Genomic DNA, 57,355 nt, shown 5'->3' with positions numbered 1-57,355 from the left:
CCGCCTGCTCGTCGGGCGACAGGATCTTCGCCAGTGCTCCCGCTGTCGAGCCGGTCTGCGACGAATGCGCCTCGTCGGCAATCACGGCGAATCGTCGACCCTGCAGTTCGGGCTTCGAATCGATAAGCGTGATGAGCGCCTCGAACGTCTGGATCGTCACGATCACGATCTGCTTGCCGCCCGTCAGCGCCGCCCCGAGCTCGGCCGACTTCGACTCGCCCCCATCACGAGTGATCGACTGCACCACTCCTGCGTACTTCTCGAACTGCCCGATTGCATCCTGCAGCTGCTTGTCGAGCACCGTGCGGTCAGTAACCACCACGACCGTGTCGAACACCTTCTGGTTCAGGTCGTCGTGCAGCTGTGAGAGCTGGTGCGCGAGCCACGAGATCGAGTTCGTCTTGCCAGAGCCCGCCGAATGCTGCACCAGGTACCGGTTGCCCGACCCCTCTGTGCGCGCCGCCTCGACCAGCCGCGTCACCGCCCGCCACTGGTGGTAGCGCGGGAACAGCACCTTCTCGCTGCGGTGCTTCTTGCCCGTGTCCGGGTCGACTTCCACATCGACCTGCGTGTGCATGAACGAGCCGATGATCTGCAGCCACGTGTCGCGCTGCAGCGTCTCCTCCCAGAAATACGATGAGGCAGATCCGGATGGGTTGGGCGGATTTCCAGCACCCTGGTCGTCGCCGCGGTTGAACGGGAGGAACCGCGTCTTCTCCCCCGCCAGCTTCGTCGTCATCCGCACCTCGCTGTTTGAGACGGCGAAGTGCACGAGCGAGCGTCGGCCGAAGGCGAACAGCGGCTCGCCGGCCGTCGCCCGGTCGAAGCGGTATTGGTCGACGGCGTTCGCGATCGGCTGCGTGAAGTCGGTCTTCAGTTCTACCGTCGCCACCGGGATGCCATTGACGAACAGCACCAGGTCGAGCGCCTTGTTCGGGTTCTTCGTCGAGTAGCGCACCTGCCGCATTACCCGCACGCGATTCAGCGTGTACTTCTCCAGCGTCGCTGGGTTGTTGCCAGTCGCCGGCCGGAACTGCGCCATCGCCAGCTTGACCGCTCCGCCGTGCATAGGCACGTAGCTGAAACCCTCACGCAGGATGCGCAGGGTGCCGCCGTGCTTGAACGGATCGTTGTCGAGCGCCTTCCCCAGCCGGCGTAGCAGATCGGCTTTCGCGGCCGCCTGCTGCGCCTCGGTGTCGGATGCGCGCACCACCTTCGCGTACTCGTCAGGCTGCGAATCAGCCACCCACCCGAGCACATCCTCCGGCAGCAGCGCGAGCGCCTTGTCGAAGCCAACGTCGGTGGGCGAATAGAACCAGCCGTTGGCAGCAAGGTGCTCGGCGATCTCCGTCTCCAGCACCTGCTCGAGGTGCGCGCCACCAATGCCGCTCATACCGCCATCCCCACGTCGATCTCCCCTGTCACCGCAGCCGAAATCAGCGCGGCCCGCCGCTCGCGAGCGAGTTCAATACCGTGCTTCGCCTTGCTCATCGCTGTGTCAATCTTGTCGGAGCGTCCCCCGAAACGCGCTACCAGCTCCGCTTGGAGACTCGCACTTGGGACGGGAACTCGCACGTCTCGCACCACAGATGTGTTCAACCTCAACCGCGTCGTGCCCCTGGCAAGCAAGCGCATCTGGCCGCGCGTGGGCGGCGCTGAGAGAATCCATGCCAAGTACTCCGCGGAGACCAATCGATTCGGACGAACTCGATAGCAGTCAGCTTTGACGATCGCTGGGCCAATATCAGGCAGCACGCAAGCGCGGCCAAGCGGCATGCGTTCGTCGCCCAAGCCAGCCACGATGACATCTCCAGCTCTTGCAGCGTGGGTCGCGAGTTGTGCGCCGTACTCGGTGCTGATGAACGCCTCGTCTGCAGGCTTGAACTCGTTGACGCCAATGTTCCCGAGCCGAATTACACGCGTGCCAGAAGTCGAATAATGGGCCGAAGTCAGGGACGACCCAAACGGTCCGTCCACGATAGAAGCGACGAGTCTGCGAACGGGAACCAGTCGTCCTGCCGTCGCAGCGTCGTCATAGAGTTCGGTCCAGAGACTGTCCCGGCGCTCAGCGAGCAGGACGACGAGTTCCTCGTTCTTCGCGATGAACGCGTCGATCTGCGCCGTCTCCTGATCCAGAAAACGCAAGATCCGACTCTGTTCTTCCGTCGGCGGGACGGGCAACCTAAGTGATCGGAACGTCGCCCGATCGAAGGACGTCGAGCGCTCGCGGATACCCTTGGCCAGACTCTCAATGTATCCGCGCTGCGCCATAATTCGCAGCAGCAGGGCAAAGTACCGAGGCTCGCCTGCCGGGATCGAGTAGATGTGCGCGACCGGCGACATTTTGCCATCTGAGTCCGACACACCGATCGCTCCCGCGAACGCGTCCATACTGTGGATCACGAGTTCTCCACGTCGCACGCCCTGGTACCCGTGCTCTTGCACCGCCTCCGTGAAGCCAGCCGAGCGGCGCAGGCTACGCAACGTGACTTCACCGTCGCGGAAGGCCGTCACTATGCCATCGTCGACTGCAGGCGGACGGCGCACGGGTCGCGCAATGGACCACGCGGGAGCAGTCTTCCAGTGCGTTGGAAGTTCCGGCGCCCATGCGACGCCGCGGCTACGCACGTCGCCGAAACCCCCACCGACGCTCATCCCTCGACCTCGGTGAGCATCGCGCGCAGGTCGGCCATGACGCGTTCTAGGTCGTTGTCGATCTCTTCGAGCGGGCGGGGCGGAACGTAGCGGTAGAAGTGGCGGGTGAAGGGGATCTCCGCGCCCTCCTTGGTCTTCGACTCGTCGACCCAGGCATCGGGCGCGTAAGGCAGCACCTCACGCTCAAGGTACTCGCGCACGTCCTCACCCCACGGGACGTTCTCGGTGTCGCGCAGGGACGCGTCCGCCTCGACGTTGCCCTTGGCGTCGCGGCAGATGTCGGCGGTGTCGGCCTGCTCGCCGAGAACAAGCGTGACCGTCTTGAGTAGCGGCGTGGGCAACTTCAAACCTGAGGCCTTCGCGGCCGACTTGAATGCCTTCTGGAACTCGTCTCGGTTCTGCCACACCGCATCCGCCCCCAACGACTCCAGCGCAGTCCGCAGTGCCGACGCATCCGCATCACCCAGCTTCTGGATCGCCTTGTGCTCCATCACGGCGTCAACTCGCTCAGGGGTGGCCTGCCAGTTGAGGCGCAGCGGTCGCTCGACGGTGATGGTGCGGTAGAGGAAGTCCCCGTTGCGGAAGAGCTTCGAGTGCTCGCTGTCTTCGAAGCCTGCGTACAGGCCCACGAGCGTGGCGATGTCGGAGGTCGAGAACTCATTGCGCTTGGAGCCGAGGCCCTTGCGCAGCTTGGTGAAGAACTCGCGGCCGTCGATGAGCTGCACCCGGCCCTTGCGCTCATCGGTCTTGCGGTTGGTGAGCAGCCAGATGTAGGTGGAGATGCCGGTGTTGTAGAACATGTCCTTCGGGAGGCCGATGATCGCCTCGACCAGGTCGCTCTCGAGCAGCCACTTGCGGATGTTCGACTCGCCGCCACCCGCGCCGCCGGAGAACAGTGGCGAGCCGTTGAGCACGATCGCCATACGCGATCCGCCCTCCTCGGGCCGGCGCATCTTGCTCACCAGGTGCAGCAGGAACAGCATCGCGCCGTCGCTGACCGCGGGCGTGCCGGGGCCGAAGCGGCCGACGAAACCAAGTTGCTTGTGCTCGTTGTCGACGAACTCGCGCTGGTCCTTCCAGTCGACGCCGAAGGGCGGGTTCGAGAGCCCGTAGTCGAACTTCTTGTCGTCGAAGTGGTCTTCGGTGAGGGTGTCGCCGAGGCGGATGTTGTCCACATCCTGCCCCTTGATGACCATGTCGGCCTTGCAGATGGCGTAGGAGGCGTCGTTGTAGTCCTGCCCGTAGAGGCTCAGCTGGATGCCCGGGTTCATGCGGCGCAGGTGCTCATCGGCGACCGAGAGCATCCCGCCGGTGCCGGCTGTGGGGTCGTAGATGGATCGCACGACGCCGGCTTTCGAGAGCGCATCGTCGTCGGTGGCGAACAGCAGCTGCACCATCAGCGAGATCACCTCGCGTGGCGTGTAGTGGTCGCCAGCGGTCTCGTTGGAGCGCTCGTTCGCCCACCGGATGAGCTCCTCGAACACGAGGCCCATCTGGATATTGCTGACCGTCTTCGGGTGGAAGTCGGCCTGCGCGAACTTCTCCGTCACGGCGAAGAGCTTGTTCTTCTCGGCCAGCTTGTTCAGCGTCTTGTCGAACTCGAACCGATCGAAGATGTCTCTGACGTTCGTCGAGAAGCCCGCGAGGTACGCGCCGAGGTTCTGCCGGAGATCCTGCGGATCGGCGATGAGCTTCGCCATCGTGAACGGGCTCGTGTTATAGAACTGGTGACCTGCGGCCTCGGTCAGCTTCATGTAGCGGAGGACATCGGGCAGCTGCTCGGTCTTGGCCGATGCTTCGAGCACCTGGTGCTTCGTGTCGGCCAGCACTGCATCGAGTCGTCGCAGCACCGTGAACGGCAGAACGACCGAGCCGTACTCCGACGGCTTGAACGGCCCCCGCAGCGACTCGGCGATGTTCCAGATGAAACTTACGTGGTTGACCACAGTGACAACTCTCCTAGCGCGCTCGATCGCGAGGCGACAGCCTCAAGTCCATCCTGTCTCACCGGCCAAGGGTTGACGCGCAAGCTGACCCGCCTCCTCGCCAGCGTCACGCGTCGCGAAGCGCGCCTTGAAGTGGCACACCGATCTGCGTCGATCGACAGCGCCCGCTGGAGGTACCGCCCGTGACATGCTCACCCATTTGCTAGGGCTTCGCCATCCGCGGGTCTGGCGTCGGCGGCAGGAGCCGCTCGCGCTCCTCGAGCGTAGGCAACTCCTGGCATCCCTGCGTGCACCGCCACCGCGCGCCTAAAGCCTTTCACTGATCCCTCGGATCACCCTTGCCGAGTTTCATCGGGAGCTCGTGCACTCCACATTCCCGCATCATCTCGCCTCTCCGCCGCGCCACCCCGGCGAAGCTCATGCATCGTCGCGTGAGCCACTGACTTCGTGCCCGACGTCCGCAGCGCGGCGAAAGCCGGCTGGCGGCTGACGAGGGCGTCGTTCCGCTACCGCGGCGATCAAGTCTCGCGACGCATCCCAGCGGCCTCGTGCGGTCGTACATGTGTCCCGGCAGGCCCGAACAGTTCCTGAAGCACGGGTCCATTGCCGGGGTTGACCATCGGCAAGGGCGCTACGTAGGACCGAGCCGTGGTGGCGACCGACGCGTGCCCCAACTGATCCCGCACGTCTTCGAGACTCAGCTGACGAGCGAGATGCGTTGCGACGGTCGAACGGAGCGTCTTAAACTTGAAATCTTCGGCCTCGATGGACTCGAAATCGTCCACGAGGTCCGTCTCTCGCATGAAGCGGCCAAGTGACTGCCGGGCCGCATTGGACGTGATCACACGCCCGCGACTATCGGCGAAGACGAGTTCCGAGTCGACCGATCGAGAAGTGATCGCATCGTGGATGGCGGCCAATGCGAATGGCGGCAGCGGCAGTACACGCCGCTGACGAGCACGCTTCAGCCTCTCTTCGACCCGGACACCGCGCTCCGGAGACCAAGCGACGGTCGCTTCGACGCACAGCTGAGCCGATTCGAAGTCGATCGCACTCACCTTCAAGGCGAGTAGTTCGCCCAGGCGCAATCCTGTCCCGAGCGCGACCTCGACGATTGCCCGCAGCTGGCGAGGGTTCACCGTCGAGGTATTCGGGCCCGCCGTTACCCACGTCCGGAGTCGCGCACGCACGAGAGCGATGTCGTCGAGACTGAGCGCGATCGGCGCATTCGACGGCAGACGAACGGGCCTCGTCAACTCAGCGAAGTTCTCGGTGATGAGACCGTAGACCGTCGCCAACCTCAAGGCGCGGATGAGAATGCTGCGCGTTCTCCGAACCACGCTCGGGTTAAACCGGCGCCGTGCGAGCAGCAGGTGCCTGTCGAGCAGGTAGGCGTTCAGTTCGTCCAGCCGCCGCACGCCGATCGTCTCCGCGATGTGATTGCGGATGTGACCCGCCATCGATGCCGCCGAGGCGCTCTCGATCGACCCTGAATGGCACTCCGACTCGAGCCAGCAGGCGACCATCTCGTGCAAGGTCGACGCCCGCGTGAGCAAGTCCGGGCGGTCGCTCGGAATCAGCGGCGGTTTCGGGATTCGAAGGCCACTCTCCTCTTCGAGCCGGGCGATGCATTCGCGTTCGTGGCGAGCGACCACGCGCAGACGGCGGAGCCGGCCATCCAGGCCGCGGCACCGAGCATGAACTCGCGTCCTGCCGTCATCGAGCTGGGTGAAGTGCAGGTTGCCCCACTCGCCGGGCTTGAGCGCCGGCCTAGGCATTCGTCCGACCTGCGTCGATCCAGTCCGCGACGTCGCGGGCTCGGTACAGCGGAGGCTTCATGCGCGCGTAGGCGGGGCCGATCCCGAGCGAGCGCCAGTTGCGCACTGTTCCGACGGCGACGCGACAGATCGAGGCGATGTCCTCCTGCGTGAGGTACGCGCCTGCAATCGCTCGGAGATCGGTCAGCGGGTCGAGTACATCCGGTGGCTTGTTCAATGTGTTGCTCCTGTTCGGTGGGTCGACAGGAGCATCTGCGGGAGCTCGCGGCATCGGCGTGTCGCCCGTGTCGGTGCGATGCCAGCGCTGCGGTTCCGGGCAGCCGATGGGCGGCGCGTGGAGATGCGTGAACGTGGTGGCGGCCGGTCGCGGAAAGTGGCCAGTAAGTGGCCACGATTAGGGCACGCGGAGCGCGTCGAGTGATTGAATCGACGGTTGCGTTCCGCTCAAATTCCGCTAAACTACTGGGGAGTTAAGGCATCGAGTGGTCGGGGCGACAGGATTCGAACCTGCGACCTCCCGCCCCCAAAGCGGGCGCTCTAGCCAAGCTGAGCTACGCCCCGTAGGGATCGCTCCCGTACGACAGGCAACTCTACCGGCGGTCGGAGCCATCGCTGCACCGCGCGGTGGACCTGTTGGAGATCGGTGGACCCCTTCGAGCAGTTCGTTCGCGAGCCGTGGACCCGTTCGAGATCTGTGGACCTGTTCGATCGGGTCCACGGATCTCCAAGGGGTCGACTGCTGCCGGTGGTCAAGTGGTGAAAGGAGTGGAGCTCGGCAGCAGCCTGCTCCACGGTGGGCAGCTCCTCCTGGCGACCATCTCCCATAACTGAACGTGTTCAGTTATGCTGAATGCATGGCGACAACGGATGCGTCCACCAAGACAGCGGATGGCTCGACGAAGGGCGCGCGCACGGCCGCGCGCATCCGCTCTGTGGCATTCGATGCACTGCGCGAGAACGGCTGGCGCGCGACGACGATGCGCGGCATCGCCGAGCGCGCGGGTGTCTCCCCCGGCACCATCTACCTTGCGCTGCCCTCCAAGGAGCATCTGCTGCTCGAGCTCTACAGCGAGACGGTCGAGCGCATCGAGCGGGGCGCCATCCGCGAGCTCGAGGGGGTGCGCGCCTTCGGCGCGCGGCTCCGCGTCGTGATGGCCATCGCCCTCGATGAGATCGCTCCGTTCCACCGCGTCGCGACCGAGGCCATCGGCCAGGCGATCGCCCACGATTCCCCCGTCAGCCCCTTCGGCGACCGGTCGCGGGCGCCGCGCGAGCAGATGATCGGACTCTTCACGACCGTCGTCGGCGACTCCGACCTCATCGCCGACCGCCAGCTGCGCGAAGCGCTGCCCGAGCTGCTCTGGGCACTGCTGATGGCGGGCATGCTGGCGTGGACGAGCGACCGCAGCCGCGAGCAGCGCCGCACCCGGGCACTCGTCGAGCAGGCGATCCCGATGCTCGATCGCGCGATCCGGGTCACCGCCGTGCCGCTGCTGCGGCGACAGGTGCGCGACATCCTCGCGCTCACCGCCGCCGCGAGGGAGCTCTCCCGTGACGATGCCTGAGCCGACGCCGGACACGACGCCTGAGCCTGCGCCCGAGCCCCGACCGGAGCCCGCGGCCGACCCTCTGCACGACCGCTCCCGCTGGCGCGACCCTGCGAAGCACGAGTGGACGGCAGGCGACATCAGGTTCGGCTGGCTGGTCGGGGCCGGCGTCGTGCTCGCCGGCTCGGTCGTGATCGGCGTCATCATGTGGGGGTTCGCGGCGCTCATGGGCGTCGTCGGCGGCGTGCTCCTCGGTCTGCCGATGCTCACGCTCTACGGCGTACCGGTCGCCATCGCTGCAGCGACCGCACTCCGTCGCGTCGATAGCGAGGCAGTCCATCTGCTCGTGTTCGCCGCCCTCGGGGCGATCGGCGGTGGCATCACGGCGCTGCTCGCGCAGGGCATCGTCGCCGGGTGGGTGCTGGCGGCGCCAGCGGTCATCCTCGGCGTCACGACTGCGGTGATCGCTCGGGCGATGGCGCACGACACCGCCCTGCGCACGCGCGGCAGCGAGAACCGCTAGAGCGTCCGCTCCCGGATCATGCGCGCCAGCTCGAGCCCCGAGTCCTTCACGGTGCGCTCCTGCGTCTCGTAGTCGACCCGCACGATGCCGAAGCGCTTGTGGTAGCCCCACGCCCACTCGTAATTGTCGAGCAGCGACCAGTACATGTAGCCCTTGACCGGCACGCCCGCGTCGATCGCGTCGAGCACGGCGCCGACATGCGAGCGCAGGAACTCGACCCGCTCCGCATCGTGGATGCGCGCCTCGCCGGCCGACGCATCCGCCGCCCGGCCCGTGGACGCATCCGCCCCATCACCCTCGAGCACGACCTCGTCGTCGTAGGCGGCACCGTTCTCGGTCACCCACAGCTCGATGCCCGCGGCGCCCGTGTACTCGTCGTGCAGGTGCCGCAGCAGCTTGGTCAGGCCCGCCGGCTGCACCTCCCAGCCCATGTTCGTCGTCGGCAGGTCGCGCGGGTGCGCGTGCACGCCCTCGGCTGCCGGGTAGGGGCTCGCGATCGGCCGGTCGGTCGGCGCGTCGTTCACGAGCGGCATCGGCGGCACCTCGTAGGAGACCGCGTCGTCGTGGTAGTAGTTGACGCCCAGCACGTCGATGGGTGCCGCGATGGTCGCGAGGTCGCCCTCCTGCACGACCGCGTCGAGGCCCAGGTGGCCGACGTCGGCGAGCAGCGACTCGGGGTACTCGGCGCGCATGATCGGGTGCACGAAGAAGCGGTTGTACTGGTCGTTGAGCCGCCGCGCGGCCTCGAGGTCGGATGCGCTGGTGGCGTCGACCGGTTCGGCCGGCTGGAAGTTGAGGGTGATGCCGAGCCGCTCGGCGCCGGCCTCGCGCAGCGCGGTGACGGCCATGCCGTGCGCGAGCAGCAGGTGGTGGCCGGCCTGCAGCCCGGCCTCGACGCTCTGCCGCCCGGGGGCGTGGGCGCCGGCGGTGTAGGAGAGGAACGACGAGCACCAGGGCTCGTTGAAGGTCGTCCAGTTCGTCACCCGGTCGCCGAGCGCCTCGCGCACGGTGAGCGCGTAGTCGACGAAGCGATGCGCCGTGTCGCGGTTCGTCCAGCCGCCGGTCTCCTCGAGCGCCTGCGGCAGATCCCAGTGGTAGAGCGTCAGCCAGGGCAGGATGTCGGCGCCCAGCAGCTCGTCGACCAGCCGCGAGTAGAAGTCGAGGCCCTTCGCGTTCGGCTCGCCGCCGTCGGGCCGCACGCGCGCCCAGCTGGTCGAGAAGCGGTAGGTCTGCAGGCCGAGCTCGCGCATCAGCGCGACGTCCTGCGGCATGCGGTGGTAGTGGTCGCACGCGACATCGCCGGTATGGCCGTCGATCACCGCGCCGGGAACGCGCGCGAACGCATCCCAGATGCTGGGGCGTCGGCCGTCCTCTGCCGCTGCGCCCTCGATCTGGTAGGCGGCGGTCGCGCCACCGAGGATGAGGTCATGGGGGATGCTTCGCTGCACGCCACGAGCGTAGCCCGACCGGCCAGGGGTGCGGATGCGTCGCCGCAGATGCGGTAGATTCGTCCAGTCCCGTGCTGCACGGCCCGGGGCGCGCGGGCGTAGCTCAATGGTAGAGCCTCAGTCTTCCAAACTGATTACGCGGGTTCGATTCCCGTCGCCCGCTCCACTCCTTCCGAACCGCGCGCATGCTCCCCAGCGCGCGCCGCTCAGCGTCGCCGTGTCAGTGGCCCGTGCGAGAGTGCAGCCATGGACTTCAGCGGCATCGATGGCGAGCACTACATCGCCGTGATCCGTGCTGGCGCGATCGATCCGTACGGGAAGACCGCAGACGAGCTGCAGGACGAGCTGGACGCGTTCGACGCAGAGCTCGACGAGCGCCTGCTCGCCATGACGCCGGAGCAGGTCGAGGCCGGTGCGCAGATCCCACCGCTGCCGGCCGAGCCGGAGTCGGCGTTCGATGAGCGATTCCGCCAGGACGACGCGCTCGTTGGGCGCATGCGGGCGCTCGAGCTGCAGACAGCGCGCATCGAGGGCGAGCGCCGCGTGTTGCTCGCGGCCCACATGCAGCGGGCGATCGACCTGCCCGGCGACACCGAGACGAACCGCAAGGAGCTGGCCTCGATGGTCGCGGTCGATCTCGGGGTCTCGCGCCGCAGCATCCTCGGCCGGATGGCGCGGGCGCACGCGATCGTCACGCAGCTGCCCACCGCGCATGAGGCGGCGGCCGCCGGCCGCATCACCACCGGGCATCTGTGGATCATCGAGCGCGAGACGCAGCCGCTGCGGTTGGACCAGGAGGTGTCGCGCAGCGAGCGGGCGCGGGTCGAGTCCGAGCTGGTCGAGGTCGCCGAGCGCTGCTCGACGAGCCAGCTGGGCTCGAAGGCGAAGCAGATCGTCAACGACGTGCTCACCGAGCCTCTGCAGATCCGGCACGAGACGGCCAGGCAGAAGCGGCGGATCGACCTGTTCGACGCAGGCGACGGCATGGGCGACCTGCTGCTGCACCTGCCGATCCTCGAGGCGACCGCGATCATGGACCGAGCCACACAGGCAGCCAAGAAGAAGCCGAAGGACGACCCCCGCACCTTCGAGCAGTACCGCACCGATGCGCTCACCGAGCTGCTGCTGGCCGGGGTCGTGCCCGAGGATCTGCACGGCATCAGCCCGATCAAGGCACACGTGGCCATAACGATCCCAGCCACCACGCTGCTGGAGGACGAGTACCAGGACGACGATCCCCTGCGCGCGGTGCAGTTCCCGGCGCTGTTGGACGGGAATACGCTCGTCGATGCCGACACCGCCCGCCGCCTGGCCGGCGACAGTGCCCTCTGGGAGCGGCTGTTCACCGACCCGGTCACCGGCGTCGCCGTCACGGTCGACACCTACCGGCCCTCCACCGCGCAGCGACGGCTGCTGCAGGCCCGCGACGTGCGCTGCCGCATGCCCGGCTGCGGCCTGCCCGCGCGCACCGCCGATGTCGACCACACGCGAGACGCCGCCAAGGGCGGCCCTACCAGTCTCGACAATCTCGCCAACTTGTGCTGCGGCGATCACGGCATCAAGCACGACACCCGCTGGCAGGTCGAGCAGCTCGGGCACGGCGTGCTGCGCTGGACCTCGCCCATCGGGCATGTCATCGACGACGTGCCCGAACCCGCGGGGCCCATATTCACCGACATGCCGCGCAGCAGACCGAAGCCCGTTCCCCTCACCCGCTCCGAACGACGCAAACGGCAACGGGAGCTCTTCCAACGGCTCGAGGATGCGCACGCGGCACGACTGGCAGACCCGCCACCCGAGCCCGAGGACATTCCACCCGCGTGGGGCGGCGCCGAGGCGCTCGCCAGCGCGGAACCGACGTACGGCCCGACGCCGTTCTGAGCTCGCGCCCGCTTTAGCTTCACGTGCGGACCCACCGCGTGCTGGGCGCACGCCTGCGGCGGTTCGCGTGCATGCCGGCCGGGTGCGGTCCTGCGCGGGTCTGCGGGCCATCGCGCCGCGTCCGCCTCACAGCGACTGCCGGTAGCGTGACCGCGTGCAGTCCAGGATCGTCACCCGTCCCCGTGGCCGCGGCTCCAGCAGGCTCGGCGCCGCGCTGGTGGCGGCCGCGACCGTCGCGCTGACGCTGGCCGCATGCGTCGCGATGCCGGCGTCGACACCTGAGGATCCCGCGATCCCCGCGAGCGCGACACCGGTGTTCACCGACCTCGCTCCCCCGCCGACGACGAACGGGCCGACCGACCCGCCCGTACCGACCACGCCGCCGGGCGACTTCGCCTACGGCGAGACCGTCACGATCCACACCGACCGCGGCTCCACGTGGGAGATCACCGCGACCGGCTCCACCGACCCCGCCGACAGCCTCGCCACGCTCGGCTGCCAGTCGAGCGGCGGCGCCGCGATCCCCCGTGCCGGCGAGCGCTTCGTCATGCTCGATCTCGAGATCGAGAACGTGGGCGTCATCACCACGCACCCGATGTTCGACATGACGTTCGGCTACCAGCCCGACGGCGGCCCCGTCGCCGATCAGAACTCCGCCTCCGTCGCCGCGGCGCCGCTCGATCTCGGCTGCACCTGGGAGTTCGCGCCCGGCGATTTCCAGCGGGTGCAGGTGATCGTCTCGATCCGCGACGACGCAGCGAGCACCGGCTCGTGGATCATCAGCCCCTCCGAGGGCGGCCTCGACTCGGCACGGCTCTACCGCTGGAGCTGACCGGACCGGCCCGACGAGCGCAGGCGATCTGCGCCCCGCGCCGCATCCGGCGCGCTACAGCTGGCAGCCGGGGCACCAGTAGAGCTTGCGGCCCTGCATCGTCTCGAGCGCGATCGGCGTGCCGCAGCGGCGGCACGGCAGCCCCTCGCGCTTGTAGACCCAGTGCCGATCGGCACGATTCGCGAGCGCCGCCGCCCGCTTCGCGCCGCGCAGGCCGTCGATCGTGAGCATCTGCCCCGTCTCGACGCCGATGCGCAGCAGCTTCACCCAGTCGCGCCACAGGCCCCGCAGCTCGTCGCTCGTGAGCCGGCTGCCGGGCCGATGCGGGTCGATGCGCGCGCGGAAGAGCAGCTCCGCCCGGTACACGTTGCCGATGCCGGCGACCACCGACTGATCCATCAGCAGCTGCCCGATCGCCTGGTTCGAGCGCGAGGCGCGCTCGACGAACCGCGCCTCCGCCTTCGCCCGCGACTCCGTGGGCGCCTCGGGGTCGGGGCCGAGCCGCTGCGCGAGCGCCCGCACCTGCGTCCGATCGAGCACCTCGCAGACGGTCGGCCCGCGCAGATCCGCCACCGCGGTCTCGGTCAGGATGCGCACGCGCACCTGCCCGACCGGCTCCGGAGGGAACTCGACCGGCTCGCTGAGCGTCTCGTGCTCACCCGCTCGCAGCCGCGCGAGCCGCGGTGCGCCGATCGAGGCGATCGACTCCTCGTTCTCGCCGTCCGTGCCCGCACCGCGCATGCCCGTCTGGCCCATGCGGGCCGCGCCGAGCGCCGCCCGGCTGGCGAGGATGGTCGGGTCGACCGAGATCGCGCCAGCGAAGTCCCATGCGCCGTAGATGCCCAGGTGCACGTGCAGCACGCGCTCCGGTTGCCGCGGCGTGCCGTCGAAGCCCAGCAGCAGGTGCTTGCCGATCGCCTCCGACGAGGTGACCTCGCGCCCGTCCAGCTCGGCGGCGCCCACCTCGAAGCGGCCCTGCGGGCTCGTCACCGCAGCCGTGCTGCCGACGAAGTTCGCCGCGAACTGGCGCGCGATGCGATGGACGGAGTGGCCCTCAGGCATGGATGCGCTCCGACGCAGATGCGGTCGGCATCAGTCGATCTCGTGGCCGGCGATGGCGCCCGTCGTCTCGTACTCCCCCAGCTGCGCGATGCGCCGAGCGTGACGCGCTGCGCCCGAGAAGGGCGTCGCGATGAAGGCGTCGATGATCGCGAGCATCTCCTCCTCGGAGTGCTGCCTGGCACCGACCGCCACGACGTTGGCGTCGTTGTGCTCACGGGCCAGCTCGGCGGTCGCGAGGCTCCACGCCAGCGCGGCCCGAGCTCCCTCGACCTTGTTGGCTGCCATCTGCTCGCCGTTGCCCGAGCCGCCGAAGACGACGCCCAGCGCCTCCACGCCCGCACGCTGGTCGCGCACGGTCGCGCGCGCGGCGCTGATGCAGAACGACGGGTAGTCGTCCTCCGCGTCGTACGAGCTCGGTCCGTGGTCGACCGGCTCGTGCCCCCTGGCAGCCAGGTGCTCGACGAGCCGCTGCGACATCTCGAAGCCCGCGTGGTCGGTGGCGACGTGGATGCGCATCAGGCTGCCGCTCCCCCGCCGTCCTGCACGTCGCTGTCGGCCTGCACGTCGAACCGCGGGCCGCGGGTGCGGCTGCGCTTGAGCTCGAAGAAGCCGTCGATCGACGCGGCCGCGACGATGCCGTCGAACAGCCGCAGCGCATCCGCCCCCTTCGGTGCCGGGCTGATGACCGGGCCGAAGAAGGCCACGTCGTCGACCGCGATCACGGGGGTGCCGACGTCGTCGCCGACCAGGTCGATCGCCGCCTGGTGCGTACTGCGCAGGGTCGCGTCGTGCGCGTCGGTCTCCTCGGCGAGTGCGGCGTCGAGGCCGGCCTCGGCGAGCGCCTCGGCGATCAGCGCGTCGTCGTCCTTCCGCTTCTGGTGGTGGATGCGCTCGCCGAGCGCGTCGTACAGCGGCTTCACGGCCGCGTCGCCCGCGGCTGCCCTGGCGGCGGTGACCAGGCGCGTCATGCGCATCGAGCGCGGCATCATCGCGGCGTATGCGGCGGGCAGGTCGCGACCCTCGTTGAGCACCGCCAGGCTCATCACCTGCCAGTCGACCTCGAAGCCGCGGGTGTCGGCGACCTCGCCGAGCCAACGCGAGGTCATCCACGCCCACGGGCACGTCGGGTCGAACCACATCCGCACGCTCTGCGGGGTCTGCTGGGAAGCCGTATCAGTCATGCCTCGAGCCTATCGAGCGGTGCGCGAGCGCGATCTCGATACGCGGCCTGCGGCCGCTACTCGATCACCGAGGTGGCGGCACTACGCTGGTTCGACCAGCACACCCACTGTTCACAACACGACTGCCCGAAGGAGTCCAGCGTGCCCGGAGAGAACCTCACTCGCGCCGAAGCCCAGGAGCGCGCCGCGCTCGTCCAGGTCGAGAGCTACGACATCGCCCTCGACCTCACGACCGGCGACGAGGTGTTCCGTTCCACCACCACGGTGCGGTTCACCGCGCAGGAGGGCGCGTCGACCTTCATCGACCACATCTCCCGCACCGTGCACGCCGTGACCCTGAACGGCAGCGAGCTGGACGCATCCGCCATCAACGACGGCGTGCGCATCCGGCTCGACGGTCTCGCGAGCGAGAACGAGCTCACCGTCGTCTCCGACGCGATGTACGTCAACACCGGCGAGGGCCTGCACCGCTTCGTCGACCCGGTCGACGGCGAGGTCTACCTCTACTCGCAGTTCGAGGTGCCCGACTCGCGCCGCGTCTTCGCCGCCTTCGAGCAGCCCGATCTGAAGGCCACCTTCGCCTTCACCGTCACGGCGCCGGCCACCTGGCAGGTCGTCTCCAACCAGCCCTCGCCCGAGCCCGTCATCGACGGCGACACCGGCACCTGGTCGTTCGAGCCCACGCCCCGCATCTCGAGCTACATCACCGCGCTCGTCGCCGGCCCCTACTCGGTCGTGCGCTCCGAGCTGACCTCGAGCGACGGCCGCGTGATCCCGCTCGGCATGTTCTGCCGCGCGTCGCTCGCCGAGCACCTCGACGCCGACTACCTCTTCGACATCACCCGCAAGGGCTTCGCCTTCTTCGAGCAGCAGTTCGGCGTCGCCTACCCGTTCGACAAGTACGACCAGCTCTTCGTGCCGGAGTTCAACGCCGGCGCGATGGAGAATGCCGGATGCGTCACCTTCACCGAGGCGTACGTGTTCCGTGCCCAGGTCACCGACGCCATGCGCGAGCGCCGCGTCGTCACCGTGCTGCACGAGCTGGCGCACATGTGGTTCGGCGACCTCGTCACCATGAAGTGGTGGAACGACCTGTGGCTCAACGAGTCGTTCGCGGAGTGGGCCTCGACGCTCGCCACCGCCGAGGCGACCGAGTGGACCGGCGCGTGGACGACCTTCCAGGCGATGGAGAAGACCTGGGCGTACCGTCAGGACCAGCTGCCCTCGACGCACCCGATCGTCGCCGAGATCCGCGACCTCGACGACGTGCAGGTCAACTTCGACGGCATCACCTACGCCAAGGGCGGCTCGGTGCTCAAGCAGCTCGTCGCCTGGGTGGGGCTGGAGTCGTTCATGCAGGGCGTCGGCGCCTACTTCGGCAAGCACGCGTGGGGCAACACCGAGCTCTCCGACCTGCTGGCCGAGCTCGAGACCGCCAGCGGGCGCGAGCTGGGCGACTGGAGCAAGCTGTGGCTCGAGACCGCCGGCGTGAACACGCTGCGCCCGGAGCTCGAGGTGAACGACGACGGCATCATCACCGCCTTCGCCATCGCCCAGACCGCACCCGCCGACTACCCGACGCTGCGGCCGCACCGCCTGGCGATCGGCTTCTACGACGTCAAGCGCGGCAAGCTGCAGCGCAGGGAGCGGCTCGAGCTCGACGTCGACGGCCCCCTCACGGCGGTGCCGCAGCTGGTCGGCCACCTGCGCCCGGCGCTCATCCTCGTCAACGACGACGACCTCGCCTACGCGAAGATCCGGCTCGACGAGGCCTCGATGCAGACGGCGCTGTCGAGCCTCAGCGAGATCGAGGATCCGCTCGCCCGCGCGCTCGTGTGGGGCGCCGCCTGGGATGCCACCCGCGACGGCGAGACGCCGGCGAGCGACTACGTCGACCTCGTGCTCGACAACATCGGCGCCGAGACCGAGTCCACCACCATCCGCCTCGCGCTCGCGCAGCTGACGCAGGCCGCCCGCACCTACGTGCACCCCTCGCGCCGCGCCGAGACGATCGAGAGGGTCGGCGACCGGCTCTGGAAGCTCGCCTCGAAGGCCGGGGCCGGATCGGACGCGCAGTTCCAGTTCGTGGGCGCCTTCGCCGGCATCGCCTCGACCCCCGCGCACGCCGAGACGCTGCAGTCGCTGCTCGACGGCACCCGCACGCTCGACGGGCTCGCGATCGACAGCGACCTGCGCTGGCAGCTGCTCGACGGCCTGGTGCTCAACGGTGCCGCCGGCGAGGCGGAGATCGCCGCCGAGCTCGCGAGCGACGACACCGCGACGGGCCGGCAGTTCGCCGCCCGCGCCCGCGCCACCATCCCCACGAAGGAGGCGAAGGAGGCGGCGTTCGCCTCGGTCGCCGAGGCGGGCGCGTCGAACCTGATCGTGCGCTACACGGGCCTCGGCCTGCAGCACGTCACCGACGCATCCGTCCTCACCGACCTGGTCGCGCGCTACCACGACGCGATCGGGTCGATCTGGGAATCGCGCACCTACCAGATGGCCGAGGGGCTGCTGGCGGGCCTGTACCCGGCGGTGCTCGCGAGCGAGGAGCTCGCGCAGGCCAGCCGCGCCTGGCTGGCAGCGAACGAGTCGGCGGTGCCGGCCCTGCGCCGCATCATCATCGAGCACCTCGCGGGCGTCGAGCGCGCACTGCGGGCGCAGCAGCGCGACGCCTGATCGCCGGTGACGCCTGAGAGGAGCAGAGCGGATGCGTGAGAGCGGCCAGGAGGGCGGCGGCGTGGACTGGGCTGCCGTCGGCGCGTGGTGGGGCGCCTGGGGGCAGCCGATCGGCATCGTGCTGGTCATCATCGGCGCCCTGCTCGGCTACTGGATCCTGAAGCTCGTCATCCGCCGGGTCGTCGACGGCGTCGTCAGCGGCGTGAAGCGCAAGGCGGATGCCGCCGACACCGAGGCGCTCGCCAACTCGCCGCTGGCGCAGGTGCGGGTGGTGCAGCGCACCCGCGCCATCGGCAGCGTGCTCAACACGCTCGCCGCGTGGGTGATCGGCGCGTTCGCGCTCATCCTGATCCTCAGCATCCTGGGCGTGGACGCGGCGTCGCTGGTGGCGATGGCCGGCTTCCTCGGCGCCGCGGCCGGCATCGGCGCGCAGGGCGTGATCAAGGACTTCCTGAACGGGCTGTTCATGGTGTTCGAGGATCAGCTCGGCATCGGCGACACCGTCGACCTCGGCGAGGCCTCCGGTGTCGTCGAGTCGGTGGGCATCCGCGTCACGCAGGTGCGCGACGTCAACGGCACGCTCTGGTACGTGCGCAACGGCGAGATCCTGCGGGTCGGCAACGAGTCGCAGGGCTGGGCGCGCGTGGTCATCGACCAGGCGGTGCCCTACGAATCCGACATCGACGCGGTCACGCAGCGGCTGATCGATGTGGCGGTCGACATGAGCGAGGATGTCGACTGGCTGGGCCGCATCATCGACAAGCCCGCGGTCTGGGGCATCGAGTCGGTCTCCGCCGAGGCGGTCGTGGTGCGGCTGGTCGTGAAGACGCGCGCGAGCGCGAAGTACGACGTCGCCCGCGAGCTGCGCCGCCGTGTCAAGGACGGCCTCGACGACCTCGGCGTCACGCTGCCCTCGCTGCAGAAGATCGTCGTCAAGGGTCTCGAGGAGGAGCGCTGATGGTGCCGCCGGTGCAGCAGAGCTTCTACGAGACGGTCGGCGGCGAGGACTTCTTCCGCCGGCTCGTGCACGAGTTCTACAACCATGTCTGGGCCGACGACGTGCTGCGCGCCATGTATCCGCAGGACGACCGCGCCGGCGCCGAGGATCGCTTCAGCATGTTCCTCATGCAGTACTGGGGCGGGCCGGGCACCTACAGCGAGCAGCGCGGGCACCCGCGGCTGCGCATGCGCCACAACCCGTTCCCCATCGACCACGACGCCCGCAACCGCTGGGTGGCGTGCATGACGGCCGCGCTCGACGCGCTCGAGCCCGCACCGCTGCACCGGGCAGAGCTCGACGACTACTTCGATCGGGCCGCGACCGCGATGGTCAACCACAACCCGCTGTTCCGCTAGCAACCCGCCGAGGAGGCATCATGGCCGCGCACGACACGGACACCCCGAGCACCGACGTCATCGTGGTCGGCAGCGGCCTCGCGGGGCTGGTCGCCGCCTGCACGGCGCTCGATCGCGGCCGCACCGTGACGCTCGTCGAGCAGGAGGGTCCGCAATCGATCGGCGGGCAGGCCTTCTGGTCGTTCGGCGGCCTCTTCCTGGTCGACTCCCCCGAGCAGCGCCGCCTCGGCATCGAGGATTCCCTCGAGCTCGCCTGGCAGGATTGGGAGCACACCGCCGGCTTCGACCGCGACGAGGACGCCGGCGACCAGGACCACTGGGCACGCCGCTGGGCCGACGCGTACCTCGACTTCGCCCATCGCGACCTGCGGCCCTGGCTGCGCGAACTGGGCGTCTCGCTCTTCCCCGTCGTCGGCCACGCAGAGCGCGGTGCCCGCACCGAGGGCGGCCACGGCAACACCGTGCCCCGCTTCCACATCGTCTGGGGCACCGGGCCCGGCCTGGTCGCGCCCTTCACGAGACGGCTGCGGGATGCGGTGCGCGACGGCAGCGCGAGGCTCGCGTTCCGGCACCGCGTCACCGAGCTGCTCACCGACGACGGGCGCGTGGTGGGGGTCGCCGGCGAGCGGCTCGCATCCGATGTGACCGTGCGGGGCGAGCCCTCCAGCCGCGAGGTGGTCGGCGAGTTCGCGCTCCGCGCCGAGAGCGTCGTCGTCGCCACGGGCGGCATCGGCGGCGAGCTCGACCGCGTGCGCGAGCTCTGGCCGGCCTCGCTCGGCACCGCGCCGACCGAGGCGGTGCGCGGCGTGCCCGTGCACGTCGACGGCGCCGGGCTCCGCATCGCCGCGGCGGCGGGCGCGCGGCTCGTGAACGGCGACCGCATGTGGCACTACACCGAGGGCATCAAGAACTGGGATCCGATCTGGCCCGACCACGGCATCCGCATCCTCTCCGGTCCGTCGAGCCTCTGGGTCGACCACCTGGGCCGCCGCCTGCCCTCCCCCAACTACCCGGGCTTCGACACGCTCTCGACGCTGAAGCACCTGCGCGAGGTCGGCGCCGAGCACTCATGGTTCGTGCTGACCCGCTCGATCATCGAGAAGGAGTTCACGCTCTCGGGCTCGGAGCAGAACCCGGATCTCACCGGCCGCAGCATTCCCAAGCTGCTGCAGAAGGTGCTGCCCGGCGCGCCCGCTCCCGTGCAGGCCTTCCTCGACCACGGCGAGGACTTCATCGTGGCGCACTCGCTGACCGAGCTGCTCGACCGCATGGAGCAGCTGGGCCGCGGCGCCGACGGCACGACCATCGACCGGGAGGCCGTGGTCGCCGCGATCGAGGAGCGCGACAGCGCCGTCGACGATCCCGCATCGACCGACCCGCAGGCGGTGGAGATCCGCCGGGCGCGCGAGTACCTCGGCGACCGGCTGATCCGCACCGCCGCGCCCCACCGCATCCTCGATGAGCGGCACTGGCCGCTCATCGCCGTGCGGCTGCGCACCCTCACGCGCAAGACGCTCGGCGGCATCCAGACCGACCTCGACTCGCGAGCACTGGGCGCCGACGGCCAGCCGGTGCCGGGGCTGTTCGCAGTGGGCGAGGCAGCCGGCTTCGGCGGCGGCGGCGTGCACGGCTACCGCGCGCTCGAGGGCACGTTCCTGGGCGGATGCCTCCACACGGGCCTGCGGGCCGGTCGCGCCGTCTGAGGCACGAGGCCGGTCTGCGCCCTTCCGCGCGGACCGGCTCAGCCGCCGTCCCGGCACAGCACAGCGCCCCGACCGGCGAAGGGTCGGGGCGCTGCTGCGGTCTCAGCGGCTGAAGTTGCCGCGGTAGTGCTCGTACACCCAGCCGACCATCATGATCAGCAGCAGCGCGCCGCCGATCGGAATGAGGAAGGTGGGGCCGGTGAACGACAGGAAGATCAGCGCCATCGCGGCGCCGACGCCCAGCGGCCACCAGCTCCAGGGCGCGAAGTGGCCCATCTCGGGGTCGTCGTCGTCGAGCTCGCCGTCGAGGCGGTCGGCGGCGAACTCGCCGGCCTGACCGCGATAGACGAGCACGAGGTAGAAGCCGATCAGCGTCGCCAGCGCACCGGTGAGCCCGAGGCCGAGCGTGCCGACCCACTCGATGGTGCCCTCATAGGTGGCCATGTGCCACACGGTGTAGACCGCCGAGCACAGGTAGAAGAACACGGCGATGATCGCCATGATGACGATGTTCGAGCGCATGTCAGCGCACCTCGCCCTTCGAAGTGTCGAGCACGGGACGGTTCGGGGCATCCTTCAGCGGCCCGACGCCGTACTGCAGGCCCGCGTTCGGGTGGTGCAGGTCGAAGGCCGGCGACTCCGAGCGGATGCGCGGGATCGTCGTGAAGTTGTGGCGCGGCGGCGGGGAGCTGGTCGCCCACTCGAGCGAGCGGCCGGTACCCCACGGGTCGTCGACCTCGACCTTCGGCGCCAGGCGGGCGGTGATCCAGACGTTCCAGAGGAACGGGATCATCGACAGGCCGAGGAGCATCGCACCGACGGTCGAGAGCTGGTTCATCCAGGTGAAGCCGTCCTCCTCGAGGTACGTGTAGTAGCGGCGGGGCATGCCCAAGACGCCGAGCCAGTGCTGCACGAGGAACGTCAGGTGGAAGCCGATGAACAGCATCCAGAAGTGCACGTGGCCCAGACGGTCGTTGAGCATCTTGCCCGTCCACTTCGGCCACCAGAAGTAGAAGCCCGAGAACATCGCGAACACCACGGTGCCGAACACCACGTAGTGGAAGTGCGCCACGACGAAGTAGGTGTCGGAGATGGCGAAGTCGAGCGGCGGGGAAGCGAGGATGACGCCGGTGAGGCCACCGAAGGTGAACGTGACGAGGAAGCCGAACGCCCACAGCATCGGCGACTCCCAGGTGATGGAGCCGCGCCACATCGTGCCGATCCAGTTGAAGATCTTCACGCCAGTCGGCACCGCGATGAGCATCGTCATGAGCGAGAACCACGGCAGCAGCACGGTGCCCGTGACGTACATGTGGTGCGCCCACACGGTGACCGACAGCGCCGCGATCGCGATCGTCGCGCCGACGAGCGTGTTGTAGCCGAAGATCGGTTTGCGGCTGAAGACCGGGAGCACCTCGGAGATGATGCCGAAGAACGGCAGCGCGATGATGTACACCTCTGGGTGGCCGAAGAACCAGAACAGGTGCTGCCAGAGCACCGCTCCGCCGTTGGCCGGGTCGTAGATGTGGCCGCCGAAGATGCGATCGAGCGCGAGGCCGAACATGGCGGCCGCCAGCACCGGGAAGACGATGATCACCAGCAGCGAGGTGATGAGGATGTTCCAGGTGAAGATCGACATGCGGAACATCGTCATGCCGGGCGCGCGCATCGTGATGATCGTGGTGATGAAGTTGACACCACCCATGATCGTGCCGAAGCCCGAGAGCGCGAGGCCCAGCACCCAGAGGTTGCCGCCGATGCCCGGCGAGAACGCGGCGGTGCTCAGCGGCGTGTAGGCGAACCAGCCGAACGATGCAGCGCCCTGCGGCGTCAGGAAGCCGGCGACCGCGATCAGCGAGCCGAACGTGAACAGCCAGTACGCCAGCGCGTTGAGCCGCGGGAAGGCCACGTCGGGGGCGCCGATGTGCAGCGGCATCATCACGTTCGCGAAGCCCGCGAACAGCGGGGTCGCGAACATCAGCAGCATGATCGTGCCGTGCATGGTGAAGAGCTGGTTGTACTGCTCCTCCGTCGGCACGATCTCCAGGCCGGGGGCGAACAGCTGGGCGCGGATCAGCAGCGCCATCACGCCGCCGAGCATGAAGAAGAGCACCGAGGTGATCAGGTACAGGTACCCGATCGTCTTGTGGTCAGTGGTGGTGATCCAGCTGACGATCACGTTGCCCTTGCGCTGGGCGCTCGGGCTGATGGGAGCCCCCGTGGTGCTGGGCGTTGTCGTAGCGGTCATCAGTTGCCCTCGCCTTCCTCGCTCGTGCCGGGCCGGAGGCCGATGTCTGGGTTGACGGCCTCGTCGATCGCTCCGACGTTGCCCTCGGCCTCGAGGCTCTCCAGGTAGGCGTCGTACTCCTCAGGGCTGACCAGCTCGACGTTGAACAGCATCAGCGAGTGGTACTCGCCGCAGAGCTCAGCGCACTTGCCGCGCAGGATCCTCTCGTCGGGACCGGTCTCGAAGTACATGTGGTTCGTGACGCCGGGCAGCGTGTCCTTCTTGTAGAGGAACTCCACCACCCAGAACGAGTGCGCGACGTCGCGCGACTCGAGCGTGATCTCGATCGACGAGTTCGTCGGCAGGTACAAGGTCGGCAGCGACTCTGCGTCGATCAGGTTCGACTCGGGGTCGTTCATCGCCTGTAGGCCCTGGTAGTACACCGGATCCTGGCCGTCGCGCTCGTAGACGAAGTCCCACGCCCAGCGCTTGCCGTAGACCGTCACCGAGTAGTCGGGATCCTCGATCGGCTCCTCGATGATCGCCTGGTCACGCGCAGTGAACGCGAAGAAGCCGGCGACGAGGATGACGGGCACGATCGTGAAGAAGATCTCGATCGGCATGTGGTAGCGCAGCTGCGCGGGCAGGCCCGTCTGGCCCCTGCGGCGGCGGTAGGCGATGCCGGCCCAGATCATCAGGCCCCAGGTCAGGATGCCGACCAGCATGAGCACGATCCAGGACGTCGTCCACAGGCCCATGATGCGGTCGACGTGGTTCGTCAGGCCGGGCGTCGACGGCATGTACCCCTGCAGCTGAGCCTGGGTGCAACCGGCGAGCACCAGTGCCACCACGACGGCAACCGGGGCCGCGATCCAACGAGATCGACGAGTGCGCAATGTCTTCCTCCGACTCTTGTGAACGTCTGCCTCGATCCTAGTACCCACAGACGCGACTCAGGCTCCTGCCACACGCCTGCTAGGTGGCCGTGAGACGCGAAACGCCGCCGATCCGTGGATCGACGGCGTGTCGCCTGACTGCGCGCTATGGCGTCAGTGGAAGGAGTCGCCGCAGGCGCACGAGCCGCCCGCGTTCGGGTTGTCCATCGTGAAGCCCTGCTTCTGGATCGTGTCCTCGAAGTCGATGGTCGAGCCGTCGAGGTAGGGCACGCTCATGCGGTCGACGATGACCTCGACGCCGTCGAAGTCGCGCACCACGTCGCCGTCGAGCTGCCGCTCGTCGAAGTAGAGCTGGTAGATGAGCCCCGAGCAGCCTCCCGGCTGCACCGCCACTCGCAGGCGCAGGTCGTCGCGACCCTCCTGGTCGAGCAGTCGCCGCACCTTGTCGGCGGCCGTGTCGGTGAGGTTCACGCCGTGCGTCATGAGATCCGTCATCTGCAGCTCCTCTCGAAAGCCCTGTGCCCCATGCTACTCCGAGCGCTCCGAGGCGCGCGAGAGCAGCAGCGCCTCGGCGCCGATCGCCTTCCGCAGCACGCCCAGGTGCTGCGACTCGTTGGGGCTGTGCGCCATCGTGCCCGGGTCCTCGACGCCCGTCACCAGGATCTGCGCCGCCGGGAACTGCTGCACCAGGTCGGCGATGAACGGGATGGACCCGCCGATGCCGGTCTCGACCGCCTGCGCGCCCCACGCATCCGCCATCGCCTGCTTGGCCGCGGTGGCACCCCAGCCGCTCGTGTCGACCAGGAACGGGTCGCCCAGGTCGACGTTGTCGTACGCGATGTGCGCGCCGAAGGGCGTGTGCTCGGCGATGTGCCGCTCGAGGGCCGCGAACGCCTGGGCCGAGGACTGCCCCGGGGCGATGCGCGCCGAGAGCCGGAACCGCACCGTCGGCAGGATCGTGTTGGATGCGTCGGGGACGCTGGGCGCGTCGACACCCGTGATGGTGATGGCCGGCTTGCCCCACAGGCGCGAGAGCACCGGGCCGCTGCCGATCAGCTCGACGCCCTCGAGCACGCCGGCCTCGGTGCGGATGTGCTCCTCGGTCTGCTCTGGCACCTCGAGGTCGGCGTCGGTGAGGCCCGCGACCGCGACCGAGCCGTCGGCGTTCCAGAAGCTCGCGGCGAGCTTCGAGAACGCCATCATCGCGTCGGGCACCGCGCCGCCGAACATGCCGGAGTGGCTGGCGTGCTCGAGCGTCGTCAGCCGCACGTTGCACGCGGCGTTGCCGCGCAGGGCGACCGTGAGCGCCGGGATATCGGTCGACCAGTTGTCGCTGTCGGCGACGACGATCAGGTCGGCGCTGAGCACGTCGGCGTGCAGCTCGAGGAAGCGCTTGAACGAGCGGGAGCCGTGCTCCTCCTCCCCCTCGATGAACAGCGCGATGCCGAGATCGGGATCGCCCATCTCCGCCAGCGCCCGGATGGCGGCGATGTGGGTGATGACGCCGGCCTTGTCGTCGGAGGCGCCGCGGCCGTAGAGGCGGCCGTCGATCTCGGTGGGCTCGAACGGCTTCGTGCGCCAGAGCGCCTCGTCGCCCCACGGCTGCACGTCGTGGTGCGCGTAGAGCAGGATCGAGGGCTTGCCGTTCTTGGCCGCGCGCACGGCCAGCACCGCCGGCTGCCCGAGCTCGACGCCCTCGTCGGTCGCGGCGCCGGCGCCGATCGGCGCGCGCTCGATGGAGACCCGCTCGAAGACGCCGGTGCCCTCCGCGAGGGCGGCGACGGCCTCCGCGCTCGCCTGCACGTGCGCGGGGTCGTAGGCGTCCCAGGCCACGCTCGGGATGCGCACGAGCGCCTTCAGGTCGTCGAGCGCCCGGTCGAAGCCGGCGTCGACGGCCGCGAGCACGGCGCGGTCGCGGTCGGAGAGGTCGCGCGCCGAGGGCGCGCCGGAGTCAGCGGAAGTGTCGGTCATGCGCACGATCCTAGGCGGCGAGGCGGCACGCCGTCGGCGGTACGATGGGCTGATCCCCCGCGACCGATCTTCCGAAGGACCTCCTGTGGCGCTGTTCAGCCGTTCTGCCGACGACAAGGCTCCGATCGAGAGCGTGCCCGAGGGCAAGCGCACGCCGAAGCAGTCCGAGCAGGTCGCCCGCAACCGCCGCCCGCTGGTGCCCGAGGACCGCAAGGAGGCCCGCCGCCAGGTGCAGGACAAGATGCGCGCCGAGCGGCAGAAGGCGCGCGTGGGCTTCGAGCGCGGCGAAGAGAAGTACCTGCCGCCGCGCGACAAGGGCCCGCTGCGCCGCTACGTGCGCGACTTCGTCGACGCTCGCCTGTCGATCGGCACGCTCGCGATGCCGATGATGATCGTGGTGCTGGTGCTGACGTTCATCAACGACCCGCAGTGGCGCGTGATCGCCAACATCGTGCTGTGGGCGTTCGTCGCCGTCGTGGTGCTCGACTCGGTGCTGATGGCGTGGCAGCTGCGCCGCGCGATCCGCGCGAAGTTCGGGCAGAAGGATGCGAAGGGTCACGGCTGGTACGCCACCATGCGTGCCGTGCAGCTGCCGTTCATGCGCATGCCGAAGCCGCAGACGAAGCTCTTCAAGTACCCCGAGTGAGCCGGGGCGCTACCGCGCCAGCAGGCCGCGGTTGATCTCGCGCGCCCAGCCCGGGCCGCGGTAGATGAATCCCGTGTAGCCCTGCACGAGCGCCGCGCCTGCCGCGAGCCGCTCGCGCACGTCGTCGGCCGTCTCGACGCCGCCGACCGAGATGACCTCGAGCGACGCCGGCAGCGCCTCGCGCAGGATGCGCAGCACCTCGAGCGAGCGAGCGGCGACCGGCCGCCCGGACAGGCCGCCCGCGCCCGCGTGCGCCACCGCATCCGCCGTGCTTGTCAGGCCCCCGCGGCTGATGGTCGTGTTCGTGGCGATGACGCCGGCGAGCTCGATGCGGGCGGCGAGCGCGGCGATGCCCGCGACCTGCTCGTCGTCGAGGTCGGGCGCGATCTTCACCAGCACGGGCGTGCTGCCGGGGGCGCCGCGGATGGCCGTGAGCAGCGGCTCGAGCAGCCGCTCGTCCTGCAGGCCGCGCAGGCCGGGCGTGTTCGGGGAGGAGACGTTGACCGCCAGGTAGTCGGCGACCGGCGCCAGCAGCCTGGCCGAGTGCAGGTAGTCGGCCTCGACCGCGGCGGCGTCGGTGGCGTCGACCACGCGGCTCTTGCCGATGTTGACGCCGATCACCGGGCGCGAGCGCGCCTCGCGGGCGGCGGCGATGCGCTCGGCCGCGGCGGCCGCTCCCCCGTTGTTGAAGCCCATCCGGTTCACGAGCGCGCGGTCGTCGGCGAGGCGGAACAGCCGCGGCCGGTCGTTGCCGGGCTGCGGCTGCGCCGTCAGGGTGCCCACCTCGACGTGGCCGAAGCCGAGCGCGCCGAGGCCCGCGATCATCGTCGCGTCCTTGTCGAAGCCCGCCGCCACCCCGAAGGGGGTCGGGAACTCGCGGCCGAGCGCGCGGGTGCGCAGCGCCGCGTCGGTGCGCACGCCGGGGCGCGCGGCACCGATGGCCCGGATCGCGGTGGCGCCCAGGTGATGGGCCGCCTCCGGATCGACCCTCGTGAAGCCGTGCTGGAAGAGCAGCTCGTACGCGGTCATTCGCCGGGCTCCTCGTCGGTGCGCGTGCCCTCGCGCAGGGTGCGGATGGCGGTCTCGAAGTCGTCCAGCGAGTCGAAGTTGTTGTAGACGCTCGCGAAGCGCAGGTAGGCGACCTCGTCGAGCTCGCGCAGCGGCGGCAGCACCGCCAGGCCGATCTCGTTCGCGTCGATCTGGCTGGCGCCGGTCGCGCGGATGGTCTCCTCCACCGACTGCGCGACGCCGGCCAGATCGGCGTCGGTGACGGGCCGGCCGCGCACGGCCTTGCGCACGCCCTCGATGACCTTCTCGCGGCGGAACGGCTCGAGCACGCCAGAGCGCTTCACCACCGAGAGGCTCGCGGTCTCGGTGGTGGTGAAGCGCCGCCCGCACTCGGTGCACTGCCGGCGGCGGCGGATCGAGGTGCCGTCGTCGGTGGTGCGCGAGTCGACCACGCGCGAGTCGGGGTTGCGGCAGAAGGGGCAGTGCATCAGCGCACCTCCTGCCTGCGCGCCGGCTCCTCGAAGCGGGCCTCGATGGCCTCGCCGTGCGCGGGCAGGCCCTCGGCGGCGGCGAGCGCCGTCACCTCGCGGCGCACCTCGGCGAGCGCGGCGCGGTCGTAGCGCACCACCTGCTGCGGGCGCAGGAAGGTCGCGGCGCCCAGGCCCGCGACCCGCCGGGCCTGGCCGCCGGTCGGCAGCACGTGGTTGGAGCCCGCGGCGTAGTCGCCCAGGCTGACGGGCGTGTGCGCGCCGAGGAAGATCGCCCCGGCATGCCGCACCGTCGCCAGCACCGCGTCGTCGTCGCGCGTGACGATCTCGAGGTGCTCGGGCGCGTACGCGTCGCTCACCTTCGCTGCCGCCGCGAGATCGGCCACCAGCACGATCGCCGACTGCTCCCCCGTGAGCGACGCGACGACGCGCTCGGCCGCGGGCGTCTGGGCCGCACGTCGGGTGACGGATGCGTCGACGCGGTCGGCGAGGTCGGTCGAGTCGGTCACGAGCACGGCAGAGGCGAGCTCGTCGTGCTCGGCTTGACTCACCAGGTCGGCCGCCACCAGCTCGGGATCGGCGGAGTCGTCCGCGATCACCAGAATCTCGGTGGGGCCGGCCTCGGCGTCGACGCGCACGGTGCCTGCGACGACGCGCTTGGCGGCGGCGACGAAGACGTTGCCGGGGCCGGTCACCACATCGACCGGCGCCAGTCCGATCGCGGGCACGCCGTGCGCGAGCGCACCGATGGCACCGGCGCCGCCCATCGCGTAGACCTCCTCGACGCCGAGCAGCGCGCACGCGGCGAGGATCGTGGGGTGGGGCAGCCCGTCGTGGTCGGCCTGCGCGGGGCTCGCGACGGCGATCGAGCGCACGCCGGCGGCCTGCGCGGCGACCACGTTCATGACCACGCTCGAGGGATAGACGGCCTTGCCGCCCGGCACGTAGAGCCCGACCCGGTCGACCGGCTGCCAGCGCAGCTCGATCTCTGCGCCCTCGGCGATGTGCGCGACCATCGAGGGCGGCACCTGCGCCCTCGAGCCGATCCGCACGCGGTCGATGGCGACCTCGAGCGCGTCCCGCACCGACGGGTCAAGCGCGATGAGCGCATCCGTCAGTGCCTGTTCGCCGACCCGGATGTCGGTCGGCCGCACGCGGTCGAAGCGCTCGGCCTGCTCGATGAGTGCGTGGGCCCCGCGCTCGCGCACGGCGTCGATGAGCTCGGTGGCCGCGGCGAGGGATGCCGCCACGTCGATCGTCGGCCGCGGCAGCAGGCCGCGCAGCTCCTGCTCGGCGGGCAGGGTCGTCAGGTCGATTCGTCGCAGCACGTCGTCCATCTTCGCAGGTCGAGGGCACCCCGCCGGAGCCGCCGCCGCAGCGAGCCTCGGCTCGAGGTGCTGGGCAGGCGCGGTGCGGCGGCTACGCGATCGAGGCGGGGCCCAGCAGGCTCTTGATCTCGCCGAACAGGTCGGAGGAGACCCGCACCCGCAGCGGCACCGCGAACACCCGCTCCATGTCTGGCCGCTGCAGCGCGATGCGCACGTCGGTCTGCCCGGCGTGGCGCTCGAGCAGTCCGCGCAGCTCGCGCATCGCCGTCATCGAGGCCCGCCGCTCCGGGATGCGCAGCTCGAGCGGACGGGTGTCGTCGATCGGCTGCACATCAGGCGTGTCGATGCTGTTCGCGCGCACCGTGATGCTGTCATCGCGGGTCTGCGCGCGACCGCGCACGACCACCACCTGGTCGGCCACCAGCGCCGCACGGTACTCCGTGTACGTCTTGCCCAGCACCATGATCTCGAGCTCGCCGCTGAAGTCCTCGACGGCGATGATGCCGTAGGGATTGCCGGAGTTGCGAGCCACCCGGTGCTGCACGCTGGTGATGAGGCCGGCGATGGCGACGTGGTCGCCGTCCTCGACCGACTCGTTCAGCTCCTGGATCTGATGCGTCGCGTGCTTCGCGAGCTCGAGCTCGAGGCCCGACAGCGGGTGGTCGGAGACGTACAGGCCGAGCATCTCGCGCTCGAAGGCGAGCTTGTCCTGCTTGCCCCACTCCGGGCGTTCCGGCACCCGGTCGGCGACGGTGTCGAGGTCATCGAAGATGTCGCCGAAGAGGTCGACCTGCCCGTTCGCCTCATTGCGCTTGATGGAGACGGCCGCGTCCACCGCATCCTCGTGGATCTCGAGCATGCCGCGCCGCGTGGCGCCCATGGTGTCGAAGCCGCCCGACTTGATGAGCGACTCGACGGTGCGCTTGTTCGCCACCCCCAGCGGCGCCTTCTTCAGGAAGTCGTGGAACGAGGTGAAGGCGCCCTCGCGCTCGCGCGCGCCGATGATGCCCTCGACCACGCCGTCGCCGACGTTGCGCACCGCGCCGAGGCCGAAGCGGATGTCGTTGCCCACGGCCGTGAAGTACAGCGTCGACTCGTTGACATCCGGGGGCAGCACCGTGATGCCCATGCGTCGGCACTCGGAGAGGTAGATCGCCATCTTGTCCTTGGAGTCGCCGACGCTCGTCAGCAGCGCCGCCATGTACTCGGCCGGATAGTGCGCCTTCAGGTAGGCCGTCCAGTAGGAGATGACGCCGTAGGCGGCGGAGTGCGCCTTGTTGAAGGCGTAGTCGGAGAAGGGCAGCAGGATGTCCCACAGCGCCTTCACCGCGGCGGCGGAGTAGCCGCGCTCGCGCATGCCGCCCGAGAAGGCCTCGAACTGCTTGTCGAGCTCCTCCTTCTTCTTCTTGCCCATCGCGCGCCGCAGGATGTCGGCCTGGCCGAGCGAGTAGCCGGCCACCTTCTGCGCGACCGCCATCACCTGCTCCTGGTAGATGATGAGGCCGTACGACTCCGAGAGGATGTCGGCCAGCGGCTCCTCGAGCTCTGGGTGGATGGGCGTGATCGGCTGCTGGCCGTTCTTGCGGAGCGCGTAGTTGGTGTGCGAGTCGGCGCCCATGGGGCCGGGCCGGTAGAGCGCGATGACGGCCGAGATGTCGCCGAAGCTGTCGGGCTTCATCAGCCGCAGCAGCGAGCGCAGCGGACCGCCGTCGAGCTGGAAGACGCCGAGCGTGTCGCCGCGGCCGAGCAGCTCGTAGGCGCCGCGGTCGTCGAGCGGGAGGGTCTCGAGGTCGATCTCCTCGCCGCGGTTGGCGCGGATGTTGTCGAGCGCATCCGAGACGATGGTGAGGTTGCGCAGCCCCAGGAAGTCCATCTTGATCAGGCCGAGCGACTCGCACGCCGGGTAGTCGAACTGCGTGATGATCGCGCCGTCCTGCTCCCGCTTCATGATCGGGATGATGTCGATCAGCGGGTCGGAGGACATGATGACGCCGGCGGCGTGCACGCCCCACTGGCGCTTGAGGTTCTCGAGGCCGAGGGCGGTGTCGTAGACGGTCTTCGCATCCGGGTCGGTCTCGAGCAGCGCGCGGAAGTCGCCCGCCTCCTTGTAGCGCTCATGCTCCGGGTCGGTGATCCCGGCCAGCGGGATGTCCTTCGCCATGATCGCCGGCGGCATCGCCTTGGTGAGCTTGTCGCCCATGCCGAAGGGGAAGCCGAGCACACGGCTGGCGTCCTTGAGCGCCTGCTTCTGCTTGATGGTGCCGTAGGTGACGATCTGCGCGACGCGCTCGGTGCCATACTTCTCCGTCACGTAGCGGATGACCTCGCCGCGGCGCCGGTCGTCGAAGTCGATGTCGAAGTCGGGCATCGAGACGCGGTCGGGGTTGAGGAAGCGCTCGAAGATCAGGCCGTGCTCGAGCGGGTCGAGGTCGGTGATGCGCATCGCGTAGGCGGCCATCGAGCCGGCACCGGAGCCGCGGCCAGGGCCCACCCGGATGCCGTTGTCCTTCGCCCAGTTGATGAAGTCGGCGACCACCAGGAAGTAGCCGGGGAAGCCCATGTTCGAGATCACGCCGATCTCGTACTCGGCCCGTGCCTGCACCGCATCCGGGATGCCGCTCGGGTAGCGCTTCTCGAGCCCGACCTGCACCTCGTGGCGGAACCAGGAGTGCTCGTCGTGGCCCTCCGGCACCGGGTAGCGCGGCATGTAGTTGGCGCTGGTGTCGAACTCGACATCGCAGCGCTCGGCGATCAGCAGCGTGTTGTCGCACGCCTCCGGCATGTCGCGGAAGAGGTGCCGCATCTCGGCGGCCGACTTCACGTAGTAGCCGCCGCCCTCGAGGCGGAAGCGGTTCGGGTCGTCCATCGTCGAGCCCGACTGCACGCACAGCAGCGCCTCGTGGCTCTTGGCATCCTCAGCGTGCGTGTAGTGCAGGTCGTTCGTCGCCAGCGGCGGCAGGCCGAGCTGCTTGCCGATCTCGAGCAGGCCGTCGCGCACGCGGCGCTCGATCTCGAGCCCGTGGTCCATCAGCTCGAGGAAGTAGTTCTCGGCGCCGAACAGGTCGCGGTACGAGGCCGCGGCGGCGAGCGCCTCGTCGAACTGCCCCAGCCGCAGGCGCGTCTGCACCTCGCCGGAGGGGCAGCCGGTGGTGGCGATGAGCCCGCCCGAGTACTGCTCGAGCAGCTCGCGATCCATGCGCGGCTTGAAGTAGAAGCCCTCCATCGACGCGTAGGACGAGAGCCGGAAGAGGTTGTGCATCCCCTCGTTGTTCTCGGCCAGCAGCGTCATGTGCGTGTACGCGCCGCTGCCGGAGACGTCGTCGCCGGGCTTGGCGTCCTGCCCGCCCCACTTCACGCGCGTCTTGTCGCTGCGGTGCGTGCCGGGCGTGATGTACGCCTCGGTGCCGATGATCGGCTTCACGCCGTGCGCCTTCGCGGCCTTCCAGAACTCGAAGGCGCCGAAGATGTTGCCGTGGTCGGTCATCGCGACCGCCGGCATGCCCTCCTGCTGCACCGCCTGCATGAGGTCGGTGATGCGGGCCGCCCCGTCGAGCATCGAGTACTCGGTATGGACGTGGAGGTGCGCGAAGTTCTCTGCCATGGCACCTCGATCCTACGTCGAGGCGCCCACCCGACAGGCCGGTGCTCCTACTCCTCGCGCAGCAGCTCGAGCGCGTGCGCGAGCGCGGCCGGGTAGCTCGACTCGAACTGCACCTGCTCCCCCGTCGCGGGGTGCCGGAACCCCAGCCGCATGGCGTGCAGCCACTGGCGACTCAGCCCGAGCCTCGCCGAGATCGTGGGGTCCGCGCCGTACATCGCGTCGCCCAGGCACGGATGCCTCCTGGCCGCCATGTGCACACGGATCTGGTGGGTGCGGCCCGTCTCGAGCTCGATCTCGAGCAGGCTGCCGCCCCGGTACGCCTCGAGGGTCTCGTAGTGGGTGATCGCATGCTTGCCGCTCGAGACGACGGCGAAGCGCCACTCGTGGTTCGGGTGCCGGCCGACCGGGGCGTCGATGGTGCCGGCGAACGGATCCGGGTGCCCCTGCACGGCGGCGTGGTAGATCTTCGAGACCTCGCGGTCGTGGAAGGCGGCCTTCAGCCGCGTGTAGGCGATCTCGCTCTTCGCGACCACCATCAGGCCGCTCGTGCCGGCGTCGAGGCGGTGCACGACGCCCTGCCTCTCGGCGGCGCCCGAGGTGGCGATCTGGAAGCCGGCGGCGGCGAGCGCGCCGACGACGGTCGGCCCCTGCCAGCCCATCGAGGGGTGCGCGGCGACGCCCGCGGGCTTGTCGACCACGACGATGTCCTCGTCGTCGTGCACGATACCCAGATCTGGCACCGGCGTCGCGACGATCGTCGGCTCCTGGCGCGGCTGCCAGCTGAGGTCGAGCCAGGCGTCCCCGCGCAGGCGGTCCGACTTCTGCAGCACCTCGCCGTCCTGCTGGGCGCCGCCTGCCTCGAGCATCCCGACCACCGCGGTGCGGGAGAGGCCGAGCAGCTTGGCGAGCCCCGCATCCGCCCGTGCGCCGTCGAGGCCGGGGGGCACCTGCAGGAAGCGGGTCTCCATCAGTGCCGGTCGCCCGGTCGGTCGCCGGGTCGGTCGCCGCGTCGGTCGCTCGAGCCGTCGGGCCGGTCCTCCGGGTCGAGCGGCTGCGTCGCGTCGGGATCGGCGTCGACCACGGCGCGCTTCGGCTCGTCCGTGCGGCGCACGCCGTCCAGGCCGATGTTGGCCAGCACGAGCAGCACCACGCCGATCATCGAGCCGACCACGAAGATGTCGGCGACGTTGAAGATCGCCGGGAAGCCCCACACCTGGATGAAGTCGATGACGTGCCCGACGAAGATCCCCGGCTCTCGCGTCAGCCGGTCGGTGAGGTTGCCGAGCGTACCGCCGAGCAGACCGCCGAGGGCGGCCGCCCACCAGAGCGAGCGGATGCGTCGCAACTGCGTGAGGATGACGATCACCACGGCGGAGGCGAGGATCGTGAAGATCCAGGTGGAGCCCGCGGCGAGGGAGAAGGCGGCGCCGGGGTTGCGCACGAAGTGCCACTGCAGCAGCTCACCGAGCACCGGCCGCTGCTCGCCCTCGGTCATCGAGGCGAGCACCCACTCCTTGGTCAGGAAGTCGACCGCCCACGCGACGACGGCGGTCCCGAAGACGAGCCCCAGCATCCGCCAGGGCGTGCGTCTCGGAACCGCCGCAGCGCTGTCGTCCGTCGCGGAGCCGGTGGCCACCGAGCGGCTCAGTTGCCGCCCTGCCCGCCGAAGGCGAGCGAGGAGGAGCGATCGAGGTCGCGCAGCTGGCTCTCGATGTAGCCGCGCAGCTTGAGGCGGTAGTCGCGCTCGAAGCTCTTGAGCTCGTCGATCTTGGCCTCGAGGCCGGCCTTCTGCTCGTCGAGCTTGGCCTTCTTGTCGTCGAACTCCTGCTGGAGCGTCGCCTTGCGCTGCTCGGCGGCGTCCTCGATCTCCTGGGCGGAGGTCTCTGCGGCGGCGATCAGCTCGTCGCGCTTGCGCTCGCCCTCGGCGACGTGCTCGTCGTGGACGCGCTGTGCGAGCGCCAGCAGGCCGTCGGCGTTGGTGGATGCGGGGGTGGCAGCCGCCTCGGCGGGCGCCGCGTCAGCGATGGGCGCGGCCTGCGCCTCGGGGGCCTCCTCGGCGTCGGTCTGCGCGACCTCGGTCTCGGCGGCGACCTGCTCCGGGGCTGCAGCAGCCTCGGCGGCTGCGCGCTCAGCGGCGGCATCGCGGTCGGCGAGCTCCTTCGTGAGGCGCTCGTTCTCGGCACGCAGGCTCTCGAGCTCTGCTGCGTCGGGCCGCGCGACGGCCTCGGCATCGCCCTCCACAGGAGCGGCAGCGCCGGCACCGGACTTGAGCTGCTCGTTCTCGCTGCGGAGGCTCTCGTTCTCCTCGGTCAGCCGACGCAGCTCTGTGACGACCTCATCGAGGAAGTCGTCGACCTCGTCCTGGTCGTAGCCGTCCCGGAAGCGCGTCGTCTCGAAGCGCTTGTGGACGACGTCGTCAGGAGTCAGTGCCATGGCGTGCCTTTCTGGTCAACTCGCGGCCTTCGGCAGGCTGCGCAGATTTACTGTACCTGCCCGCGGGCGCGTTCCGATGATCGTAGCGTCAACGCAGCGGCCCGACGATCGTCATCGCCAGCAGCAGTGCCAGCAGCAGCACGAGCATCGCGATGTCGAGCATCGCGCCGCCGATCCGCACCGGCTTCACGAAGCGGCGCACGAAGCGCAGCGGAGGATCGGTCAGCCGCATGAGCCAGACGGAGACCAGGAGCCAGAATCCCTGCGGGCGCCAGTCGTGCCGCAGCTGCCGGACGAAGTCGAGGATGATCCGCGCCCAGAGGACGTAGAACGAGACCAGCAGCGCGGTGTGGACGACCCAGGCGACGATCGAGACGATCTCCACGCGTCAGTGCGCGAAGACGGCCGAGTCCGCGTCCTCGTCGATGCCGCGACCACCGGAGACGGCGATGTGCTCGGGGGTGAGCAGGTAGACCTTGGTGGTGACGCGCTCGATGCGCCCCTCCAGGCCCTGCGTGAGGCCGGCGGAGAAGTCGATCAGCCGACGTGCGTCACCATCGGTCATCTGCGACAGGTTGATGATGACGGGCGTGCCGTCGCGGAATGCCTCCGCGATCGGCTTGGCGTCCTTGTACTGGCGCGGGTGCACCGTGAGGATCTCGCTCATGTCGTTGACCTTCTGGCTCGCGCGGAGCTTGGTGACGGGCGCGCGGCGCGGCTCCTCGACGCGCTCGCGCGGCTGCGGCTGGGGGGCACGGTCGTGCTCCTCGGCCCGCTCGACGGGGCGGACCTCCTGGGTCAGCTCATCCTCCTCGGCGAAGCCGAAGTAGATCGCCGCCTTCTTCAGTGCGTTGCTCATGCTGGATCCTCCTCGTGGCGTGGGTTCACGCTATCCGCCGGCGGGGCGGTTTCCCGTGATTGCGGTGCCGATTCGCAGGTGTGTCGCGCCGTGCTGCAGGGCCTCGCGCCAGTCGGCGCTCATGCCTGCAGAGATCCAGTCGGCGGATGCGTCCAGTCGCCGCACGCGCTCGGCGTGCGTCGCGAGGCGCTCGAACGCGCGGCCGGGCTCCTCGTCGAGCGGCGCGACGGCCATCACGCCGCGCAGGCGCAGCGCCGGCGAGGCGGCGACGCGCTCCGCCAGCGCCTCGAGACTGGCCGGCTCGACGCCGCCGCGGCCCGGGTCGTCGGTCAGGTTGACCTGCACGAGCGCGTCGCGGACAGGCCGCTCGTGCGGCGATGCACCGCCCTCGAGCGTCTCGACGAGCTCGATCGAGTCGATCGAGTGCAGCACGTCGGCATAGGCGGCGACCTGGCGCGCCTTCTTGCGCTGCAGCTGGCCGAGGAAGTGCCAGGTGAGGCCGAGCCCCGCGAGCCCGACGGCCTTGTCCCGCGCCTCGGGATGCCGGTTCTCGCCGAAGTCGCGGTGACCCGCGGCGGCGAGCTCGCGCACGAGCGCTGCCGGGTGGAACTTCGTGACGACGACCACCGTGACGTCGCGCGCCTGGCGCGCCTGCTCGAGATCCTCGCGGAAGGCGGCCAGGCGCGCAGGGGCGACGGTCATGGGCGTGTCAGCGCAGGAAGTCGGGGAGGAACTCGTCCTCCTCCTCGTCCACCTGGGTCAGCGGCTGCACGGGTCCGGTGAGGTGGTCGGCCACCGGCGGTGCGGGCACCGCGCGGCGCTCGGCCGGCTCCTCGGTGCGCGGCGCCGCGGGAGCGCTGGGCGTCGAGGCGCGCAGGCCCATGTCCTCCCGCGCTGCGGTGCGGATGACGGAGTCGTCCTCCTTCGCGACCGGACCGGCGCCGTCGAAGCCGGCGGCGATGACGGTGACGCGCACCTCGTCGCCGAGGGTGTCGTCGATGACCGTGCCGAAGATGATGTTCGCCTCCGGGTGCACGGCCTCCTGCACGAGCTTCGCCGCGTCGTAGGTCTCGTGGATGCCGAGGTTGCTGCCGGCCTGGATCGACAGCAGCACGCCGTGCGCACCATCGATCTTCGCCTCCAGCAGCGGGCTCGCGACCGCGAGCTCGGCTGCCTTGATCGCCCGGTCGGCGCCACGTGACGAGCCGATGCCCATCAGCGCGCTGCCCGCACCCTGCATCACCGACTTCACGTCGGCGAAGTCGACGTTGATCAGGCCCGGCGTGGTGATCAGGTCGGTGATGCCCTGCACACCGGCGAGCAGCACCTGGTCGGCGGTCTCGAAGGCCTCGACCATCGAGATGCCCATGTCACTGATCTCGAGCAGACGGTCGTTCGGCACCACGATGAGCGTGTCGACCTCGTTCTTGAGCGCCTCGACGCCCGCCTCGGCCTGCGCCTGGCGGCGCTTGCCCTCGAACGAGAACGGCTTGGTCACGACGCCGACGGTGAGCGCGCCGAGGCTCTTGGCGATGCGCGCGACGACCGGCGCCCCGCCGGTGCCCGTGCCGCCGCCCTCACCGGCGGTGACGAAGACCATGTCGGCGCCGGCGAGCGCCTCCTCGATCTCCTCCGCGTGGTCCTCGGCTGCGCGCCTGCCCACCTCGGGGTCGGCACCTGCGCCGAGACCCTTGGTGAGCTCGCGGCCCACGTCGAGCTTGACGTCCGCGTCGCTGAGCAGCAGCGCCTGCGCGTCCGTGTTGATGGCGATGAACTCGACCCCTCGCAGGCCGAGCTCGTTCATGCGGTTCACGGCGTTCACGCCGCCACCGCCCACGCCGACCACCTTGATGACGGCGAGGTAGTTGTTGTTGGAAGTCACGTTCCGGCCCCTCGATCGAACTCTCAACCTCTAGTTGAAGTTTAGAGAATTCCTCACTTCATGCTGACGTCACTGACGGTACGGGCGTCGGGCGTGCGAATGCGGGAGCGACGGGGCGTGTCGTGCGCGGGAACGACAAGAAAAAGATTCGTCAGGTTCTACGGGGCTTCGGCGGCGGCCGACGCGCCCCGCACGACCGGGTGCTCCGGTGCTCGCACGTCGAGCTCGGCGGCGGCGGCGGGGTCCTGCGTCGCCATCAGCGCGGCCACCACGTCGGCCTTCAGCGGGCTCTGCTCGGCGCCGCCCCACTCCACCGTCTGGCCGGTCGCGAGCGTCAGCCGGATGTCGGAGGGCGTCGGTGCCGCGATGCTCTCGGTGGCCTCGAGCACCTCCGCGGGGACGGACACCAGCACGGTCGCGACGGCCTCGAACTGCTCGCTCCCGACCTCGACGCCATCGAGCCGCGGCAGCGCCGCGGTGGTGTCGTCGACCCGGCCGAGCGCGACGCCGGCCGCGTCGATGACCGTGGCACCCGCATCCGTCTCGATGATCGCGACCGGCCGTCGTTCGACGAGCCGCACGATGACGGTCGACGGCGGCACCACGTCGAGGCGGAACGACTCGATCTGCGGGATCGCCTGCAGCCGCTCGGCGACACCGGCCTCGGTGACGGTGGCGATCGGCTCGCCCAGCTGGTCGGCGAGCGCCGCCTGCACGGCTTCCGGCTCGATGCGCTCCGCGCCCTCGACCTGCACCTCGCGCACGGCCATCAGCGGCGACCAGACCAGCGCCACGAGCAGCGCCAGCGCGAGGCCCAGCCCGCCGGCGGTGATGAGCGCGACGCGCAGCTGCCGGCGACGGGTGGCCGTGAAGCGGCGCACCTCCGCGCGCTCCTTGCGCGCGCGGGCACGCTTGGCCGCCTTCGCCTCGCGCTTGGCGTCGTCCACCTCTGCACGGTCGAGGCGCCGCTGCTCGCGCTGCGCCTTCCGCCACGCGCGGTCGACGCGCTGCGCGTGGGAGCCACGCTGCGCATCGCTGTCGCCCTCGGCGGCCCGGCCGGCCGCAGCCGCGGCGTCGCCCTGCTCGGCTCCCCCGGCGTCGCCCTGCGCCCCCGACGTGGCACGCGCGTCCTCGGCGACAGCATCCTCGTCCAGGTCGGCGTAGGCGCTCAGCGCCCAGCGGCGGGGCTCCGGGCGGGCCTGCCGCTCCCAGTCGGCCTCCGCCGCCGACCGTCGCGCCTCGTCGCGGCGGCGGCGCAGCGCATCGAGGCGGATGACCTCGCGCACCTCGGCAGCGACGCTGTGCTCCGCGCCGCGCTCGTCGTGCGCGGCAGCATCCTCAGCCGGCTGCCCGAGCGGTCGTTCGAACCCGTCGGGGCGCCTCACGCGTCGTCGCCATCCTCGAGCGCCGAGAGCACCTGCGGGATGATGCGATACACGTCGCCGCAGGAGAGCGTGACGATGATGTCGCCCGCTTCGGCGAGCTCGGCGGCCCGCTCGGCGGCGCGCTGCCAGTCGGGCAGGAAGTCGACCTCTGAGCTGTGCTCGAAGCGCTCGGCGACCAGCGCGCCGGTGACACCGGGGATCGGATCCTCGCGGGCGCCGAAGACGTCGAGCACCACGGTGTGGTCTGCGACGCGCTCGTAGACGGCGGCGAACTCGCCTGCCATGTCGCGCGTGCGGGTGAACAGATGCGGCTGGTGGATGGCGATGATGCGGCCCTCTCCGATGACGGTGCGCGCTGCGGTCAGCGCGGCGTCCACCTCGGCGGGGTGATGCGCGTAGTCGTCGTAGACGCGCACGCCGCGGCGCTCGCCGTGCAGCTCGAAGCGGCGGCCCGTGCCGCGGAAGCCGGCGAGCGCGTGTGCCGCCTCGGCGGGCGCGAAGCCCAGCGCGAGCAGGGTCGCCAGGGCACCGGCGGCGTTGACCGCGTTGTGGCTGCCGGGCACCCCGACCTCGAGCTCGACGCGCTCGCCGGCGATCTCCAGCGTGCAGGCGGCGCTCACCCCCGTGCGGATCTCGAGGATGCGCACGTCGGCGCCCTCGGCCTCGCCGAAGGTCACCACGCGACGGTGGTCGATCATGCCGCGCACCCGCTGCGCGCCGGCGTCGTCGGCGGAGATCACGACCGCCTCGCTCGCGCGGTTGGCGAACTCGGCGAACGCCGCGTCGAAGGCCTCCGGCGTGCCGTAGTGGTCGAGGTGGTCGGTGTCGACGTTCGTGATCAGGGCGACCGCGACGTCGTAGAGCAGGAACGAGCCGTCCGACTCATCCGCCTCCAGCACGAACATGTCGGAGGTGCCGTGGCCGCTCGAGGCGTCGAGCCCGGCGATCACGCCGCCGTTGACGAAGCCGGTGTCGACGCCGAGCCCGTGCAGGCCGACGACGAGCATGCCGGTGGTGGTGGTCTTGCCGTGCGCGCCGCCGACCGCGACCACGCGCTTGCCGCGGGCGAGCACGTGCAGCGCCTGCGAGCGGTGCAGCACCGGGATGCCGTGCTCGCGAGCCGCCAGCAGCTCGGGGTTGTCCGGCCAGAGCGCGCTCGTGACGACCACCGCATCCGGGCGCGCCTCATCGAGCGCGATGTTCGCCGCGTCGTGGCCGATCGCGACCCTCGCGCCGCGCTCGACCAGGCGGTCGACGGTGCCGGACCCGGAGCGGTCGGAACCCGACACGGCGAGCCCGCCGTCGAGCATCATGTGGGCGATGCCGGACATGCCGGAGCCGCCGATGCCGATGAAGTGGACGCGCTCGATCGTCTCGGGGATCTGCTGGGTGAAGTCCGGTTCGATCACGACTGCCTCCTCGTGGCTGCGGCCCGCTCGATGAGTTCGCACATGCGGTCGCTGCCGTCGCCGGCCCCGGCCCCCGCGCTGGCCATCTCGGCGAGCCGATCGGCATCCCGCAGCAGCGGCACGAGCCTGGTGCGCACCCATTCTGCCGTGAACTCGCTGTCGGCGACCAGCAGTGCGCCACCAGCGGAGACCTGGTCGGCCGCGTTCATGCCCTGCTCGCCGTTGCCGTAGGGCAGCGGCACGTAGACGGCGGGCAGGCCGACGGCCATCAGCTCGGAGACGGTCAGGCTGCCGGCGCGGCACACGACCAGGTCGGCGGCGGCGAGCGCGAGGTGCATGCGGTCGAGGTACTCGATCGCGACGTAGTGGTCGGTGCTGGCAGGCACGAAGCCGGTCTGCCGGCCGCCGGAGAGGTGCAGGATCTGCCAGCCGGCCGCGACGATCTGCTCGGCGGCGGCGACGATCGTGCGGTTGATCGAGCGCGCGCCCTGCGAGCCGCCGGTGACGAGCAGCGTCGGCCGGTCGGTCTCGAGGCCGAGCTCGGCGATCGCCTCCTCGCGCACCCCCGTACCCGCTAGACCAGTGCGGGCGAGGCCGGCGATCTCGCCCCGCAGCGGCATGCCGACGAACTCGCCCGCGAGCGTCGTCGAGCGGTACGACAGCCCGACGAAGTCGGTCCAGCGGGCACCGAGCACGTTGGCCATGCCCGGCTTCGCGTTCGCCTCATGGATGACGATCGGCACCCGCTCGAGGCGCGCCGCCCGATAGGCGGGGGCGGAGGCGTAGCCGCCGAAGCCGACGACGACGTCGATGCCGCGATCGCGGATGAGCGCGCGCACCTCCCCCACGGCCTTCCGCCAGCGGACGGGGAAGCGCAGCGCGGCGGCATCGGGCCTGCGCGGGAACGGCAGCTTCTCGATCGTGACGAGCTCGAGGCCCGCGCGCGGCACGAGCTCGCGCTCGAGCCCCTCGGCGGTGCCGAGCACCGTGAGCTCGGCGTCGGGATGGCGCTCGCGCAGCCGCTGCGCGGTCGCCAGCAGCGGGTTGACGTGGCCGGCGGTGCCGCCTCCGGCGAGCAGGACGCGCATGCTCAGACCCTCGCCGCGGCGCGGGGCCGCACGCGCGAGACGGTGAGCTCCTCGCCGCGCGCCCTGGGGTTGTCGACCCGCTCGAGCGAGAGGACGACGCCGACGATCAGCAGCGCGGCGATCAGCTGCGAGCCGCCGGAGGAGATGAACGGCAACGGCACGCCGAGCACCGGCAGCAGGCCGAGCACGACGCCGATGTTGACGAGCGCCTGGCCCACCAGCCACACCATGGCGGCACCGGTGACGACGCGGGTCATCTGCAGCCTCGCCTGCCGCACGATGCGCAGCAGCGTCCACGCCAGCAGCGCGAACAGGGCGAGCACGACGACGGCGCCGAGCAGGCCGAGCTCCTCGCCGATGATGGCGAAGATGTAGTCGTTGTCGGCCTCGGGCAGCCAGTTCCACTTGGCGCGCGAGTTGCCGAGCCCGACACCGAACAGGCCGCCGGCCGAGAGCGCCCAGGTGCCGTGCAGCTGCTGCCAGCAGCCGGAGTAGTAGTCGGCGTCGGTGCAGCCCTGCAGGAACGCCGTGATGCGGCGCACGCGCGAGGCGCTCGAGAGCACCACCGGCACCGCCAGCACCACCAGCGCGGCGACCGGCAGCAGCAGGTGCCACCACTTGACGCCCGCGAACCACAGCGCGCCGAACGAGAGCGCCACCATGATCACCACGGTGCCGAGGTCGCTGCCCAGCAGCACCAGGCCGATCGAGAGGCCCGCGACGGGCGCGGCGGGGATCCACACCTGCCAGAAGCTGTCGAGCCGCTTCTGCTTGCGGGTCATGATCATGGCCAGCCACACGCACAGGGCGACCTTGACGAACTCGCTCGGCTGCAGCGAGAAGCCGCCGACGCCGATCCAGTTGCGGTTGCCGTTCGCGCCGAAGCCGAGCGGCGTGAACACCAGCACCTGCAGTGCGATGCCGAGCAGGATGCCGATCCAGGCGACCCGCTGCCAGGTGGCGGCCGGCAGGCGTGCCGCGACGAGCATGACCACCACGCCGATGGAGGCGAAGGCCGCCTGCTTGACGAAGTCGGTGAAGAACGAGCCGCCCGCGACGTAGCTCTCGACCGAGGAGGACGAGAGCACCATGACCAGGCCGAAGACCACCAGGAAGAGCGTGGTGCCGGTCAGCAGCGCCGCGTTGAGCGTCGGGGCGCCGAAGATCGAGCGCACGCGCACCAGCGCGCGCCGGCCCATCCGCTCGACGCGGCCGCCCTCAGTCGCCCCGAAGGGAGCCGCCGTCGTCGCCATGGGCTCTCCCTTCTCGCTCTCTGATGGCTCGCACTGCCTCGGCGAACCGGTCGCCGCGCTCCGCGTAGTCGGTGAACTGGTCCATGGATGCCGCCGCCGGCGCCAGCAGGACCGTGATGCCGGGCGCGGCGTGCTCCGCGGCTGCCTCGACGGCCAGTCGCATCACGGAGACAGTGTCCGCCGTGTCGACCTCCACGAGCGGGATGTGCGGCGCGTGTCGCGCGAACGCCTCGCGCACGGGCTGCCGGTCGACGCCGATCGCCACCACCGCGACGATGCGCTGCCGGTGCCGTTCGACCAGCGGCGCGACGTCGGCGCCCTTGAACAGGCCGCCCACGATCCACACCACCTTGTCGAACGCGCTCAGGCTGCCCTCGGCGGCATGCGGGTTGGTGGCCTTCGAGTCGTCGACGAAGCGCACGCCGCCCAGCTCGGCGACCAGCTCGGTGCGGTGCCGGTCGAGGGTGAAGGAGCGGATGGCGTCCCGCACCTGGGCGGGCGAGGCGCCGGAGGCTCGGGCGAGCGCCGCTGCCGCGAGCACGTTGCGCGTCATGTGGGGCGAGCGCAGCCCGGCCGGCTCGAGGTCGGCGAGGGTCGCGAGCTCGAGCGCCTGCGCGTGACGGGCATCGAGGAAGGCGCGGTCGACCAGCACGTCCTCGACCAGACCGAAGTCGCTGCGGCCCGGCACGCCGAGCGAGAAGCCGATGGCGCGGCAGCCCTCGACCACCTCTGCCTCCTCGACCATCCGCATCGTGACGGGATCGTCGACGCTGTAGACGGCCGCGACCCGAGCGTTGCCGTACGCCTTCGCCTTGGCCGCCCTGTACGCATCCGCCGACCCGTGCCAGTCGAGGTGGTCGTCGTCGATGTTGAGCACCGCGGCGGAGTGGGGCCAGAGGGCGCCTGGGCCCTGCGCGGGCAGCGTGTGCAGCTGGAAGCTCGAGAGCTCGACCACGAGCACGTCGAAGCCCGCCGGGTCGCGCACGGCATCGAGCACCGGAGTGCCGATGTTGCCCACCGGCGCGACGCGGAGGCCCGCCTCGCGCAGCATGTGCGCGGTGAGCTGGGTGGTGGTGGTCTTGCCGTTGGTGCCGGTGATCAGGATCCACTCGGCGGCCTCGACCTTGTCGCGCACCCGCCAGGCGAGCTCGATGTCGCCCCAGATCGCGATGCCGCGCTCAGCGGCCGCGAGCAGCCACGGGTGATCGGGGCGCAGGCCGGGCGAGGCGATGACCACCTCCGCCTCGGTGAGCGCCGCCGGCAGCTGGTCACGCCCGGCGTCGACGATCGGCACCTCGAGCACGCCGAGGATCGTGCGGCGCTCGTCGTCGACGCGCTCGGCGACGACGGTGACGGATGCGCCCAGCTCGGCGAGCGTGTCGGCTGCGGCGAAGCCCGTGACGCCCAGGCCGAGCACCGCGACGCGCAGTCCGCTCCAGTCGGCATGCCAGGAACTCAGGGAGTCGAGCCGCGTCATAGGCCCTGCAGCGCCCACTCGAAGTAGAACAGGCCGATGCCGGCGGCCACGAACAGGCCGCCGAGGATCCAGAAGCGCACGACGATCGTCACCTCTGCCCAGCCCTTCAGCTCGAAGTGGTGGTGCAGCGGGGTCATCAGGAACACGCGCTTGCCGCCCGTGGCCTTGAAGTAGGCGCGCTGGATGATGACCGAGCCGGTGACGATGATGGGCAGGCCGGCGATGAGGATGAGCAGCAGCTGCGTGTCGGTCATGATGGCGAAGCCGGCGAGCGCGCCGCCGAGGGCGAGCGAGCCGACGTCGCCCATGAAGATCTGGGCCGGGCTGGTGTTCCACCAGAGGAAGCCGATGAGCGCGCCGACCAGCGTCGCCGCGAGCGTGGCGACGTCGAGCGGCTGCAGCACGTCGTAGCAGCCGGGACCGGGCTGCGCCGTGAAGCAGGACTGGTTGAACTGCCAGAAGGCGATGAACGCGTAGCCGACGGTGGCGATGATCACGGAGCCGGTCGCGAGGCCGTCGAGGCCGTCGGTGACGTTCACGGCGTTCGACGCGGAGACGTTCATGACCAGGATCCAGAGCACGAAGACGATGCCGCCGATCGCCCCCCAGCCGGTGAGGTCGAGCCACGGGATGTCGCGGACGCCGGAGATCACCGGGTCGACGATCGTGCGGTCGCCGTCGTGGTACAGCATGGTGATCGCCAGCACGCCGAAGAGCACCGAGACGACGACCTGGCCGGCGACCTTCGCCCAGCCGCCGAGGCCGAGCGAGCGCTGGTTCGAGATCTTCAGGAAGTCGTCCAGGAACCCGACCGCGCCCATGCCCACCATCAGCAGCAGGATGAGCAGCGCGGGCTGCGTGGGCAGCTCCTGCCCGAGCAGCTTGCCGCCGAAGTAGCCGATCAGCGTGGCGACGATGAAGATGAGGCCGCCCATGGTGGGCGTGCCGCGCTTGACGTGGTGGGACTGCGGGCCGTCGTCGCGGATGAACTGGCCCCAGCCGATGCGGGCGAAGCCGCGGATGAACAGCGGGGTCGCCAGCAGGGAGACGAGCAGCGCGATGGCCGCGGATGCCAGCAGCACGAGCATCAGGGGCCCCCGATCCGTTCGGCCAGGGCCTGCAGCCCCGACACGTTCGACGACTTGAACAGTACGACATCGCCGGAGACCAGCTCGCTGCGCAGCAGCGCCTCCGCCTCGGCGGCGGTCTCGACGAAGGTCGTCTCCTGACCGAAGGACGACTCGAGCTCTGCGGCGTCGTGGATGGCCTTCGCCCCGGTGCCGACGACCACCAGCCTGTCGATGCGCAGCCGCACCGCCTGGCGCCCGAGCCGATCGTGCTCCTCGACCGCGTGCGGCCCGAGCTCTGCCATCTCGCCCAGCACGGCGATCGAGCGGCGACCCGCCTGCCGCGTCATGTGGGCGAGCGCGCGCAGCGCCGCCGCGGTCGAGTCGGGGCTGGCGTTGTAGGCGTCGTTGATGACGGTGATGCCGCCGCCGGGCTCGAGCAGCTCCATGCGGCCGCGCTCGGCGCGCTCCATCGTCGCCAGCACCTGGACGGCCGGCTCGAGCGGCAGACCCAGCGCGTCGGCGACCGTGAGCGCGGCGAGCGCGTTCATCACGTGGTGCTCTCCGAGGATGCGCATCTGCAGCGGCCACGACTCGGCTGGGGCGCCATCTGCACCGGTGTCGGCGGCGCGGTGGATCGTGGCGACGGTGCCCTCGAGCGTCGAGTCGACCTCGTCGGCCCACAGCCGCGTCGGCGACGTAGCCGGGCCGGCATCGGTGCCGAACCAGCGCACCTGCGCACGCGTCGCATCCGCCATGCCCCGGACGCGCTCGTCGTCGCGATTGAGCACCGCGACGCCGGCCTCGTCCAGGTCGCGCACCATCTCGGTCTTCGCGCGCGTGGTGGTCTCGATGCCGCCGAACTCGCCGGCGTGCGCGAGCCCGACCTTGAGCACGACCCCGACATCCGGGTGCGACATGGCGGTCAGCCGCTCGATGTCGCCCTCGACGCTCGCGCCCATCTCCAGCACCAGATAGCGCGTCGACGCGTCGATGCGCAGCATCGTCATCGGGGCGCCCACCTCGTTGTTGAACGACTTGACGGGCGTCACCGTCGGCCCGTGCTGCTCGAGGATCGCCTGCAGCATGTTCTTCGTGGTGGTCTTGCCGTTCGAGCCGGTCACGCCGACCACGGTCAGCTCTCCCGCCTCGCGCACGCGGCGGATGACCTCGGCGGCCAGCGCGCCGAGCGCCTCCACGCCCGCCGGCACGAGCACGTGCGGCACGTCCTGCTCGAGGGCGCGCTCGGCCACCACCAGGGCGGCGCCGGCGGCGACGGCCGCGTCGATGAAGCGATGGCCGTCGGTCTCCTCCCCCGGCATGGCGAAGAAGACCCCGCCGGCGCTCACGAGCCGCGAGTCCGTCTCCACCGAGCCGGTGACCGTCACATCGTCACCGCGCAGGGTGCCGCCGACGGCTGCGGCGATCTCGCTCGCGCGCATCGGCAGCATCAGCGCTCGTCCCTGCGCTTGTCCCCGTCGCGGCGCTTGTCGAGGTCGACCGGCCAGCCCGCCTCATGCAGCGCGAGCTTCGCCTCGTCGCGGGCGACGAAGGGCTCACGCACGCCCGCGACGTCGCGATAGTCGGCATCGCCCGGGCCCGCCCACAGCACGGTGTCGCCTGGCCCCGCGAGCGCGAGCGCCTCGCGGATGGCGGCCTCCTCCGGCGAGGACTCGATGATGCGGGTCTCGCCCGGGACGGCGCGTGCGCCCTCGAGCACCTGGGCGCGGATGCTCGCGGCATCCTCGGTGCGCGGGTTGAAGTCGGTCACGACCACGGCGTCCGCGAGCTCCGCGGCGATGCGGCCCATGTCGGCGCGCTTGGTGGCGTCGCGATCGCCATCGGCGCCGAAGACCATGATGAGCCTGCCCTCGGTGACGCGGCGCAGCGCGATGAGGGTCTGCTCGAAGGCATCCGGGCTGTGGCCGTAGTCGACGAAGACGGCGGGGCCCTCCTGCCCGGAGACGCGCTCGATGCGGCCGGGCAGCGTCGGGCGCATGCCGCGGTCGATGGCCTCGGCGATCGCCTCGACCTCGAAGCCGTCCTCGACCAGCATGAGGATGGCGATCGCGGCGTCGACCGCCATGTGCCTGCCGATGAAGGGCACCTGCACCTCGATCGCGCCGCCATCGATGCCGGTGAGTGTGAAGGAGGTGGAGACCGGCGTCTCCTCCCAGATGTCGACGCGCCAGTCCGCGGGGCGCTCTGGGTCGCTCGAGACGGTGGTGACGGGGATGCGGCTGCGCTCGGCGACGCGCGCGCCCCAGTCGGTGTCGACGCACACGACGCCGCGCATGGCGCGGTCGGGCGTGAACAGCTCGAGCTTCACGTCGAAGTACGCCTCCATGGAGCCGTAGTCGTCGAGGTGGTCGTGGCTGAGGTTCGTGAAGGCGACGACGTCGAAGAGCACGCCGTCGACGCGATGGCGCTCGATCGCCTGGGCGCTCACCTCGAGCACCGCGGCGCGCACGCCGACCTCCTTCATGCGGGCGAGCAGCGCGTGCAGCTCGCTCGCCTCGGGCGTGGTGAGCTTCGAGGTGACGACCGTCTCGGCGACGTGCCGCTCGGCCGTGGTCGAGAGCCCGGTGACGAAGCCCAGGTCGGCGAGCAGGCCCTCGAGCATGAAGGACGTGGAGGTCTTGCCGTTCGTGCCGGTGATGCCGAACAGCTTGGGCGGCTGCTCCCCCGTGCGGTAGACCCAGGCTGCGATCTCGCCCAGCGCCGCACGCGGCTCGTCGATGACGATCACGGGCGCGTCGGTCTGCAGCAGCGCCGCGCCGGCCGCATCGGTGACGACCGCGACCGCGCCGCGCTCGAGCGCGCCGACGGCGAACTCCGCGCCGTGCCGGCTCGCCCCTGGCAGCGCGGCGAACAGGTCGCCGGGCTGCACGTCGGAGGAGTCGTTGGTGATGCCGGTCACCTCGAGCCCAACGAGGTCGGCGTCGACATCCAGGTCGAACTCGTCGACCAGGCCGGCGAGGGGCCGCGGTGCGGGATGCTCCGGTCGCAGGATCCTCGGGGTCACGCCCGCCACGGACATCCTCTCCTCACTGTGCTCAGGGCTGATCCGCCGTCCATTCCAGCGGAACGTTCGACGCTGGCGTCGTGCTCGGAGGGATGTCGTATTGGCGGATCAGGAGGTTCACCATATCGTGAAAGGCCGGGATGGCCCCGCCACTGGTGCGGATGGTCTGCGGGCTGTCGAACATCGTCAGCACCACGAACTGCGGGTCGTCGACGGGGAAGACTCCGGCCACCGAGATCATCATGCGGTTGGGGTCGTAGCCCGAGCCGTCGGCATAGGCCATCTGCGCCGTGCCGGTCTTCGCGGCGATGCGATAGCCCTCGATGGGGAAGGTCTCGTAGCCGTAGTCGGTGACGACGTGCTCGAGCACCTCGAGGGTGGATCGCGCCGTGGCCTCGCTGACGACGCGCTCCCCCTCGGGCAGCTCCGGCGCGGTCACCTCGCCCTCGGCATCGGTGCAGCCGGCGATCAGCTGCACCGGCAGGTGCACGCCGCCGTTGCCCATCGCCTGGTAGGCCGAGGCGAGCTGGATGGGAGTCGCCGCGATGCCCTGCCCGAAGAGCACGTTGAGCTGGGTCTGGGGGTCGAGCGCACCGAGGTCGCGCAACGCGACATCCTGCTCGCCGGCGAAGCCGACTGCGGTCTGCTCGCCGAAGCCGAAGCGGTCGAGGTAGTCGGTGAAGTCGTCGCGGTCGAGCTGCTGTCCGAGCTCGACCATGCCGACGTTCGACGAGTTCACCAGGATGCCGGCGGCGGTCCACTGCTCGACGCCGTGCGATTGCGCGTCGCGCACGCGGGTGCCCTGCCCGCTGTAGGTCCACGGCACGCTCATCTCCTGCGTGCGCTCGATGAGCCCGAGGTCGAGCATGGCCGCCCAGGAGAAGGTCTTGAAGATCGAGCCCGGCTCGTAGGCCGCGGTGAAGGCACGCGAGCCGCGGTCGCGCTGCGCGGCGGCGGTCGGATCGTTCGGGTCGACTGTCGGCGACTCGGCGATCGCCACCACGGTGCCATCGGTGCGCATGATGATGCTGGTGCCGCTGCGGGCGCGCAGCTGCGAGGTGTACTGGGCGGTCAGCTGCTGCACCTGGTACTGCACGTCGGCGTCGATCGTCAGCTGCACCGAGCCGCCGTCGACTGCGGGGTCGGTGACCATAGAGCCCGGGATGGGCGTGCCATCGGCCGAGCGGTCGAAGGTGCGCTCGCCCGAATCCGCGGCGAGGCAGGAATCCTGGCTGCGCTCGATGCCGGCGAGCGCCTCGGACTGGCCCATGAAGCCCACCAGGTTGCCGGCGACGGAGCCCGCCGGGTACACGCGCTGAGGGTTCAGCCGCAGGTACACCCAGGGGATGCCGAGGTCGCGCACCGCGTCGTACTGCCGCGCGTCGAGCCCGTCGGTGAGCATCAGGTAGTCGGAGTCGGGGTTGCGCTCGAGCTCGGCGTAGATCATCGCCTGCAGGTCGCGCGGGTCGTCGCCGGTGATGCCGCCGATCTGCACGAGGGCGTCGCCGACCGTGAGCGCCTCGTCGACCGCGTCGATGCCCGGCTGGAGGTCGCGCGTGTACTGCGGCGAGACCGTGAGATCCCAGCGGTCGACGCTCTCGGCGAGCACGGTGCCGGCGGCGTCGACGATCGGACCGCGCGTGCCGAAGAGCGTCTGGGAGACGCCACGTCGCCCATCCGCCTCGGCATTGAGCGCCTCGGCGCGCACGAGCTGGATGTCGGCCAGCCGCACCACGAAGGTCGCCAGCAGCGCGAAGGTGAGGATGGCCACCATCGCCGTCCGCATGCCGGTGCGGGAGCGCTTGCGCTTGGCCGCCACTGTCACCTCCGCTGCCTTCTCTCGCGTGCGCGAGGGTCGTCTCTGTCCGGGGTCGTCAGCACGGTATCGGCGGGTGGCATCTCAGCCACGTCGCCACGCCCTCACTCGCCCGCAGTCGCCGGCAGCAGTGTGCCGGGCGCGGGCTGCGCAGCGTCAGCCGCCGCGCCCGTCTCGGCCGTCGCTGCGGCGCCGTCACCGGACTCGGTCGTCGCTGCGGCGCCGTCACCGGACTCGGTCGTCGCTGCGGCGGCCGCGTCATCAGCTGCCGCTGCGGGAGCACCCTCGCCGGCCGGCAGTAGCATGCCCGGGTAGGGCGCGATCTCCTCGCGCACCTGCGCGACGGCTGCGGCGGTCTGTGGCTGCGTCTGCAGCAGCGCATTGGGCACGTACATGCCGAAGCGGTCGAGTGCCGGCACCTGCATGTGCAGCGCGTCGGGGCCGCCGGCGGTCGCCGTGCCCGAGAGGGTCAGGAACTGCGAGGGCTGCCCGGCGAGCATGCCGAGCTCGTCGGCGGCGACTGCGACGTGCTGCGGCGAGGCGAGCACCGCGACGTCCTCCCCCAGCGCCTGCTCGGTGCGGGCCAGCGCGCTCGACTCGCCGCCGAGGGCGTTGAGCGTGTAGGCGCCTTCGCTGATCACGACCGTCAGGCCGAGCTGCGCCGCGACGATGCCCGCGAGGCCGGCGAGGGCGAGCACGCCGTGCACGAGCCGCGGTGCGCGTCGCACGCTGGGCGTGGGCAGCGCCCGCAGGTGCCGGCGGGGATCGGGAGCGAGACCGGGATCGACGCGGTGATCGACACCGTGCTGATCGACACCGTGCTGATCGACACCGGAGGGGTCGACGTGGATGCTGGCGATGGCGGCGTTGCTCATGGCTGCTCCCCCCTGCTGGGGCTGGTCGCGGGTGTGAAGGTGAGGGGTCGGATGCGCTCGGCCGCGCGCAGGCGGACGGGCGTGGAACGCGGGTTGGCGGCGCGCTCTGCCTCATCGGCGAGCTCGGCACCGCGCACCAGCAGCCGCAGGTGCGGCGCGTGCTCGGGCAGCTCGACCGGCAGGTCGCGGGGCGTGGTGGATGCGGCGGCGGCCTGCAGCGCGCGCTTGACGATGCGGTCCTCGAGCGACTGGTAGGCCAGCACGACCAGGCGGCCGCCGACGGCGAGCGCGTCGATCGCGGCAGGCATCGTGCGCTCGAGGATCGCGAGCTCCTGGTTGACCTCGATGCGCAGCGCCTGGAAGACGCGCTTGGCGGGGTGGCCCTGGTTGGCGAGCGCCCGCGGCGTCGCCGCCTGCAGGATGTCGACGAGCTGCGCCGAGGTCTCGATGGGCGAGACGGCACGGGCCGCGACGATCGCGCGGGCGTAGCGGTCGGCGAGCTTCTCGTCGCCGTACACCTTGAACAGCCGCGAGAGCTCCCGGTCGCTGCGCTCGGCGAGGATCGTGGCGGCGGTCACGTCGCCCGCCTGCCCCATGCGCATGTCGAGCGGAGCGTCCTTCGCGTAGGCGAAGCCGCGGTCGGCGGCGTCGAGCTGCAGGCTCGAGACGCCCAGGTCGAGCAGGATGCCGTCGGCAGCGTCGGCACCGGCCGCCTCAAGTGCCTCGTCGATGCGGTCATAGGTCGTCTGCACGGGGATGAAGCGCTCGCCGAACGGTGCGAGGCGCTCCCCCGCGAGCCGGATGGCGTCGGGGTCGCGGTCGATGCCGGCGACGACGAGCGTCGGGTGCGCCGCGAGCATCGCCTCCGTGTGGCCGCCCATGCCGAGCGTGCCGTCGATGACGAGCGGCGTGCGACCGGCAGCGACAGCTGCCTCGATCGCGGGCGCGAGCAGCGCGAGGGTGCGCTCGAGCATGACCGGGGTGTGGAGGGCGGATGCGTCCATGTCGTTCCCTGCTCCGTCCCGGCTCCTGATCCCCATCCGCGCGACGCGACACCGGGGAAGGTGTGTCGCGGCGCCCAGTTGAGGGTCACGAGCCGGGTCAGAAGATGCCGGGGATCACCTCCTCCGTCGTCGAGGCGAAGTCGGCCTCCTTGGCCGCGTAGTACTCGTTCCAGGCTGCGGTGTCCCAGATCTCGGCGCGGGTGCCGGCGCCGATGACGGTCAGCTCGCGGCCGAGGCCGGCGTACTCGCGCAGGTTCGGCGGGATCGTGAGGCGGTGCTGGCTGTCGGCCTGCTCGTTTGAGGCGCCCGAGAGGAAGAGGCGCAGGAAGTCGCGCGCACCAGCGGAGGTGAGCGGCGCCTGACGGATCTGGTCGTGCACTCGTTCGAACTCAGCTCTCGAGAAGACGTAGATGCAGCGCTCCTGGCCGCGCGTGAGCACGAGGCCGCCCTCGAGCTCCTGCCGGAACTTGGCGGGGAGGATCACGCGGCCCTTGTCGTCGAGCTTGGGCGTGTGGGTGCCGAGGAACACATCGCCCCCTCTCGTCCGGCCTGCGAGATCCGCCAGCGTCTGCCGACTTCCTCCACACTACTCCACTTCGCACCACAATCGCTGAGGATTCGCCATGCAGAACGGCGTGTTCTCAATAATTCATTGAGCGGATGCGGTGGAGGGTTCTGGAGCGAAGGCGGCGCGATGCATCGGTGCCGACGCTGAGATGTGCACGCCGCGAGCACGCCGGCGGGCACGCCGACCCGCAGTGCGGGCGCTCTGCACGCGCGGGCGTGCACATCTCGGCCGCGCGCAGGCAACAGAGAAAGGGCCGACTCTTGCGAGTCGGCCCTGCGTGCTGAGGTGTGTGGAGCGGAGTGGAGCGGCTACCGCTGGTTGCGGTCGTCCCACTCCTGCGCGAGGCGATCCATCAGGCTCGGCGCCTGCTTCGGGGCAGCGGGGCCCTGCCCAGCGGCGCGCTTCGCCGCGACCTCATCGCCCGTTGCGGGCCTCGAGGCCGAGAGCGCCCAGAGCGCACCGACGACCGCGACGGCGAAGCCGGCGACCCCGATGAGCAGGAGCTTGGCACTCACGCCGACGATCACGAGCACCAGCCCGACGACGACACCGAGCACACCGACGGCGACCTTGGTGTAGTTGACCGTGCGGGGCCCGGCAGAGGTGCTGACGATGTCAGCCTCGTGCTTGTAGAGATTGCGCTCCATCTCGTCGAGCAGTCGCTGCTCGTTCTCGGAGAGGCCCATCTCGCACCCCTTTCGCTCAACCGGTGCGGACGTTCAGTCTACGGCCTCCGGCTGTCAATCGCATGTGGCTGAATAGCATGGACCCTGTGTCAGCACAGCAGCGCTTCGCCCAGGCCGTCGAGGCGTCGATCCAGCAGTACCTCGACGAGCGGGAGGCGGCGCTCACCGAGCTCGCCTCTGACGCCACGCCCCTCATCCGGCTGGTGCGTGAGATGGTCTCCGGCGGCAAGCGCGTGCGCAGCGCCTTCGTGCTCTGGGGCTGGCATGCCGTGACGGCTGCGCGACCCGACGCATCCCACACCACCGGCACCGAGCAGGACCCGGCCTGGGCAGACGCGGTGGGCGTCGCCACCGCCATCGAGCTCTTCCACGCCGCGGCGCTCGTGCACGACGACATCATCGACCAGTCCGACACCCGCAGGGGCCGCCCGTCGATGCACCGCTCGCTCGAGGCGCTGCACCGCGACGGCGAGTGGGTCGGCGACGCCGGCTCGTGGGGCGAGCACGCCGCGCTGCTGGCCGGCGATCTGCTGCTCAACTGGGCGGACGACCGGATGCTGCGCGCATGCAGGCAGGCGGCGCAGGGCGACGCGGTGCACGACGCCTACCGCCGCATGCGCGAGGAGGTCACCTTCGGGCAGTACCTCGACGTGCTCGAGGAGGCGGCGTGGATCAGGCAGGAGCCCGCGACGCTGCTCGACCGCGCCCACACCGTGGCGATCTACAAGTCGGCGAAGTACTCGGTGGAGGCGCCGCTGACGCTGGGCGCGCTGCTGGCCGGCGGATCCGAGGCGCAGCTCGACGCGCTCGCCGGCTACGGGCTGCCGGTCGGTGTCGCCTTCCAGATGCGCGACGACCTGCTGGGCGTCTTCGGCGACCCGGAGGTGACGGGCAAGCCCGCCGGCGACGACCTGCGCGAGGGCAAGCGCACGGTGCTGGTGGAGATCGCCCGCCAGCGGCTCTCCTCCGGCGTGCGCACGATGCTCGACGAGCTGCTGGGCGACCGCGAGCTCGACGAGCGGCAGATCGCGATCCTGCAGGACGCCATCCAGCGCTCGGAGGCGCCGCAGCGCCTCGAGGCGCTCATCGACCGCGCGGTCGGCGAGGCGCTCGAGTCGCTGCACGAGGGCGAGCTCTCGCGCTCGGCAGTGCTCGAGCTCGAGCGGCTCGCCGACACGGTCGCCAAGCGCGACCGCTGAGCGGCTCAGCCCTGCATCTGGGCGACGCGGCGCACCGATCTCGGTGATCGAGTAGCGCGAAGCGCGTATCGAGATCACGCAGCCCCCGGCGGTGGAGCGCGCGCAGCGCGTCTCGAACTCAAGCCGGCTCGCCGCGCTCCTGTGCGCTCTGTCGCCGACGGTAGCCCTCCCAATCGCGCTTCTTCGCAGCCCGAGCGATCGCCTGGAAGTCGCCCCGGATGAGCGCCTCGCGCTTCGCCCGGCTCCATCCCTGGATCTGCTTCTCGAGCGCGAACGCCGCAGCCACTGACTCGTCGAAGTGCGCGAACGCGAGTTCGACCGGCAGCCGGCGGCGCGTGTACGCGGCACCCTGGCCGCGCTGATGCTGATCGAGCCGGCGGTCGATGTCACGCGTGCTCCCGACGTACGTCGAGCCGTCGCGGCAGCGGAGGATGTAGACCCAAGGCATCGGCAGAGGATGCCATGGCACGACGGAAGCGCGGACGTGCCTTGCTGTGGCTGTGGATCGGGACCTCGATGCCCACGGCAGCCGGTGTGATCTCGATACGCGCTTCGCGCTACTCGATCAGCGACCGCGCGGGGTGATCTCGATACGCGCTTCGCGCTACTCGATCAGCGACGGAGAAGGGCTCAGCCCTGCATCTGGGCGACGCGGCGCACCTCGGCCTTGCGCCCCTGGCGGAGCGCGTCGACGGGCGTGGTGCCGAGCGCGTCGTCGTCGTTGATCAGCCAGTCGAGCGCCTCGTCCTCAGTGAAGCCCAGGTCGAGCAGCACGAGCAGCGTGCCGCGGATCTCGGACATCGGCTCGCCGTCGCGCAGCACCGCTGACGGCACCTGCACGGGGCCGTTCCTGCGCGTCGCGGGCAGGCGATGCTCCTCGATCAGGCGGTGGATGCGTCCCACCGGTTCATCGAGGATCTCCACCAGGTCGGGCACGGTGAGCCACTCGGGCTGCTGCGGCGCGGCGTCGGCCGCCGGTGCGTCGTCGGCGATCGGGGCCTGGGCCGCGGTGTCTGGATTCACGGTGTCTGGGTTCGCTGCGTCGTGCGTCACGCATCCATCATGCCCTGAACCCCGCGCGGATCGGCGTGGATCACCGGGATCGGCGCCCGCACCGCCTATCCTCACTGCGTGCCCGTCGACTCCCGCGATCCCGTCATCGGACGGACGATCGACCGTCGGTACGAGGTGGGCGATCGCATCGCGCGCGGCGGCATGGCGAGCGTCTACACCGGGCTCGACCTGCGGCTGGACCGCAAGGTCGCCGTCAAGGTCATGCACCCGCACCTGGGCGACGACCCGGAGTTCCGGGAGCGCTTCATCCAGGAGGCGAAGGCTGCCGCCCGCCTCGCCCACCCGAACGTCGTCAACACCTACGACCAGGGCGAGGACGGCGGCCTCGCCTGGCTCGTGATGGAGCTCGTGCCCTCCATCACGCTGCGCGACCTGCTCGCCGAGCGCGGCCGCATCACGCCGGAGCAGTCGCTGGACGTGCTCGAGGCGGTGCTGGCAGGCCTCGCCGCCGCGCATCGCGCAGGCATCGTGCACCGCGACCTCAAGCCTGAGAACATCCTGCTGGCGCACGACGGCCGCATCAAGATCGGCGACTTCGGGCTCGCTCGCGCCGCGAGTCAGAACACCGCGACCGGCAAGGCGCTGCTGGGCACCATCGCCTACCTCTCCCCCGAGCTCGTCACCCGCGGCATCGCCGACACCCGCAGCGACATCTACGCGGTCGGCATCATGCTGTTCGAGATGCTCACCGGCACCCAGCCGTTCACGGGTGATGAGCCGATGCAGATCGCGTACCAGCACGCGAACGACGACGTGCCGCTGCCGTCGCGCAGCGCCCAGGGCATCCCCGAGGCGCTGGACTCGCTCGTGCACTGGGCGACCCAGCGCGACCCGAACCTGCGGCCCGCCGACGCCGCAGAGATGCTCGCCGAGCTGCACGCGATCCGGGAGCGCGGCATCGACACGCCGACGACCGTGCTGCCCTTCCTCTCGGAGGACGAGCGCTCGACCACGATCATCGAGCGGCCGAGGAAGCAGCGCAGGCCGATCGTGACCGAGCCCGAGGTCGTGCACGACGGTGGCGACGGCAGGGCGACCACCGCGCTCACCCGACGCGTCACCCTGCGCCGCCGACGCGGCATCCTCTGGCTCGCGCTGGTGCTGCTGGGCGTGCTGCTCGCCGCCGGCGCCGGCTGGTGGTTCAACGGCGGCCCCGGCGGCAGCGCGACCGTGCCCGACGTGGCGGGCGTCGCCGAGGCCGACGCGCGCCTGGCGCTCGCGGAGCAGCGCATCGACGTCGACGTGGAGACGGTGAGCGAGCCCGACTACGACATGGCGGCCGGGCACGTGCTGCGCACGGAGCCGAGCGCCGGCACGGTGATCGGCAACGGCGAGATCGTGCGGCTCGTGCTCTCGGACGGGCGCCGTCAGCTGCAGGTGCCGGAGGTGCTCGGCCAGCAGCTCGACGCCGCTCGGGCAGCGCTCGAGACCGACTTCGTCGTCGCCGAGCCGATCGACGAGGTCTTCGACGGCGCCGAGGCCGGCACGGTGCTGGCCGC

51 protein-coding genes and 2 tRNA genes (2 of these 53 running past the window's edge) are annotated in these 57,355 nt (G+C 70.5%); 12 read left to right on the top strand and 41 right to left on the bottom strand.

The features are described 5' to 3' along the window. The 6 genes from J1M46_RS03075 to J1M46_RS03050 all read right to left on the bottom strand — a co-directional run. Window positions 1-1,393, bottom strand: partial view of a type I restriction endonuclease subunit R gene (locus J1M46_RS03075; protein ID WP_206446481.1) — the beginning only. The gene continues 1,706 nt to the left of window position 1, outside the view; 1,393 of the gene's 3,099 nt are visible here — the first part of the coding sequence; it begins with the start codon at window positions 1,391-1,393; its stop codon lies off the left edge, out of view. Then, window positions 1,390-2,514 carry a restriction endonuclease subunit S gene (locus J1M46_RS03070; RefSeq protein WP_206446480.1) on the bottom strand — a complete coding sequence of 375 codons (1,125 nt, stop codon included), beginning with the start codon at window positions 2,512-2,514 and terminating at the stop codon, window positions 1,390-1,392. The genes J1M46_RS03075 and J1M46_RS03070 overlap by 4 nt, the downstream gene beginning before the upstream one ends. A 137-nt stretch (window positions 2,515-2,651) precedes the next feature. After that, complete coding sequence (locus J1M46_RS03065; RefSeq protein WP_206446479.1) at window positions 2,652-4,601, bottom strand: N-6 DNA methylase; 1,950 nt, start codon at window positions 4,599-4,601, stop codon at window positions 2,652-2,654. A 518-nt stretch (window positions 4,602-5,119) separates the two neighbouring features. Beyond that, entirely contained in the window at window positions 5,120-6,256 is a 1,137-nt protein-coding gene (locus J1M46_RS03060) for a tyrosine-type recombinase/integrase (RefSeq protein ID WP_206446478.1), read from the bottom strand. Window positions 6,257-6,371: 115 nt separating this feature from the next. Then, on the bottom strand, window positions 6,372-6,596 hold the full coding sequence (locus J1M46_RS03055; protein ID WP_206446477.1) for a helix-turn-helix domain-containing protein: 225 nt from the start codon (window positions 6,594-6,596) through the stop codon (window positions 6,372-6,374). 266 nt (window positions 6,597-6,862) lie between these two features. Next, a tRNA-Pro gene (locus J1M46_RS03050) sits at window positions 6,863-6,940 on the bottom strand. 293 nt (window positions 6,941-7,233) lie between these two features. Here J1M46_RS03050 and J1M46_RS03045 point away from each other — a divergent pair. After that, a complete protein-coding gene (locus J1M46_RS03045; RefSeq protein ID WP_206446476.1) occupies window positions 7,234-7,944 on the top strand; it encodes a TetR/AcrR family transcriptional regulator in 711 nt (236 codons plus the stop codon). Further along, complete coding sequence (locus tag J1M46_RS03040; RefSeq protein WP_206446475.1) at window positions 7,931-8,449, top strand: hypothetical protein; 519 nt, start codon at window positions 7,931-7,933, stop codon at window positions 8,447-8,449. The genes J1M46_RS03045 and J1M46_RS03040 overlap by 14 nt, the downstream gene beginning before the upstream one ends. On the opposite strand, the gene J1M46_RS03035 is transcribed toward J1M46_RS03040, so the two are convergent. Continuing rightward, window positions 8,446-9,897, bottom strand: coding sequence for a GH1 family beta-glucosidase (locus J1M46_RS03035; protein WP_206446474.1), 1,452 nt, complete (start codon window positions 9,895-9,897; stop codon window positions 8,446-8,448). The genes J1M46_RS03040 and J1M46_RS03035 overlap by 4 nt on opposite strands. A 92-nt stretch (window positions 9,898-9,989) precedes the next feature. Between J1M46_RS03035 and J1M46_RS03030 the strand changes: the two genes are divergently transcribed. From J1M46_RS03030 to J1M46_RS03020, 3 genes are all read left to right on the top strand, one after another. Beyond that, window positions 9,990-10,063, top strand: a tRNA-Gly gene (locus J1M46_RS03030). 80 nt (window positions 10,064-10,143) lie between these two features. Then, on the top strand, window positions 10,144-11,778 hold the full coding sequence (locus tag J1M46_RS03025; protein WP_206446473.1) for an HNH endonuclease signature motif containing protein: 1,635 nt from the start codon (window positions 10,144-10,146) through the stop codon (window positions 11,776-11,778). A 154-nt stretch (window positions 11,779-11,932) separates the two neighbouring features. Further along, complete coding sequence (locus J1M46_RS03020) at window positions 11,933-12,610, top strand: hypothetical protein (RefSeq protein ID WP_206446472.1); 678 nt, start codon at window positions 11,933-11,935, stop codon at window positions 12,608-12,610. 54 nt (window positions 12,611-12,664) lie between these two features. Here the strand turns inward: J1M46_RS03020 and J1M46_RS03015 are convergent, their stop codons facing one another. From J1M46_RS03015 to J1M46_RS03005, 3 genes are read right to left on the bottom strand one after another with little or no spacing between them, the layout of a single operon-like run. Beyond that, complete coding sequence (locus J1M46_RS03015; RefSeq protein ID WP_206446471.1) at window positions 12,665-13,672, bottom strand: Fpg/Nei family DNA glycosylase; 1,008 nt, start codon at window positions 13,670-13,672, stop codon at window positions 12,665-12,667. Window positions 13,673-13,702: 30 nt separating this feature from the next. Beyond that, window positions 13,703-14,188, bottom strand: coding sequence for a ribose-5-phosphate isomerase (locus J1M46_RS03010; RefSeq protein WP_206446470.1), 486 nt, complete (start codon window positions 14,186-14,188; stop codon window positions 13,703-13,705). Then, window positions 14,188-14,853, bottom strand: a complete 666-nt coding sequence (locus J1M46_RS03005; protein ID WP_206446469.1) for a DsbA family protein — start codon at window positions 14,851-14,853, stop codon at window positions 14,188-14,190. The genes J1M46_RS03010 and J1M46_RS03005 overlap by 1 nt, the downstream gene beginning before the upstream one ends. Before the next feature lie 141 nt (window positions 14,854-14,994). On the opposite strand from J1M46_RS03005, the gene pepN reads away from it, so the two are divergent. The 4 genes from pepN to J1M46_RS02985 are packed head-to-tail and all read left to right on the top strand — an operon-like array spanning window position 14,995 to window position 20,591. Beyond that, the gene (pepN, locus tag J1M46_RS03000) at window positions 14,995-17,532 is read left to right on the top strand and encodes an aminopeptidase N (RefSeq protein ID WP_206446468.1); all 2,538 of its coding nucleotides are present in this window, start codon (window positions 14,995-14,997) and stop codon (window positions 17,530-17,532) included. Window positions 17,533-17,563: 31 nt separating this feature from the next. After that, window positions 17,564-18,490, top strand: coding sequence for a mechanosensitive ion channel family protein (locus J1M46_RS02995; RefSeq protein WP_206446467.1), 927 nt, complete (start codon window positions 17,564-17,566; stop codon window positions 18,488-18,490). After that, complete coding sequence (locus tag J1M46_RS02990) at window positions 18,490-18,888, top strand: globin (RefSeq protein ID WP_241248991.1); 399 nt, start codon at window positions 18,490-18,492, stop codon at window positions 18,886-18,888. The genes J1M46_RS02995 and J1M46_RS02990 overlap by 1 nt, the downstream gene beginning before the upstream one ends. A gap of 20 nt (window positions 18,889-18,908) precedes the next feature. Then, window positions 18,909-20,591, top strand: a complete 1,683-nt coding sequence (locus J1M46_RS02985) for an FAD-binding dehydrogenase (RefSeq protein ID WP_206446466.1) — start codon at window positions 18,909-18,911, stop codon at window positions 20,589-20,591. Between the two features lie 102 nt (window positions 20,592-20,693). On the opposite strand, the gene ctaF is transcribed toward J1M46_RS02985, so the two are convergent. From ctaF to J1M46_RS02960, 5 genes are all read right to left on the bottom strand, one after another. Continuing rightward, window positions 20,694-21,113 (bottom strand): aa3-type cytochrome oxidase subunit IV, encoded by a 420-nt coding sequence (gene ctaF / locus J1M46_RS02980; protein ID WP_206446465.1) that lies wholly within the window; start codon window positions 21,111-21,113, stop codon window positions 20,694-20,696. Between the two features lies 1 nt (window position 21,114). Then, window positions 21,115-22,839, bottom strand: coding sequence for an aa3-type cytochrome oxidase subunit I (gene ctaD / locus J1M46_RS02975; protein ID WP_206446464.1), 1,725 nt, complete (start codon window positions 22,837-22,839; stop codon window positions 21,115-21,117). Then, on the bottom strand, window positions 22,839-23,714 hold the full coding sequence (gene ctaC / locus J1M46_RS02970) for an aa3-type cytochrome oxidase subunit II (protein WP_241248990.1): 876 nt from the start codon (window positions 23,712-23,714) through the stop codon (window positions 22,839-22,841). Before ctaC ends, ctaD begins: the two co-directional genes overlap by 1 nt. 153 nt (window positions 23,715-23,867) lie before the next feature. Then, the gene (locus J1M46_RS02965) at window positions 23,868-24,209 is read right to left on the bottom strand and encodes a HesB/IscA family protein (protein WP_092919127.1); all 342 of its coding nucleotides are present in this window, start codon (window positions 24,207-24,209) and stop codon (window positions 23,868-23,870) included. Window positions 24,210-24,242: 33 nt separating this feature from the next. Continuing rightward, window positions 24,243-25,685 carry a M20/M25/M40 family metallo-hydrolase gene (locus J1M46_RS02960; protein ID WP_206446462.1) on the bottom strand — a complete coding sequence of 481 codons (1,443 nt, stop codon included), beginning with the start codon at window positions 25,683-25,685 and terminating at the stop codon, window positions 24,243-24,245. A gap of 85 nt (window positions 25,686-25,770) precedes the next feature. Here J1M46_RS02960 and J1M46_RS02955 point away from each other — a divergent pair, with 85 nt between their 5' ends. Beyond that, window positions 25,771-26,331, top strand: coding sequence for a DUF3043 domain-containing protein (locus J1M46_RS02955; RefSeq protein ID WP_206446461.1), 561 nt, complete (start codon window positions 25,771-25,773; stop codon window positions 26,329-26,331). 9 nt (window positions 26,332-26,340) lie between these two features. Here J1M46_RS02955 and J1M46_RS02950 read toward each other — a convergent pair whose 3' ends face one another. The 24 genes from J1M46_RS02950 to J1M46_RS02835 form a co-directional block, all read right to left on the bottom strand. After that, window positions 26,341-27,360: a quinone-dependent dihydroorotate dehydrogenase gene (locus J1M46_RS02950; protein WP_206446460.1), complete on the bottom strand. Its 1,020-nt coding sequence runs from the start codon at window positions 27,358-27,360 to the stop codon at window positions 26,341-26,343. Then, window positions 27,357-27,827, bottom strand: a complete 471-nt coding sequence (gene nrdR, locus J1M46_RS02945; RefSeq protein ID WP_206446459.1) for a transcriptional regulator NrdR — start codon at window positions 27,825-27,827, stop codon at window positions 27,357-27,359. Before nrdR ends, J1M46_RS02950 begins: the two co-directional genes overlap by 4 nt. Then, window positions 27,827-29,164, bottom strand: coding sequence for a histidinol dehydrogenase (gene hisD, locus J1M46_RS02940; protein WP_206446458.1), 1,338 nt, complete (start codon window positions 29,162-29,164; stop codon window positions 27,827-27,829). The genes nrdR and hisD overlap by 1 nt, the downstream gene beginning before the upstream one ends. Before the next feature lie 82 nt (window positions 29,165-29,246). After that, complete coding sequence (dnaE, locus tag J1M46_RS02935) at window positions 29,247-32,756, bottom strand: DNA polymerase III subunit alpha (protein ID WP_206446457.1); 3,510 nt, start codon at window positions 32,754-32,756, stop codon at window positions 29,247-29,249. Between the two features lie 47 nt (window positions 32,757-32,803). Continuing rightward, window positions 32,804-33,724, bottom strand: coding sequence for an RluA family pseudouridine synthase (locus tag J1M46_RS02930; RefSeq protein WP_206446456.1), 921 nt, complete (start codon window positions 33,722-33,724; stop codon window positions 32,804-32,806). Next, window positions 33,724-34,329 (bottom strand): signal peptidase II, encoded by a 606-nt coding sequence (gene lspA / locus J1M46_RS02925; protein ID WP_206446455.1) that lies wholly within the window; start codon window positions 34,327-34,329, stop codon window positions 33,724-33,726. The genes J1M46_RS02930 and lspA overlap by 1 nt, the downstream gene beginning before the upstream one ends. A 71-nt stretch (window positions 34,330-34,400) precedes the next feature. Next, a complete protein-coding gene (locus J1M46_RS02920) occupies window positions 34,401-35,189 on the bottom strand; it encodes a DivIVA domain-containing protein (RefSeq protein ID WP_206446454.1) in 789 nt (262 codons plus the stop codon). A gap of 88 nt (window positions 35,190-35,277) precedes the next feature. Continuing rightward, a complete protein-coding gene (locus tag J1M46_RS02915) occupies window positions 35,278-35,574 on the bottom strand; it encodes a YggT family protein (RefSeq protein ID WP_206446453.1) in 297 nt (98 codons plus the stop codon). A gap of 3 nt (window positions 35,575-35,577) precedes the next feature. Continuing rightward, on the bottom strand, window positions 35,578-36,048 hold the full coding sequence (locus J1M46_RS02910) for a cell division protein SepF (RefSeq protein ID WP_206446452.1): 471 nt from the start codon (window positions 36,046-36,048) through the stop codon (window positions 35,578-35,580). Window positions 36,049-36,078: 30 nt separating this feature from the next. Next, window positions 36,079-36,750 carry a YggS family pyridoxal phosphate-dependent enzyme gene (locus tag J1M46_RS02905; RefSeq protein WP_206446451.1) on the bottom strand — a complete coding sequence of 224 codons (672 nt, stop codon included), beginning with the start codon at window positions 36,748-36,750 and terminating at the stop codon, window positions 36,079-36,081. Between the two features lie 7 nt (window positions 36,751-36,757). Then, complete coding sequence (gene ftsZ / locus J1M46_RS02900; protein ID WP_342384245.1) at window positions 36,758-37,930, bottom strand: cell division protein FtsZ; 1,173 nt, start codon at window positions 37,928-37,930, stop codon at window positions 36,758-36,760. Window positions 37,931-38,088: 158 nt separating this feature from the next. Beyond that, the gene (locus J1M46_RS15720; RefSeq protein WP_206446450.1) at window positions 38,089-39,315 is read right to left on the bottom strand and encodes an FtsQ-type POTRA domain-containing protein; all 1,227 of its coding nucleotides are present in this window, start codon (window positions 39,313-39,315) and stop codon (window positions 38,089-38,091) included. Further along, window positions 39,312-40,724 carry a UDP-N-acetylmuramate--L-alanine ligase gene (murC, locus tag J1M46_RS02890; RefSeq protein WP_206446449.1) on the bottom strand — a complete coding sequence of 471 codons (1,413 nt, stop codon included), beginning with the start codon at window positions 40,722-40,724 and terminating at the stop codon, window positions 39,312-39,314. Before murC ends, J1M46_RS15720 begins: the two co-directional genes overlap by 4 nt. Then, entirely contained in the window at window positions 40,721-41,812 is a 1,092-nt protein-coding gene (locus J1M46_RS02885) for a UDP-N-acetylglucosamine--N-acetylmuramyl-(pentapeptide) pyrophosphoryl-undecaprenol N-acetylglucosamine transferase (RefSeq protein WP_206446448.1), read from the bottom strand. Before J1M46_RS02885 ends, murC begins: the two co-directional genes overlap by 4 nt. Before the next feature lie 2 nt (window positions 41,813-41,814). Further along, window positions 41,815-43,065, bottom strand: coding sequence for a putative lipid II flippase FtsW (gene ftsW, locus J1M46_RS02880; RefSeq protein ID WP_206446447.1), 1,251 nt, complete (start codon window positions 43,063-43,065; stop codon window positions 41,815-41,817). Beyond that, window positions 43,031-44,542 (bottom strand): UDP-N-acetylmuramoyl-L-alanine--D-glutamate ligase, encoded by a 1,512-nt coding sequence (gene murD / locus J1M46_RS02875; RefSeq protein ID WP_206446446.1) that lies wholly within the window; start codon window positions 44,540-44,542, stop codon window positions 43,031-43,033. The genes ftsW and murD overlap by 35 nt, the downstream gene beginning before the upstream one ends. Continuing rightward, window positions 44,539-45,630, bottom strand: a complete 1,092-nt coding sequence (mraY, locus tag J1M46_RS02870; RefSeq protein WP_206446445.1) for a phospho-N-acetylmuramoyl-pentapeptide-transferase — start codon at window positions 45,628-45,630, stop codon at window positions 44,539-44,541. The genes murD and mraY overlap by 4 nt, the downstream gene beginning before the upstream one ends. Further along, the gene (locus tag J1M46_RS02865) at window positions 45,630-47,060 is read right to left on the bottom strand and encodes a UDP-N-acetylmuramoyl-tripeptide--D-alanyl-D-alanine ligase (RefSeq protein WP_206446444.1); all 1,431 of its coding nucleotides are present in this window, start codon (window positions 47,058-47,060) and stop codon (window positions 45,630-45,632) included. Before J1M46_RS02865 ends, mraY begins: the two co-directional genes overlap by 1 nt. Continuing rightward, window positions 47,060-48,649 (bottom strand): UDP-N-acetylmuramoyl-L-alanyl-D-glutamate--2,6-diaminopimelate ligase, encoded by a 1,590-nt coding sequence (locus tag J1M46_RS02860; protein ID WP_206446443.1) that lies wholly within the window; start codon window positions 48,647-48,649, stop codon window positions 47,060-47,062. The genes J1M46_RS02865 and J1M46_RS02860 overlap by 1 nt, the downstream gene beginning before the upstream one ends. A gap of 16 nt (window positions 48,650-48,665) precedes the next feature. Then, on the bottom strand, window positions 48,666-50,459 hold the full coding sequence (locus J1M46_RS02855; RefSeq protein ID WP_206446442.1) for a penicillin-binding transpeptidase domain-containing protein: 1,794 nt from the start codon (window positions 50,457-50,459) through the stop codon (window positions 48,666-48,668). 95 nt (window positions 50,460-50,554) lie between these two features. Then, window positions 50,555-51,325 (bottom strand): hypothetical protein, encoded by a 771-nt coding sequence (locus tag J1M46_RS02850; RefSeq protein ID WP_206446441.1) that lies wholly within the window; start codon window positions 51,323-51,325, stop codon window positions 50,555-50,557. Next, on the bottom strand, window positions 51,322-52,329 hold the full coding sequence (rsmH, locus tag J1M46_RS02845; RefSeq protein WP_206446440.1) for a 16S rRNA (cytosine(1402)-N(4))-methyltransferase RsmH: 1,008 nt from the start codon (window positions 52,327-52,329) through the stop codon (window positions 51,322-51,324). The genes J1M46_RS02850 and rsmH overlap by 4 nt, the downstream gene beginning before the upstream one ends. Before the next feature lie 97 nt (window positions 52,330-52,426). Then, the gene (gene mraZ, locus J1M46_RS02840; protein WP_206446439.1) at window positions 52,427-52,858 is read right to left on the bottom strand and encodes a division/cell wall cluster transcriptional repressor MraZ; all 432 of its coding nucleotides are present in this window, start codon (window positions 52,856-52,858) and stop codon (window positions 52,427-52,429) included. Window positions 52,859-53,205: 347 nt separating this feature from the next. Then, window positions 53,206-53,583 (bottom strand): DUF3040 domain-containing protein, encoded by a 378-nt coding sequence (locus J1M46_RS02835; protein WP_206446438.1) that lies wholly within the window; start codon window positions 53,581-53,583, stop codon window positions 53,206-53,208. A gap of 86 nt (window positions 53,584-53,669) precedes the next feature. Here J1M46_RS02835 and J1M46_RS02830 point away from each other — a divergent pair, with 86 nt between their 5' ends. Further along, entirely contained in the window at window positions 53,670-54,782 is a 1,113-nt protein-coding gene (locus J1M46_RS02830; protein ID WP_206446437.1) for a polyprenyl synthetase family protein, read from the top strand. Between the two features lie 118 nt (window positions 54,783-54,900). On the opposite strand, the gene J1M46_RS02825 is transcribed toward J1M46_RS02830, so the two are convergent. Further along, complete coding sequence (locus J1M46_RS02825) at window positions 54,901-55,230, bottom strand: GIY-YIG nuclease family protein (RefSeq protein ID WP_206446436.1); 330 nt, start codon at window positions 55,228-55,230, stop codon at window positions 54,901-54,903. Window positions 55,231-55,412: 182 nt separating this feature from the next. Continuing rightward, window positions 55,413-55,835: an Rv2175c family DNA-binding protein gene (locus J1M46_RS02820; RefSeq protein ID WP_342384243.1), complete on the bottom strand. Its 423-nt coding sequence runs from the start codon at window positions 55,833-55,835 to the stop codon at window positions 55,413-55,415. Window positions 55,836-55,913: 78 nt separating this feature from the next. On the opposite strand from J1M46_RS02820, the gene pknB reads away from it, so the two are divergent. Continuing rightward, on the top strand, window positions 55,914-57,355 hold the 5' portion of the coding sequence (pknB, locus tag J1M46_RS02815) for a Stk1 family PASTA domain-containing Ser/Thr kinase (protein WP_342384242.1). 481 nt of this gene lie beyond the right edge of the window; 1,442 of the gene's 1,923 nt are visible here — the first part of the coding sequence; the start codon lies at window positions 55,914-55,916; the stop codon falls past the right edge of the window.

It is taken from the genome of Agrococcus sp. KRD186 (assembly GCF_017168255.1).
Lineage (GTDB): Bacteria > Actinomycetota > Actinomycetes > Actinomycetales > Microbacteriaceae > Agrococcus.
This window is presented reverse-complemented; position numbering and strand designations above follow the sequence as displayed.

Bases quoted from the DNA above. Each gene is read 5' to 3' on its own strand.
- J1M46_RS03045 (WP_206446476.1), top strand. From the start codon at position 7,234: ATGGCGACAACGGATGCGTCCACCAAGACAGCGGATGGCTCGACGAAG.
- J1M46_RS03025 (WP_206446473.1), top strand. From the start codon at position 10,144: ATGGACTTCAGCGGCATCGATGGCGAGCACTACATCGCCGTGATCCGT.
- J1M46_RS03015 (WP_206446471.1), bottom strand. From the start codon at position 13,672: ATGCCTGAGGGCCACTCCGTCCATCGCATCGCGCGCCAGTTCGCGGCG.
- J1M46_RS03010 (WP_206446470.1), bottom strand. From the start codon at position 14,188: ATGCGCATCCACGTCGCCACCGACCACGCGGGCTTCGAGATGTCGCAG.
- J1M46_RS03005 (WP_206446469.1), bottom strand. From the start codon at position 14,853: ATGACTGATACGGCTTCCCAGCAGACCCCGCAGAGCGTGCGGATGTGG.
- J1M46_RS02995 (WP_206446467.1), top strand. From the start codon at position 17,564: ATGCGTGAGAGCGGCCAGGAGGGCGGCGGCGTGGACTGGGCTGCCGTC.
- J1M46_RS02990 (WP_241248991.1), top strand. From the start codon at position 18,490: ATGGTGCCGCCGGTGCAGCAGAGCTTCTACGAGACGGTCGGCGGCGAG.
- J1M46_RS02985 (WP_206446466.1), top strand. From the start codon at position 18,909: ATGGCCGCGCACGACACGGACACCCCGAGCACCGACGTCATCGTGGTC.
- ctaF (WP_206446465.1), bottom strand. From the start codon at position 21,113: ATGCGCTCGAACATCGTCATCATGGCGATCATCGCCGTGTTCTTCTAC.
- ctaD (WP_206446464.1), bottom strand. From the start codon at position 22,839: ATGACCGCTACGACAACGCCCAGCACCACGGGGGCTCCCATCAGCCCG.
- J1M46_RS02965 (WP_092919127.1), bottom strand. From the start codon at position 24,209: ATGACGGATCTCATGACGCACGGCGTGAACCTCACCGACACGGCCGCC.
- J1M46_RS02960 (WP_206446462.1), bottom strand. From the start codon at position 25,685: ATGACCGACACTTCCGCTGACTCCGGCGCGCCCTCGGCGCGCGACCTC.
- J1M46_RS02950 (WP_206446460.1), bottom strand. From the start codon at position 27,360: ATGACCGCGTACGAGCTGCTCTTCCAGCACGGCTTCACGAGGGTCGAT.
- nrdR (WP_206446459.1), bottom strand. From the start codon at position 27,827: ATGCACTGCCCCTTCTGCCGCAACCCCGACTCGCGCGTGGTCGACTCG.
- hisD (WP_206446458.1), bottom strand. From the start codon at position 29,164: ATGGACGACGTGCTGCGACGAATCGACCTGACGACCCTGCCCGCCGAG.
- dnaE (WP_206446457.1), bottom strand. From the start codon at position 32,756: ATGGCAGAGAACTTCGCGCACCTCCACGTCCATACCGAGTACTCGATG.
- J1M46_RS02930 (WP_206446456.1), bottom strand. From the start codon at position 33,724: ATGGAGACCCGCTTCCTGCAGGTGCCCCCCGGCCTCGACGGCGCACGG.
- lspA (WP_206446455.1), bottom strand. From the start codon at position 34,329: ATGCTGGGGCTCGTCTTCGGGACCGCCGTCGTCGCGTGGGCGGTCGAC.
- J1M46_RS02920 (WP_206446454.1), bottom strand. From the start codon at position 35,189: ATGGCACTGACTCCTGACGACGTCGTCCACAAGCGCTTCGAGACGACG.
- J1M46_RS02910 (WP_206446452.1), bottom strand. From the start codon at position 36,048: ATGAGCAACGCACTGAAGAAGGCGGCGATCTACTTCGGCTTCGCCGAG.
- J1M46_RS02905 (WP_206446451.1), bottom strand. From the start codon at position 36,750: ATGACCGTCGCCCCTGCGCGCCTGGCCGCCTTCCGCGAGGATCTCGAG.
- J1M46_RS02885 (WP_206446448.1), bottom strand. From the start codon at position 41,812: ATGCGCGTCCTGCTCGCCGGAGGCGGCACCGCCGGCCACGTCAACCCG.
- ftsW (WP_206446447.1), bottom strand. From the start codon at position 43,065: ATGGCGACGACGGCGGCTCCCTTCGGGGCGACTGAGGGCGGCCGCGTC.
- murD (WP_206446446.1), bottom strand. From the start codon at position 44,542: ATGACGCGGCTCGACTCCCTGAGTTCCTGGCATGCCGACTGGAGCGGA.
- mraY (WP_206446445.1), bottom strand. From the start codon at position 45,630: ATGCTCGTGCTGCTGGCATCCGCGGCCATCGCGCTGCTCGTCTCCCTG.
- J1M46_RS02865 (WP_206446444.1), bottom strand. From the start codon at position 47,060: ATGCTGCCGATGCGCGCGAGCGAGATCGCCGCAGCCGTCGGCGGCACC.
- J1M46_RS02860 (WP_206446443.1), bottom strand. From the start codon at position 48,649: ATGTCCGTGGCGGGCGTGACCCCGAGGATCCTGCGACCGGAGCATCCC.
- J1M46_RS02850 (WP_206446441.1), bottom strand. From the start codon at position 51,325: ATGAGCAACGCCGCCATCGCCAGCATCCACGTCGACCCCTCCGGTGTC.
- rsmH (WP_206446440.1), bottom strand. From the start codon at position 52,329: ATGGACGCATCCGCCCTCCACACCCCGGTCATGCTCGAGCGCACCCTC.
- J1M46_RS02835 (WP_206446438.1), bottom strand. From the start codon at position 53,583: ATGGGCCTCTCCGAGAACGAGCAGCGACTGCTCGACGAGATGGAGCGC.
- J1M46_RS02825 (WP_206446436.1), bottom strand. From the start codon at position 55,230: ATGCCTTGGGTCTACATCCTCCGCTGCCGCGACGGCTCGACGTACGTC.